The organism is Variovorax sp. YR752 (assembly GCF_943372545.1).
In genome coordinates this window covers 1-52,399 of the sequence record NZ_CALRZC010000031.1, presented here as the reverse complement: position 1 = coordinate 52,399, position 52,399 = coordinate 1, and the positions used below count along the sequence as shown (strand labels likewise).

The window sequence follows — 52,399 nt, the reverse complement described above, 5'->3', positions numbered from 1 at the left end:
CCGGCTCCGGCTCCGGCTCCGGCTCCGGCTCCGGCTCCGGCTCCAGCACCCGCACCCGCACCCGCGCCTGCACCCGCACCCGCGCCTGCACCGGCCCCCGCTCCCGGCGCGCCGGCCAGCTTCACACTCTCGACGTCGGCGGCCAGCGGCACCTATCCCTTCAGCCTCGGCCTGGGTTTCGCAAAGGGTGCAGTGTCGGACAGCTTCGTGCTGAACCTGACTGACTACCAGGTGGTGGTCAAAAGACGCTGGAACGACGGAAGCATCAAGCACGCCATCGTGTCCGGCCGTGCCTCATTGACGCAGAACACGGCGCTGACGGTTTCTGCCGCCAGCGGCACGGCACCTGTGGGCACGGCATTGACCTCCGCCAGCATCGCATCCGCCGCCCCGGCAGCCATGGTTCAGTGCGGTTCGTTCGGCAGCGTGTCACTCTCGAGCTTGCTCGGGAGCCCGATCCGCACCTGGGTCAGCGGGCCGGAGATGGTCGAGTGCCACTATCGCGGCAGCGTCGGCGGCGGGACGTTGCTGACGGTGTGGTTCCACGTTCGCCTGTTTGCCGATGGTCGGCAGTGGGTGCGCGCGATCGTCGAGAACGGCTACCTCGATAACGGCTCGGGCGGGCTGGCTGCAAATGCCGCGCGAAGCTACGTTCCTTCGGTCACGATCGGCTCCACGACGGTCTACGACAACGGCGGCGCGAGCCTGGCGCACTACGCCAACACCCGCTGGAGCGCCGAAGGCTGGATCGGGGGCGACCCGGCGGTCACGTCGCGCCAGAGTGCGGCAGAACTGCGCACGAGCAGGCTGGTGCCCAACTACGGCTGGCGCAGCCCAGCCAGTTCGGTGCTCGGCGGCCTGGTTCAGACTTACGCGCCGATGAGCCGCGGCCCCCATACGCAGGACATGGGCAACACCGGCTTTCAGCCCGGTATCGGCCTGCTGCCCAACTGGGAAGCGCTGTTCTGCTCGAGCGGCGACGTGCGTGCCTATCGCGCCGTCATTGCCGGCTCGTCGTCGATCAATTCGTACCCGATCGTCTGGCGCGATCGCAGCACACACCTGCCGCCCAAGCCCTCCGCCTTCGCCAGCTGGACGCTGCGCGGGCCCAACGGCGGTGGCGATGATGGCTACACCGCCGGCTCGCTGCGCTGGGAGGTGCACCACCATCCTTGCGCCGGCTACCTGGCCTACCTGCTCACCGGCGACTACTGGCACCTCGAGACAGCCTATCTGCAGGCGGCCACCACCTACCTGATCATCAGCCAGGACCGTGGAGCGGGCGTCAATCGCTTCCTGCAGCCGGGGCAGACCCGTGGCATTGCCTGGGCATTGCGCACCGTGGGGCTGCTGTGCGCGATCGCCCCGGATGCCGACATCACCGCCGGAGGCGTGGCCGCCGACTACCGCAGCCTGCTCGCCAACAGCTACGCACGACACAAGACGGCGATCGATGCCAACGGCTCGATGATCTGGTCGGGCTCGGTGTACCAGTCCGTCTATGGCAACTGGAACGGCACCGGCACGGTCGCCCCGTGGATGACCGACTTCTGGGTGATGACCAACGGCCTCGTCTCCGACACCGAGCCGCTGGCCTCGATGACCAGTCTCGACGCAGTGCGCGACTGGATGTACCGCTGGGCCGTCGGCCGCCTCGGCGCACCGGGTGACCCGAACCAGTTCCCGTTCACGAATGCGGCGCAGTACGGCCTCAAGGTGGCCAGCGATGGAAGCGGCACGAACTGGTACCAGAGCTGGGGAGCAATCTACACGCAGACCACCGGCAACTCCAACAGCGGTGGCGGCAACACATTGCAGGGCAGTTCCGGTTCGGACCCGCAGGCGATGGCCGACGGCTACTGGGGCAACCTGCACGCCGCGATTGCCTACGCTGTCGATCACGGGGCGAGCGGCGCTGCTGCAGCCTGGTCGCGTCTGAGTGGCGCGACGAACTACGCCAGCGGTGCCGAGAGCTTCCACGACACCCCGGTCTGGGGCATCGCGCCGCGCTGACAAGGCAGCGAGTTCAGCGCGCGGCGCGCCGGGCTGCGAATCGCGTCGAGGCCCAGGCGGTGAGGCGCGTCCAGATCAGCCGTTCGACTGACTCGGGCCGGCCACTGGCCCACCACGCCAGCGCCACCGCGATCGGGTAGGCAAGCGCTCCCGCCGGCACGCCGACTGCCAGCACGAGCAAGGCACGCGGCACATCGTCGGGGGCCGGCAGCAACTGCATGACGAGGGTGAGCACGGCGGCCATCACCGCACTGGCAGTCAATGGCCTCCACAGCGCCCGTAGATAGTCCCGCAGCGGCAGCTCCAGCGTGCGCAACAGGATCGGCAGGCTCACCAGCAAGCTCCCGGCGGCCGCGATCAGCTCGGCCATGGCCACGCCGAGCATGCCGTGGCTTCCCGCCAGCGCCAGCATGGCACACAGCAGAATGACCAGCCGCGACACCAGGATCGAGGTGGCGAGGTGCGGCCGGCCAAGCGCCAGATAGGCCGCGACGTTGTTCGAGGTGATGGCCGAGACCACGCCAGCGAAGGCAAGCACCTGGACGATCGGCACGGCAGCGCCCCATTGCGCGCCCAGCAGGATGCGGACCACGGGCGCGGCCAGCAGGGCGACGCCGCTGCTGACCGGCAGCACGATGAGCAGGATCGCCGCCGTCGCATCGAGGCAGGTGCTGCGGAAGGCGGGCCGGTCGTCCTTCATCCTCGCGTAGCCGGGAAAGGTGGCGCGATTGATCGGCGCCACCAGCTCGGTATAGGCAAGGTGCGCGATCTCGGCTCCGACGGTGTAGGCGCCCAGCGCCTGCGCCCCGAACAGCTTGCCGACCGCGAAATGCGGCACCTTGCCCAGCACCACGCCGGCGAGGTTGTTGGCGATCAGCCAACCCGAGAAGGAAAACAGCTCGCGGCTTCGGGACAGTGACAGGCGCGGCCGGAACGGCTGCATCGTGTAGCTCAGCAGCACGCCCATGGCGCGGTTCGCCGCCGTGCCGACGATGAGTGCCCAGTACGATTGAAGCAGCAGCGCCGCGACCATCGTCACCGCAAACGACACCATCCGCTTGGTGGCCATCAGGCGGAACTCGGCCGAGAAGTTCATGGCGCGGCGGAAGTTGGCCGTCCCGGTATTCTCGAATCCGGCGAGGAGCCAGGCGCCGCCGATGGCCAGCATCACCGGAACCACGCGCTCGTCGCCGTAGAAGGAGGCTGCCGGCCAGGCCAGCAGTGCTGTCGCCAGGGCCCCCGCCGCCGCAACCAGGATGTTCAGCGTCCACGCTGTGTCGAAGTGCTCGCGCGTCGGGTCGCTCTTCTGGATCAGCGCGATCTCGAAGCTGAAGGAACTGGCCAGCTCGATCACCGCGATCACCGACATTGCCATCGCCACCAGGCCGAAGTCCTCTGGCAGCAACAGTCGCGCGAGCACCGCAGTACTGACGATGCCGATCGAACGGTCGAGCAGGCGGAACAGAACCATCCATGCGGCGCCCCTGGCGATCGCGCCTCTCATTTCAGCCATGCCGTCCCTGTCGAGTTGCCGAGGCAGCTTAGCAGTTGCCCTCCACCGTGCAAGAGTTCACTGGCCTTCGCTGCCTGCGGCAAGGTGTCGGAATCGATGAACCTTCGGGCACGGGGCATACTCGTCGTCCATCGGGCCGCGCGGCTGCGCCCGGCCCGTGCACCTGCCTCGTCGACATGCCTCACACCAAGCCCGCGCTGATCGTCCTCAGCACCCTGTTTCCCTCTGCCGCCGAGCCGGTGGCCGGCGTCTTCATCAAGGAGCGGATGTTCCGCGTCGCGCGGCAGTTGCCGATCACCGTGGTCGCGCCGCAGCCCTGGTTTCCGCTGCAGGGACTGTTGCGGCGCTGGAAGCCGAGCTATCGCCCGGATCGACCGCGGCACGAAGTTGTCGACGGCATCGAGATCCATCGTCCGCGCTACCTTGCGCTGCCAGGTGTGCTGCGCCGACTGGATGGCTGGTCGATCGCCATGGCGGTGCGGCCGCTGCTGCGCCGACTGCGCGACAGCGGCCGCGCCGACCTGCTCGACGTGCACTTCGGCTACCCGGACGGCTATGCCGGTCATCTGCTCGCACGCTGGTGCGGGCTGCCCTACCTGATCACGCTGCGCGGCAAGGAAGAGCGCTTGCGCCACGACCGGCCCATCGGCATCCGCATGGCGCGGGCGCTGCGGGGTGCCGATCGTGTCGTCGCCGTCTCGCAGGCCTTGCGACAGGTCGGCATCGAGCTCGGCGCCGACGAACGCGATGCGGTGCTCATCGGCAATGGCATCGACCTCGAGAAGTTCAACCCGATTGCGCAGGAAGACGCCCGTGCCCGGCTGGAGATCCCGCACGATGCGCGCGTGCTGGTCTCGGTCGGCAGCCTGGTCGAACGCAAGGGCTTTCATCGCATCATCGAGTGCCTGCCGGCGCTGGTGCAGCAGTACCCGCAGCTGCTGCTGCTGGTCGTCGGCGGTGTCGGGCCGGAAGGTGACTATTCCGCGCAACTGCGTGCCCTGACCGAGCGGCTGGCCATGGGCAGGCACGTCAGGTTTCTCGGCGCCATGGCGCCCGCGGATCTGCACGTTCCGCTGTCGGCGGCCGACCTGTTCGTGCTCGCCACACGCTACGAAGGCTGGGCCAACGTGCTGCTCGAGGCGATGGCGTGCCGGCTGCCGGTGATCACCACCCGGGTGGGCGGCAACGCCGAGGTGGTCTGCCGCCCCGAGCTTGGTGTGCTGGTGCCATTCGGCGACACGCAGGCGCTGCGCGAAGCGATCGGCGACGGCCTGATGCGCAGCTGGGACCGTGACGCGATCCAGCGCTACGCTGCCGAGAACACCTGGGATCGCCGCATCGAGCAGTTGCTCGCCTTGCTGCGCGAGATGCACGAGCATGGGCCGCACGGCGGAAGGCCTCGCGCGCAGCTGAGCTGAGGTCGAACGCCCGGCTGCGTTCAGGCGACGGGCCGGCTCACCGTGCCGGCGCGCGGCCCGATGTCTTCGGCAATACGGCATACCCGGCGCGCATTGCTGAGCCAGGTGAGCGAGCGACGGGCGATGGTGGCGCCGGCTCCGCGGGCCAGGCGCTCGCGCAGCGCGCCGTCACGGCACAGGCGGGTCAACGCGGCTTCGAAGTGCCCCTCGCGCTGCTCGTCGAACAGCAGCGCGTTGACATCGTCCTCCAGCACCTCGGCGATGTTCGGCCGGTTCGGCGCAACGATCGCCTTGGACAACGCGAGGTACTCGAACAGCTTGAGCGGTGACGCATAAGGCACCACGGCGGGTTGCAGTGCGACGTCGAACGCAGCGACATGTTCGGGCACATGCTCACGCGAGATCACGCCGGTGAAGCGCACCCGGTCGCCGAGCGCGAGTTCGCCGGCCAGACGCTCCAGGTCTGCCCGCGCCGGCCCGTCACCGACGACCAGCAGCCGCGCGTTGACCGGCGCGTCGGAGCCGGCCATCCAGCGCAAGACACGGTCCACGCCGTGCCAGTCGCGCACGAAACCCGTGAATCCGAGCACGAGTGCATCCGGCCAGCCCAGCGTGGCCTTGGCCTGCGCAGGCGTCGGGGCCGACGCGAAGTGCGCCTCGTTGATGCCATTGGGTATGACCTCGATGCGCTCCCAGGGCACGCCTCGTGCAGCCACGTGGCCGCCCAGCACGCGCGTCACCGGCAGCACCCGGTCTGCACCCCGCCAGACGACGCCCTCGCTCCAGCGCGCCAGCCATGGCAGACCCAGCCCCCCGAAGCGTTCACGCTCGTCGGCCAGGGGCGCGTTGACCTCGAGCAGCAGCGGGATGCGCAGGCGACGCTTGAGCATCAGGCCGGAGAGCAGGAACAGGTTGTAGCGCTCGTAGATGAAATCGGGCTTGAACTCGGCCGCCGCCCTGGCCAGCCGCCGATACGCCAGCAGCGAATAGCCGAGCTCCAGCAGTTCATACAGCGCCTTGGGCAGCGTCGCACGCAGGCGCTGAACCCAGCCGACCTCGGCGCCCATGTCGGCGGCGGCGGGCGCCTGCGGCGCCACCACGCACACCTCATGGCCCTCCTGGCGCAACGAGGCGATCAGTTCGTCGATGTGGACAGCCTGACCGTCCTTCGAAGCCGTGCGGTGGTGGTAGAGGATCTTCATGGACGCGCAAGAGGTGCGAAACGTTGGCCGGGCCGCTCAATCGCTGTGCGGCTGGAGACAATGCGGCTGACGCGAGGGTGAATCGCAGCACCGGGTCGCGTTGGCGCGACCTCGTGCGGAGCAAGCCCCTGGGCCGCGCCACGCCGCCCGATGCGTACGTCAACGCACAGACGCCGCCGGACTGAGCCGACTACAACCAACTTTCGCGGTAGTCGCCGCGAACTAGCCAAGGGTTTGTCGTCGATGTGTAACAAGCCCGCTACAAAGTCGAAGCTCGGTCTGATCGGCACTGCTGCCACAGCGAAGGACTCTACCTTGGAAACCTCGCACTCCCGCGCAAAGGCTCGCCTGGCCACCGACATCGGGGGGCAGACACCTCTGTTACCAGACCCCGCGGCAGCGCGCCTAGTATGGAAGCTGCTGTCGATCAACTGCCGCCCACCGCCGAGCCCAACGAAATGAAGATGACCCGAGTCAATCTGCTGCTGTCCCAGGCCATGGCCTGCCTCGTGCTGAGTGGCTGTGGCGGCGCCGACGAGAACCTCGAGACACCCTCGCTGGACAGCCCGGAACTGGACTCGGCCGCTCGCCTGCGCTGGCAACGGGTGGACTCAGCGCCCCCTGTGCTGGGTGAGGGCTCCAGCACGGCGCCGAACGCGAGCGGTTCCGTCAGCCTGAGTGGCGCGGTCAGCGACAACCTCTGGATCTACCGGGTTCGCTGGAGCAACAGTCGCGGCGGCAGCGGTACTGCCGCGCTCAGCGGAAGCGTCAAGCAGGCCACCTGGAGCGTTCCGTCGCTGCAACTGCAGACCGGTGACAACACGATTACGATCGTCGCGGAAGACGCCGCCGGCAACTCGACTCGGCGCTCGGGCGTGATGACACGTACCGCGGCTCCTGCTCCTGCTCCTGCTCCTGCGCCGGCACCCGCTCCTGCGCCGGCACCCGCTCCTGCTCCTGCTCCGGCACCCGCTCCTGCTCCGGCACCCGCTCCTGGTCCGGCACCTGCGCCTGCCCCGGCACCCGCACCGACAGTCACGCTGACCGCTTCGAGCACCAATCTGACCAGTGGAGGGACGACCACGCTCTCCTGGTCGTCGACCCAGGCGAGTTCCTGCAGCGCCAGCGGGGCCTGGAGCGGCGCCCTGGCGACCTCGGGCAGCTTCCAGACTGCCCCCCTCGCCGCCACGGGCACTTACACGATCAGTTGCACCGGCAGCGGCGGTACGGTCATGCAGTCGGTCACCGTCGTTGTCGCGGCGGCCAGCGGAGCCATCACGGGCCTGAACTTCCCGAGCAACAATGACGCGCCGACCAATGCGTTCGTTGCCTTCCAGTTCCTCAATCCGCAGAACAACGGGCTACCGATGTGGGGCGCCGGCAATGGCGGTGTCACCTACGTCTGGAAGTACAAGCCACGCCAGCAGGCCGGCTACTACGTGACATTCTGGTGGTCCAACAACGGCACCTTCGAGTGGAACGCCGGCAAGCCCGACAGCTACTACGGTGCGCACCCCTATCCACGCGGCGGCGGCACCTCGACGACAACGCACGATTGGGAGATCGGCGGGCTCGACTACGGCTCCGACTTCATCGCGACGATGAGCGGCGGCAGCAAGCCGGTCGCCAAGGATCGCTGGTACACGCAGGCCCTGCGCATCACCGTGAACGCCGACGGTACCAAGACGGCGCGGTTCTACATCGACCTGCCCTCCACCGCTGCGGGAGATGTCATCCAGGTGACCTCGCCGGCCTACTTCGGCACCAAGAATCCGCCGGCCCCGGCCCTGACATTCGGCGACTCCCCCTGGTATGCGAACTACCAGCACGAGCGGCTCAGCGGTGTGCTGCGCGGAATCAAGATCTTCAACAAGGTGCTCAGCGAGGCCGACACGCTGGCCGAGGCAGCGGCGGACAAGCTGGTCACGACGCAAGGCAGCGCCAGCGTCTGGTACATGAACGTCAACCCGACGCCGTCGGACATCTCCGACAAGTCCGGCGCCGGACATCACCCTGTCTGGGCGGACCCGAACAACAAGGCGTCACTCTGGACCGAATGAGACCGCGCGTGCCGGCCTGACCGCAGTTCAGCGGGCCGTGCCTCGCCCACGGGTCGGACGCGGCAGGCCCCAGCACCGGGCCAGCGAGGCCAGCAGGTAGGCAGCCGCCTTGGGCTGCCATGGATGATGCGACAGCGCCTGGCGAAACGACTGCACTGCGACGTCCGCATCGCCATCCCAGTAGTGTCGATAGCCGTGCAGGAACGCGAGCGCGGCGAGCCGCCTCCGGGCGGCCGACGCTGGGACGGCATGCCCCCCATCGTCGACCAGACCATAGGTTTCGATCGCTCGCTTGAGCAGCCGATAGGCGTTGTTTTCCTTGCGCAGGGTGTACGTCACCGAGCTGTGGTTCTGGCGGTAGACGGCGACCGGCACGTCCAGCTTGACGGCAGGATGGCGTCGCGACACCTTGAGCCAGAAATCGTAGTCCGAGCCGGTCCGAAGGGTCTGGTCGAAGCCCCCGACGGCGTCGAAGACCGAGCGGTGGATGACCGACGCGATGATGTGGATGACGGAATCGAACAGCAGCCGCGAGTACAACCATCCGGAGCCGAGCGGATCGACGCGAGGAGCCAAGATCGGGGCAGGCACCTGCAAGGGCGGGAAGCCACCGTCCTCGTCTGGATGCCACACCAGCCAGTCACCATAGACGACGCGGCAGTCGGGCTGCCGCTCGAACTGGCCCATCAAGGTCTCGGTGTGCCCGGGCAGCCAGAGATCGTCGCCGTCGAGGAAGGCCAGGTACTCGCCCCGAGCCTCGCTCACGGCGCGATTGCGCGCCGCGGCAGGCCCGGCATTGGCCTGCGTGAACACACGCACGCGGTCGCCGAAACGGGCCACCACGTCGAGCGTGTCGTCCGTGGAGCCATCGTCGACGACCACCACTTCGATGGGCTGATAAGACTGCGACAGCACGCTGTCGATGGCGTCGGCAACGAATCGACCGCAGTTGTAGGTCGGCAGGATGACGGATACGAGCGGGCGGTTCATGGTCTGTCTAGCGGTGGCTGCCCTGCGCCGGGGCCGCGGGGCGTGCAAGTCTGGCACGCAGGCGGTCGGCCAGCATGCGTTCGGGGCCGTCGGGCCTGCCGACGGCGATCCAGGCGACAACCAGTACGGCCAGGTAGACCGCGGCACCGAGCCCGATGCCCAGGCCCAGCCAAAGCACCGATGCAGGAAGCGGCAGGCCATGGTCACGGCCTGGCAGGACGAGCAGGAGCGTCGCCAGCATGACCCCCGAGGCGCCAACCGGTCGCACGAGCGCCGAGACGAACACGCCAGGCGCAACACCGAGGCAACGCTTCATCTCGTAGAGGTAGATGGGCGTGCACGCGAACGACGTGGCCAGTGCCGCGACCGCTGCCCATTCGACGCCTCCGAGCTGCGAACCGACCGCCAGTCCGCAAAGGAGGAGGAGGACGTAGATGGCGTTGACCCGCGTCACTCGCGCCGGATGGCCACGCGCCACCAGCACCGCGCAGATCGACGAGTGAAACAGCAGCAGCGCGCCATTGAAGCAGAGCAGTTGCATCAGTGGCACGGCTGCCAGCCACTTTGGACCGAAGACCACGGGCACCAGCAACGGCGCGACCGCGAAGATGCCTGCCGCGGCGGGCAGTGCCACGGTCGCCAGCATGGCCACGGCGTTGCGGTAGGCCGCGTGGATCTCGTCGGCGAGCGACAGCTTGGCGAAGCCCGGCACCAGGGCACGGTTGATCGGCGCACCGAGTTCGGTGGTCGGCAGATGGGCGAACTCGTAGGCGATGTTGTAGAGACCGAGCGCCGGCGCACCGTGAAAGCGGCCGATGAAGAAATCGGACGAGCGCTCCTTGAGAAAGGAGACCACGTTGTTGAAGAGCAGCCAGCGCGAGAAGTGCATCATCGGACGGATCTGCACCAGCGTGAAGCGAGGGCGGAACGGGTGCATCAGGTAGCTGATGATCGTCGAGCCCAGCTTGGACACCAGCGTGCCGGCGACGAGCGCCCAGTAGTTGCGGAACACCAGCGCCATCGGAACGACGACGGCGAAGGCGATCAACTTGCGCGTGATCTGGAACCGGAACTCGCGGCGGAAGTCGAGCTCCTTGCGGAACGCGACGATGCCGATGTTCTCCGCACCGCTGAACAACGGCCCGAGGGCCAGGGCACAAACCACCAGGGACAGCTCGGGCCTGCCGTAGAAGCTCGCGATCGGCCATGCCGCCACGAGCATCAGCACCGTGATGCCGACACCCAGCAGCAGGTTGCCCGTCCATGCGGTGCTGTAGTGCTCCTCGGTGGCGTTCTGGTTCTGGATGATCGCGACGTCGAATCCGAACGCCGTCAGCAGTTCGGCCATCAGCACGAAGGACATCGCCATCGCGACGACACCGAAGTCTCCAGGCACGAGCAGCCGCGCAAGAATCAGCGTGCTGATCAGGCCCAGGCTTCGCTCGACCAGCTTGAACAGCACCATCCAGGCGGCGCCTCGGGCCATGCGGCCCTGGATCGAATCAGTCATGGCGTCTCGGCGATCTATGATTGAAAAGGGGTTCGTCATTTCGACCCCGCCCGTGGCCGATGGCCGAACTCCAATGCACACTGCCTCCGTGGACATGACGACAACTTCCTGCCCGGCCTGCCACGGTGAACGCACCACGCCGTTCCACAGCATCGCCGCGACGCCGGTCACCTGCACGTCGATATTCGACAGCGTCGCCGAGGCACGCGCCGTGCCGATGGGTCGTGTCGAGCTGGCGGTGTGCGAGTCGTGCGGCTTCGTATTCAACCGCAGTTTCGATGCGGCGCGCGCCGAACTGGGCGCCCGCTACGAGAGCTCCCAGGCCGCCTCGGCGCATTTCGGTCAGTTCGCACGCGGTCTGGCCGCGCAATGGATCGAGCGCCATCGGCTGCAGGGCAAGTCGGTGCTCGAGATCGGATGCGGGCACGGGGACTTCCTGCACCTGATGCTCGGGCAAGGCGTCGCGCAGGTGATCGGCGTCGATCCGCTGGCGACCGAGGCGCCGGGGCAGGCGGATCCCCGCCTGCACATTCATGCGGCCGCGTTCGACGACGATCTGCTCGATCTCCGCGCCGACGCGCTGGTGTGCCGGCACACCCTGGAGCACATCGGGCCGGTGCACGGCTTCCTCGGGCGCGTCGGGCAGTGGGCTGCGAGGGACCCGCAGCGCGTGGTGCTCTTCGAACTGCCGGACGCCCACCGGGTGCTGGCCGAAGGTGCGTTCTGGGACGTGTACTACGAGCACTGCAGCTACTTCACCACGGACACCCTGCGAAGCGCCTTTGAACGTGCCGGGCTCGAGGTGCTGCGCCAGGAACTCGCCTACGGCGGGCAGTACCTGCTGATCGAGGCCCGCGCCGCGCGTGCGGCGCCGGTCGACGCCGCTGCGCAGTCCGCACCGCGGGTGCGCGGACTGGTCGAGTTGTGCCACCGCTTCGGCGGTGAGGTTCAACGCGCCGTGTCCTGCTGCGACGAGTCGCTCGTGCGCATGGCAGCGATGGGACGTCCCATCGCGGTCTGGCAAGGTGCGGCCAAGACGGTGGGCTTCCTCGCCGCGCTGAAGCAGGCCGACCTCGTGCATTGCGCCGTCGACCTGAGCGAGCAGCGTCACGGTCGCTTCCTGCCGGGCACGGGCCTCGCGGTGCACGCACCGGAGCAGTTGAAGGCGATACGCCCCGGGCATGTGATCCTGATGAATCCGGTCTATGTGGATGAAGTCCGCGCCCGCCTGGTGGACATGGGCGTGGACACCGAGCTCTGCACGATCGCCGATCTGTGCGGGTGATGGCGACGATCGGGGGCGCTCCGAGGCTTGCTGGGGTCGGACGCTCGAGCATAGCCGCGGCCGGAGGTGATGCGCAGCATGGCCCCCTTGGTCGGGGGGAAGCGGGCACGTGTCCGGGCGTGAACAACGCACGCCCCGGACGCCGGCTTCACCGCACAATCGGGCCCCCGGCTTCCACCCCTAACCGACACTGTTGCCTATGCCTCGCAGCGCACTCTCCAAACAACTGAGTCTGGGCCTACGCGCCGGCGATTGGGTCGTCGTGCGCAGCCAGAACGAGATACTTGCCACGCTCGGTCCAGACTGCCGCCTCGATGGCCTGCAGTTCCAGCCGGAGATGTTCGAACTGTGTGGGCGGCGCTTGCGCGTCGCGAAGACGGCTCACAAGACCTGCGACACCTCGATTCACAACACCGGGGGCCGGCGCCTCCACGACACCGTGCATCTGGAAGGCGGCCGCTGTGACGGCGGGCAGCACGAAGGCTGCCAGGCCGACTGCGTGTTCTTCTGGAAGGAAGCCTGGCTGCGGCGTGCCGAGGGATCGTCACCCGAGGTGCCGCAGCGCGCCGGCGCACCGACACCCGACGACGTGATGCAGGCACGCCATGCGCCCGGCAGCGATCCGGCCGACCCGGTGTGGGTTTGCCAGACGACTTCGATCTACGAGGCCAGCGAGCCACTGCCGTGGTGGGACACCCGCCAGTACGTCTGCGACGTGCGCGGCGGCAATCACAGCGCGCTGCACATGGCCAGGCTCCTGCTGATGTCTGGCTACCGGAAGATCGTCCACCTCGGCGTTGGCTATCGTTTCTGGGTCGGCCTGTACAACAGGCTGCAACGCTGGCGCGGCGGCAAGCCCTACCCGGAGATCCATGGACAGGTCCAGAAGGGCACCGCAACACCGGCCGAGTCGCTCGATCTGCAGCCGGGTGAGTGGGTCGTGGTGCGCTCGCCGAAGGAGATCGCGGCGACCATCACCCCGGACGGCTTCAATCGCGGCATGCGCTACGACCCGGAGATGCTCAAGTACTGCGACGAGCGCTATCAGGTGCAGTCGCGTGTCACCAAGCTGATCCACGAGAAGACCGGCAAGATGACGACGATGAAGACACCGTGCATCCGCCTGGAGAACGTCTACTGCCGCGCCGAACTGACCGAGAGCCGTCTCGGCTGCCCGCGGGCGTCGAGCACCTACTTCCGCGAGATCTGGCTGCGTCGCGCCGAGCCGCCGGCGGGTGCGGGATCGAAACAGGCCTGAGCGGGCCGGCCCGTCAGGCTGCCGGCGCGGCTGCGCTGGCCCGGCCGGCCGCGTCGCGCTGGTTTCGCAGGGCCATGAGGAACGCCCAGATCACCAGAACGCGGCGGCGAAACAGCAAGCCCAGTGCGGCCAGGTAGCCCAGCGCGCCGGCAAGCACGGCGATCGCTGCGGCCCAGCCCGTGGCGAGTTCCGGGCTTAGCAGCGCCCTGGCGCCGAGCACGGCGGCACTGAGCACCAGACTGGCCAGCGCCGCCGGCATCAGGGCATTCAGCCACTCCAGGAAGCCGCTGCGCATGGTGCGGAACGCGATGATCATCGCGGGCAGGTTGACCAGCGGGAAGACGATCGACCAGGACAGGGCGACACCCTCGAGCCCGCCACGGCTGCCGATCAGGAAGCCCAGCGGCAATCCGATGCCCGCGAGCACGCTGCACCACATGTTGGCTCGGAACTGCCCCGTCCACATCAGCACCGGGCCGATCAGCATCTGGCAGGTGTAGTAGCCGGCGTAGATGCACAGCAGGCGCAGCGGCATGACGACCGCCTCCCACTGCGGCCCGAGCACGATGCTCACGGCGTAGTCGGCCGTGAGGGCGATGCCCACGGAGATCGGCAGCGTGACGTAGGCCACCAGTTCGGTGAGCAGAAGGAAGTAGCGGCGAAGTTCGGCCGGGTCCTTCTGCACCGCGCTGAAGATGCCCGGCACCACGCGACTGACCACCGAAGCAATCTCCTGCGACAGCGTGGTCGACAGCGTGGTTGCGAACGAATAGGCGCCGAGCGCCTCCTTGCCGATCAGCTTGCCCACCACGACCTGATCGGCATTGCTGTAGCCGTAGTACGCCATGCGCGAGGCCAGCACGCGCCAGCCCTGCAGCAACGGCCTGGCCAGCGTGCCGAACTCGCGAGGAACGCTGACGCGATACGGATGCCACCACAGCAGCAGCAGCGTCACGGCGGCGGCGCCAGCCAACGAGTTGAACACCAGCGCCCAGACGCCCCAGCCGAGCGTCGCGCCAAGCACCAGGGTGCCCTGGGTCACCATCACTTGCAGGAACTGCGCCCATGCCAAGCGGGCGAACTGCATCTCGCGCTGCAGCGCGGCGCGGGGCACCACCTGCAGCGCATCGGCGACGCACAGCAGGCTGAGCAGCATCACGATCGGCGCCACCTGGGCCTCGCCGAAGAAGTGCGACACCGGCACCGCCAGGCCGACGAACAGGAGGCTCAGCGTAACGCCCGCCAGCAGCACGAAGCCGGCCAGCCGCGCCTGCTGAACGCCGACGATGCTGCGGTCCTGGACGAGGATGGCATCCAGCCCGAAGTCCTCGACCATGCGCACCAGGCCGATCGCCAGCATTGCCATCGAGACCAGACCGTAGTCCGACGGAGCCAGCAGCCGCGCCGCATAGGCGGTGGCAATCCAGCTGATCGCCTGCGCCGGCCAGCGCAGCGCCGCGGTCCAGGCCATGCCGGAAACCAGCGAATGGTCCAGCGAGCGAGCGCCGGCCTCGTGGCCCCTGTCGGCGCTCATCGACTCAGGATCGCCGCCCCAGGCGAAGCAGTTCGACCAGGTCGCGCCCGATGTCGGCGCGACTCCAGTAGGCACGTCTGAGCACCCAGTCCACGGCCGCCGCGCGATCACGCAGCGACAATCCGCCTGTCAGCAGCGCGACGCGCAGCCAGCCCGCGGCGAGCCGCCACGACGGCAGGCTGGCGCGCCAGGTCGGCACCGGGTAGTGATGGCGATGCACGTCGGCCGAGTTCATCAGTCGGGTGGCCGTGGCGGCATCCATGCGGCGATGGAACAGCGGTTCGTCGAGCAGGTCGATCTTGCCCAGCAACGCCAGATGCGCGACGAGCACCACGTCTGCCCCCGGATAGTGTTCGATCAGGCGGGTCTTCGCCAGAGCGTCGCGGCGCACCACGCCGTTCATGACGTTGTTCAGCGCCAAGTGGGTGCCGACGTGGATGAAGCGCTGTACCGGGTTGTCGTCGCGACAGGCGATGTCATCGCGGTAGTCGACCGCGTCGTCGACGCCGGACTCGAACAATCTCGTGCGCGGCGCGACCAGCACCGTGCCCGGATCGGCCTCGAGCCGATCGACGCAGGCCTGCAGCAGCCGCGGCGCACACCAGTCGTTCGACGAAGCCCACTTGAAATAGCGGCCGCGAGAGGCCAGGAACACGGCGCTGTAGTTGCCGTTGGCGCCGATGTTGACCGGCTGCCGGATCGGCCGGACGCGTGCGTCGCGGCGCGCATAGTCCTGCAGGATGTCCCAGGTGCCGTCCGTCGAGGCGTTGTCGCTGACGACCAGTTCCAGATCGGACAGGGTCTGTCCAAGCAGGCAGTCGATCGACTGGCGCAGCGTCTTCTCGCTGTTGTAGGCCGGCATGCCGACACTGACCACGGGCGTGCTTGCCATCCCGGCCTCTTCAGCGGCTCCGGCCGGCAGACGGGCTGACGGCAAGGCATGCCTTGCGCACATGGAAGGCCTCGGCATGCCCCCCTTCGGCCCGGCACTCGATGCCACGCAAACGGCTCAGGCCGAGGAAGGTGTCCTCGCTGAACCACGCCTTCGATCGCTGCGTGCCGAAGTGCCGCTGCAGATGCGAGGCCTTGCGCCGTGCCACCTGCGCCGAGAGCGGCACGTACAGGTTGGGCTGGCCGAGGTCGCCTTCGTACTTGGGAATCTCGTACTCGAGCACCATCTGGTCACGCCAGGTGTTCCAGGTCAGCTCAGCGGCCATGCGGTGGTCCTGATGCCGGTCTTCCAGCCGGTGGGTGAACACGAGTCCTGGAGACACCTGCTGGCGCACGTGCTCGAAGAAGGCCTTGACCTGTTCGTACTGCGCCGGCAGGAAGCCGTCGCGGAAGGCGCCGAAATGGTAGTCGACGGACTCCGCGCGACGAAGCAGGGCACGGGCGCTGCGAGTCGCCTCGCTTCGGCGCTGCCCCTCTCCGGTCAGCACCATCCAGCTCACCTTCAGGCGACAGCCGCTGCCCAGCCACTCGAGCAGGGTCCCGGCACAACCGATCTCGATGTCGTCGCTGTGGGCACCGATGCACAGTACATGCAAGGGCTCGCCCGGCGCCGCAAGCGGCTGCAGCTTCAGCATCCGCCCACCCGCGAGCTGTTGCTGCCCGTGCTCACAACGCCGCGGTGGCCGGCGCGGGCTGCCGCCACACCATCCAAGGGCAATTGCCCAGCGCCTCCATCCGGTCGAGCGTGATCTTGTCCTTGAACGTGTCCATCGACGCGAAGAAGCCCGAGTGACGATGAGTCCACAGCTGGCGCTTGGCGATCAGGCGCTGGAACGGCTGCTCGACGAGTTCCTCGCCCTCGTGCAGGTGGTCGAAGATCTCGCGCCGAAGGCAGAAGAAGCCACCGTTGATCCAGTAGTCGGAGTCGCGCACGCTCTCGATGGCGTTGACCACGCCCTGATCGTCGACGCGGATCGCGTGCAGGCTCTGCGAAGGTCGCACTGCCAGCCCGCCGGCGATCACGCCGCGCTGCTTGAAGTCCTCGATGTAGCTGTCCAGGCGCAAATCGGACAGGCCGTCGGAGTAGTTCGCCAGGAACATCTCCTCGCCGTCCAGGTACTCGCGCACGCGCAGCAGCCGCTGGCCGAGGTTGGAGTGCATGCCGGTGTCGACGAAGGTGATGCGCCAGTCGGCGATGTCGGTACGCAGTGGCTCGATGCGGCGCCCGCCCTCGGACATGACGAAGTCGTTCGACATGCACTCGTTGTAGTTCAGGAAGTACTCGCGGATCAGGTCCCCCCGATAGCCCAGGCACAGAACGAAGTCCTTGTGTCCGTAGTGCGCGTAGTAGCGCATCAGGTGCCAGATGATCGGCCGGATGCCGATGTTCACCAGCGGCTTCGGGATGGTCTCGGAGTGCTCGCGCAGGCGCGTGCCCAGACCACCGCAGAACAGGACGACCTTCATCGGGCGCTCCAGAACAGATCGTCGTCCACTTGATGCGTGCGCTGCAGGTACTTGAGCTGCTTCAGTCGGGTGAAGGCGCGGTACTCGAAGGTTTCCTGCGAGAAGTCGATGCGTTCGAACAGCCTGCGCAGTTCCTCTGCGCCGAGCTGCGCGGTCCAGCGGGCCTGGTAGCCCGGCAGCTTGGAGGCGATCTTGGCGAACGACACGCGGTAGCTGCGGTTGTCCTTGCTCGGCGGGCCTGCGCTGACTTCGCAGCCGGGGAAGGCGGCGGCGACGATGTCGGCAATCTCGCGGATCCGGTAGTTCTCGCCGTCGCGCCCGACGTTGTAGACCTGCCCGTTGACAGCGTCCGCCGGCGCCTCGGCCGCACAGCGCATCGCCTCGCAGATGTCCTCGATGTGCACGATCGGGCGCCAGGGGCTGCCGTCGCTGACCATCGCGATCTTCTTCTTCGTCCACGCCAATGCGCACAAATCGTTGAGCACGATGTCGAAGCGCATCCGCGGCGACGGACCATAGGCCGTGGCGTTGCGCAGGAAGACGACCGAGAAGCTGTCATCGGCCATGGGCAGCAGGTCGCGCTCGACCAGCACCTTGCATTGCGCGTAGGCGGTCTGCGGATTCACCGGCGCCTGCTCGTCGAGGAAGTCACCGGTGCCCACGCCATAGACGCTGCACGACGAGGCATAGACGAAGCGCTTGACCCCGGCCCGCTTCGCCGCCTCGGCGATGCGCACGGAACCCTCGTGATTGATCTTGAAGGTGATCTCGGGGCGGTTCTGACCGAGCGGATCGTTGGACAGTTCGGCCAGGTGGATCACCGCGTCGAAGCCAGCGAAGTCTTCGGGCGTGACCTCCCGCAAGTCCTTGAAGACCGTGCGCGGCATGACCTGCAGACCGATTGGGTCAAGGTAGAGGCAGCCGTCGCGGTAGAAGCCGGTATCGAGCCCGACGACCTCGTGCCCATGGGACTGCAACCACGGGGCCAGGCGCGCACCGATGTAGCCCTCGGTGCCAGTGACGAGAATCTTCATGTTGGTTTTCGTTGTAGTGTGTGAGACGGGTACCCCGACAGCCACCCGCGTTCGGTGCGGTCAGAGCACCCTGACCTCGGGGATGGGGACCACGAACCGGCCACCCCACTCCGAAATGTACGACGCCTCGCGGCTGATCTCGTCCTTCAGGTTCCACGGCAGGATCAGCACGTAGTCGGGCCGGGCCTCGCGGATCGCTGCCGGAGCGAGGATCGGAATGCGCGTGCCCGGCGTGAACTTGCCCTGCTTGTAGGGGTTGGCGTCGGTGGTGAAGTCGAGGAAGTCGTTGCGGATGCCGCAGTAGTTCAGCAGCGTGTTGCCCTTGCCCGGCGCTCCGTAGCCAACCACCTTCTTGCCGCGATTCTTCGCGTCGATCAGGAACGCGAGCAATTTGCGCTTCGTCTCCATCACCTTCTCACCGAACCCGCGATAGCGCTCCATCGTCAGGAATCCATCGTCGATCTCGCGCTGGCGCAGCGCACCCACCCGGGGCCCCACCGGCAGCGCGTCGTTTTCGGCGTGGCGCGCGTAGATCCGCAGCGAGCCGCCGTGCGTGGGCAGCTCCTCGACGTCGAACATCGTCAGTCCGTGGTGGGCGAACACCTTCTCGACCGCCACGAAGGAGAAGTAGCTGAAGTGCTCGTGGTAGATGGTGTCGAACTGATTGTCCGCCATCAGGCGCTGCAGGTGCGGGAACTCCATCGTGATCGCACCGCCCGGTGCCAGCAGCACCTTCATGCCGGCGACGAAATCGTTCAGGTCGGGCACGTGCGCCAGCACGTTGTTGCCCAGCAGGAGGTCGGGCCGGCCATGTTCGCCGGCGATCGCGGCAGCCGTCTCGCGGCCGAAGAACCGCACTGTCGTCGGGACACCCTTGTCGACGGCCACCTTGGCCACGTTGGCCGCCGGCTCGATGCCGAGCACCGGCACCTTTGCGGCGACGAAATGCTGCAGCAGGTAGCCGTCGTTGCTGGCGATCTCCATCACCTTGCTGCCGGCGCCGAGACCGAAGCGATCGATCGCCATGTGGGCATAGCGCCTGGCATGCTCGACCCAGCTGCTCGAGTAGGACGAGAAGTAGGCGTACTCGGAGAAGATGCTCTGTGGCGAGACAAACTCCTGCAATTGCACCAGCCGGCACTCGTCGCAGACGTAGGCATGCAGCGGGTAGAACGGCTCCATCTCGTGCAGCTGTTCGGGCGCGATGTGCGTCTGGCACAAGGGCGACAAGCCGAGGTCGACGAAGGTCGTCGTGAGGGGGGCGCGGCAGAAGCGGCAGTGGAAGCTGCGCGCGCCGCGAGAGATTGATTGGGCCGGGTTCGATTCGCTGTTGCTCATGGGAGATGGGCGTCGGTTAGCGCGCTGGCGCGATCACAACTGCCTCTGTGAGAGGTGCGCGGATGATCGCATTGTTGCGGGTCGCGCTGGGCGGGCCGGCCCCCCCAAGGTGCAGGGTGCCCGTGCTCGCCGCAGCATGCGGACAGATTTGTCACGCGAGCGCCCTGCACCGACGGTGCGCACCTGCAACAGGGGGGCTGCTCGCACCCGGGCGACACCTACAATCCGCCGGCACCCCGCGAGGGCGCCGGTCAGGCGTCATCGTCTCATTCCCGAAGAGCGTCGCCGTGAACACCGAACAGCAAGTCATCCAGACCCTGCAGTCCGTCCTCAACCTGCCAGCGGGCGCCAAGCCGCTGGATGGCTCGTCACTGCTGCTGGGGCACGTGGCGGAACTGGATTCCATGGCGGTGGTGTCCATTCTCACGGCGCTCGAGGAGCGCTTCGGCTTCGCTATTGACGACGACGAGGTCGACGGCCGCACGTTCGAGTCCGTGGCCAGCCTCGTGCAGTTCGTCGAGTCCAAGCTCAACGCATGACGACGGCCCGGCCGGTGGCCCAGGCGGCGCGTTTCGTGCCAGGGTCGGGCGGTCACCGATTCGTCATGATCACCGAGCCCGCCGGTGGCCAGGCCATCGGCACGGTGCTGTGGGCGCACGCCTTCGCCGAGGAGATGAACAAGTCGCGCCGCATGTGCGCCAGGCTCGCGCGCGGCCTGGCACAGGCCGGATGGCGCGTGCTGCAGTCCGATCTGGCCGGCTGCGGCGACAGTGCCGGCGAGTTCCGCGCCGCTCGCTGGGCAGACTGGATCGCCGACCTGCGCGACGAGGTCCGTGGTGCCGACCCCGATCGCCCGCTGTGGCTCTGGGGAGTGCGCGCCGGTGCCTTGCTGCTGCCGGCGCTGCTCGAGACGCGCCCCGATGCGCACTTGCTGCTGTGGCAGCCCGCCGTCTCGGGCGCCGGCGTGCTGCAGCAGTTCTTGCGCCTGCACGCCGGTGCGCGCATCGTCGGCGCCGAGAAGGCGACACCGGCGGATCGCACGCCGGCGCAGCGCCTGTCCGACGGCGAGACGGTCGAACTCGGCGGCTACGAGCTCGCACCCGAACTGGCCGCGGCACTGAAGCAAGCCGAGTTCAAGCTCCCGCCCGGCGCCGGTGGGCGCATCGCCTGGCTGGAGGTGGCTCACACGGACAACGCGGAACCCTCGGCCGCCGCGCAGCGGCTGGTCAGCGGCTGGCGAGAAGCCGGCCGTGAGGTCAGTCTCGACCTGGTGCACGGTCCTCAGTTTTGGCAGACCCAGGAGATCGAGGACTGCGACGCGCTGATCTCGTCGTCGCTCGAACGGGTGGGCGGGGCATGACGCAGGCCACGTTCGGACCACTGCACGACGAAGCCGTCGCGATCGACTGCGGCGGCGAACGACTGTGGGGCGTGCTGACCCGGCCGGCGCACAACGACGTGGCGCTCGACGTGGCGATGCTGGTGGTGGTCGGCGGACCGCAATACCGCGTCGGCAGCCATCGGCAGTTCGTCCGGCTCGCACGTGCCGTGGCGTCATGCGGCGTGCCGTGCCTGCGCTTCGACTACCGCGGCATGGGCGACAGCGAGGGCGCCCTGCGCAGCTTCGAGCAGGCCGGCGACGACCTGCAGGCGGCGCTCGACGCACTGGCGCGGCTCGTGCCGCAGGCGCGCCGCCTTGTCGTCTGGGGGCTCTGCGACGCAGCGGCCGCGGCGATGATGTTCGCGACGGCCGACCCGCGCGTTGCCGGGCTGGTCCTGGCCAACCCCTGGGCACGCAGCGATGCGACGCTGGGCGCCGCACGGGTCAAGCATTACTACGGCGCGCGACTGCTCGAGCGCGAGTTCTGGGCCAAGCTGCTGGGCGGTCGCTTCGACTGGCGCGCCTCGTGGCGCTCCCTGCGCGGCAACCTCGGGCATGCGCTGCGCCGACCGGCCGCGACGAACCGCGGCAGCGTCGCGAGCTTCCAGTCTCGCATGGCTGCCGGACTTCGTGGCTTCACCGGTCGGGCGCTGCTTCTGGTCAGCGAGAAGGACCTGACGGCGCTGGAGTTCCTGCAGTACACATCGGCATCGCCCGAGTGGCGCGGCCTGCTGCAGCGACCCGGCCTTCGCCGCGCCGACATCGCGGGCGCGGACCACACCTTTTCCAGCCGGCCGTGGGCCGAGCGCGTCGAGGCCGTGACCTGCCAATGGCTGCAGGAACTGGCGGCCGCCAGACCATCGATCAGCGAGGACACATGAGAGGACTTTGCGGCTGGTTTGGGGGCGCGGCGGCTCCGCAGCAGGCCCTGGCGGGCATGCTGGCAGGCGTCGGCGCCGACGACGGGGCCGACCGCGCCTTGCCGCACGGGGCGGCGCTGGCAACGTTCGGCGGCAACGCGCGGCCGCGGCTGTGGCAGCACGATGGCATGACGCTGGCGCTTGCCGGCCACCCTCGGCTGCGCGCCGGGGCGCAGCGTCTGGCCGCAGCGGAGCAGATCGCCGATGCCCTGCGTGCCCGCGGCCGCGAGGCACTGGCCGACCTGGGCGGCGACTTCGCGCTGGCCGCATGGGACTCGACGCGGCAACGAGGCTGGCTTGCGATCGACCGCATCGGCATTCATCCTCTGGTCTACACGAGGCTGGGCAACACGCTGCTGTTCGCCAGCTCGCTCGACGCGCTCTGCGGCCACCCGGAAGTGCGCCCAGTGCTGTCGCCCCAGGCGATCTACGACTACCTTTACTACCACGTCTGCCCCGGGCCGGACACGATCTACCGCGGCATGCAGCGCCTGGGCGCAGGGCAGTGCATCGAGTTCGGCGACGGCGCCACGCTCGAGCCGCAACAGTACTGGCAGATCCGGTTCGCCGAGGATGACGCGGCGGACTTCGGCAGGCTCAAGTCGCAGTTCGTTTCCCTGCTCGAAGCAGCAGTCGGCGAGTCGACCGAAGGCGCACAGGTCGGCGCCTTCCTCTCGGGCGGAACCGACAGCTCGACCGTCAACGGCATGCTGTGCCGGGTGTCCGGCCGGCCGGCGCCGGCCTACTCGATCGGCTTCGACGTGCCCGGCTTCGACGAGACCGAGTACGCGCGCATCGCGGCCCGGCACTTCGGTTGTGCGCATGTGGAGTACTACGTGACGCCAGCCGACGTGGTCGAGGCCCTGCCTCGCCTGGCGACAGCCTACGACCAGCCTTTCGGCAACGCCTCGGCAGTGCCCGCCTACCTGTGCGCACGCCACGCGCGCTCGCAGGGCATCGAACGGCTGCTTGCCGGCGACGGCGGCGACGAGCTGTTCGGCGGCAACGAACGCTATGCGAAGCAACTGCTGCTCGGTCACTACCAGCGCCTGCCCGCCACCTTGCGCACGGCGCTGGTGGAACCGCTGCTGCTGGGCACGCCGCTGGGCAGCCCCCCCGGGCTGCGCAAGCTGCGCAGCTACGTGGAGCAGGCCCGCCCGCCGATGCCGCAGCGCTATGAGTCGTACAACCTGCTGCAGCATCTGGGGGCCGAGAACGTGCTCGCCCCGGAGTTCCTCGCCAGTGTCGACCAGTCGCACCCGACGCGGCTGCTGGTCGCCGCGCACGCACCGCATGCGGACGCCAGCCTGATCAACCAGATGCTGGCGATCGACCTGCGCTTCGTGCTCGCCGACACCGATCTTCCCAAGGTGCTGCACACCTGCGCGCTGGCCGACATGGACGTCGCCTTCCCGCTGCTCGACGACCGCCTGGTCGAGTTCTCGCAGGGACTGCCGTCGGACTTCAAGCTGCGCGGCACCAAGTTGCGCTGGTTCTTCAAGCAGGCGCTGGCGGACTTCCTGCCGCAGGAGATCCTCACCAAGAAGAAGCACGGCTTCGGCCTGCCGGTCGGGCAGTGGCTGATCGGCCACCGGCCCCTGTACGACCTGGCGGTCGACAGCATCCGCGTCGTCGAGTCGCGCGGCCTGGTGCAGCGGCCCTTCGTCACCGATCTGCTCGAGCGCCGGCTGCACGAGCATCCGGGCTACTACGGCACGATGGTCTGGCTGCTGATGGTGCTGGGGCAGTGGCTGGATTCGCGCCGTCTCTGAGCACGGCTCCGCACCTGCGGCTCAGGCAAAGCGGATCTGCCGTCGCGCCAGATTGGCGAGCAGCCGTGCGCCGAAACGCAGCCGGCTGCGGTCCCAGGGCGTGAAGCGCGGCAACTGGAACAGGTCGGTGCCGGCGCGTGCCGCGCCCCAGGCCGTCGACACGGCAGCCTCGAAGCCACACTCGCGCGCCAGACGCGCATGCTCGGCCGCATAGTCCTGCCCCGGAACGCCGTTCGGATAGGCGAACAGCGAGACCGGTTCGCCCAGCAGTCGCTCCAGCGCGGCCTTGCCCTCGGCCATTTCGCTGCGCGCCGACTCGAGGTCGAGCCGAGTGAGGATCGGATGAGTCACCGTGTGAGCGCCGATCTCCATGCCCGAAGCGCGCAGGCGCCGCAGCTGATCGCCGCTCATCATCAGCGCGGGTGATGGTCGATCGCCACAGGCGACGACGATCTGCGTGGTGCGCCGCGCGCGCTGCGCCGGATCGAGGTGCTTGATGCCGTTGAGGATGGCCACCACGGCAGCGCGCCGCTGAGCGGGCGTGGTCAGCGGATAGGCCGCCAGGCCGAGCGGCGTCAGGTCGAGCATGGCATCGCTGCAGTGGCGCACCGCCTCGATGACACGGTCGTTCCACATGCAGCCGCCGTCGAGATAGCCGGTACTGATGAAGAAGGTCGCGGGCAGGCCCAGCCGCTGCAGGATGGGGGCGGCGACCGCTTCATTGTCGGCATAGCCATCGTCGAAGGTGATCGACATCGCCCGGGCAGGCAGCCGATTCTCGCGCAGCCGCTGCACCGCCTCGCCCAACGGGAGCACGTCGAACCACGAACGCACCCAGCGCATTCGCTGCTCGAACTCGCCGGCATCCGGCTCGTCCGGGTTGAGTGGGTCGTGCGCCGGCAGCACACGATGAAATATCAGGATGCTCAGTCGCGCAGACGCGCCACCGGGAGACATCAGCGAGACGGGCAGTCGAAGCATGGGACTCGGAGTTCAGCGCTGGTGAGCACCCGACAGCGCGCCGCTCTGGCGGGCAATCGGGTCGCCGACCGCCTGCGCCTGCGCGGCCTGGCCCGAGGGCGCCTCGGCCAGTTGCAGGGTCGAGGCCAGCGCGGCGAACAGCCAGAACTGCACCTCGGCAAGCAGGTAGTCGGTTGCGGAGCCGGCCACGATCACCACGGTGAGCGCGCCGGCCAGTGCGCCGCCCATCGTGACCACGTCGGGATCGACGCCTGAGTGTCCGGCCACGCGCCGCAAGCGCAATATCGCCCCGAACAGCCACAGCAGCATGCCGATGAACAGCAGCGATCCGACGACGCCCTGCTCCACCAGCGTCGTCATGAAGGTGTTGTGCGAGGAGCGTTCCGCCACCGCTGTGTCACCACCGCCCTGGGTGGTGAGCCAGCGGCTGTCGAGGTAGTGCGGACTGAGCGTGGCCGTACTGCGATGCCCTGCGCCCATGGGATGGTCGAAGAACATCTGCAACTGGGCCTGGTAGATGATCACCCGCGATCGTGCACTGGCGTCAGCATCCTCGCTGGTCTTGGCCACGTCGCTGATCGTGAACATGCGCTCGATGAAGGTCTTGTCGACCACCACCGCGAAGCCGATCATGCCGACGACCGCCAGGGCCCAGAACATGCGCCGGTGCGCCCTCGCCTTGGTCATCATGACAACGAGGCCACCAGCCACCAGGCCGAGGAAGGCGCCGCGGCTGTTGGCCAGGACGAACCCGGTGGCGATCACGCCGAGCACGCCAAGGAGCGCCCAGCGCCGCCAGTCGCGGTAGGTCAGCACGAGTGCAAGCCCCATCACGAGGCCGGTGGCCAGGTACATGCCCAGGGTGTTGGCATCGTCCAGGCCCGGGCCGCCGACACCGTCAAGGCGGTCGCCGTCGCGGCCGACGAGCATCGCGTAGGAGCCGAGCAGGCCGCAGCCGAGCACATGGCCGAACTGCACCTCGCGGATGGTCGCCTTGGTGTCGGAGATGCGGTAGACGAACCAGAACGCGACCAGGTACTTGATGAACTTGACCGTGCCGTCGAGGTGCATCGCGAGGTCGAGCGCCCAGGCCGACTGGATCACCATCCAGCTCGCGTAGAGGATCAGCAACATCGCGATGCCGTTGGCATACCAGGGCGGCTTGGCCGCCAGCCGGCCACGATGGAACATGATCGCCAGCGCGGTGATCAGCGCCGAGGTCAGCGCCCAGCGCAGGTCCGGCAGCATGGGCCCCCACCAGCGCGAGGGCGGATGCACGTAGATGGAGGCGAAATAGAAGTACAGGCCGTACAAGGGATGGCGCGCGAACGCCAGCACGGCAAATGCCGCGCAGGCCAGCACGAAGGCGATCATCGAGGCCATCGTGTCTGCTCCTTGTGGCCTGGCGCGTTCAGAGCGCGGCAGCCTCTTCGCCGACCCGCCCTTGGGAGGCCGAACAGGCCGCCATGATGCGGTCCATGCGCGCCATCGCCTGCGGCCAGGCATGATGCGACGCCACCCGTTCACGCCCCGCGGCGGCCAGCCGGCCGCGCAACGCGGCATCGCCGAGCACCCGCAGGATCTGTTCAGCCAGTTCGCCCGCATTGGCGGCCGCCAGCAGGTGTTCCTCGGGCACGGCGTCGACACCGGCCGCAGCGATGGTGCTGGCCACCACCGGGACGCCCATTGCCATCGACTCGAGGATCTTGTTCTGCGTTCCGCGCGCGATGCTCAGCGGCGCGATGGTCAGTGCCGAAGCACGCACGTAGGGCCGCACGTCGGGCACCGCGCCGGTCACGCTGACACCGTCGACGGCCGCGAGTGCCATCACGCGCGCCGTCGGCGCCGCGCCGACGATCTGCAGCCGCAGGTTCGGCCGCAGTTGCCGCAGCCGCGGCCAGGTCGTCGCACAGAACTCCACCATGCACTGCTCGTTCGGAAAGTAGTCCATGCGCCCGACGAAGGTGATCAGGTCTTCCTGCGCCGCCACGTCGCCGGGCTGGAAATAGTCCAGGTCGACACCGTTCGCAAACCAGTCGACGCCCTGGCCGACACCCATCGCCGCAAGCGACTCGGCCTCGCCGCGGGTGGCCACCGTGACACGATCGAAGTGTTGCGCCTGACGCCGCTCGGCGCGCTCCACCCTCCAGGCCTCCCAGCGGTAGCCCGTGCTCAGCGGCCAGGGCTTCACGGCGGCGTAGTCGAGCCACTTGCGCGAGTCGACGTCGCAGAGGTCCATCAGCATCGGCAGGCCACGGTGCGATTCGACATAGTGGCCCACCGCCGAGCAGTGCGCGAACACGAAGTCGTAGCTGCGCGCCGCGAGCCGCAGATCGATCTCGCGCCGCATCGCGGCGCTGTGGAAGAAGGCCTCGGAGGCACTGACCGTCGTTGGCAGCATCAGCCCGAGCTTGGCCACCTGCAGCGCGTTGTGCACGCGGAACACCGAGAAATCGCGGCAGAACGGCGCGATGCCGGTGGCCTCGCGAGCCTCGTCGTCGCTGCGCGCCAGCGACAGCACCGACACCTCGTGCGAACGCGCGAGGTGCTTGATGATGTTGAACGCCCTGACCTTGCTGCCGAAGGTCGGCGGATAGGGGAATCGGTGGCTGACGAACAGGATGCGCACGTTGCTCAGGCCGCTTGAACGGCAGCTTCCTCGACCGGACGAGCCCCTGGCGGCGTTGCCAGGCCCTGCGTGGTTTCGCCGCCCACGCGGCGCAGGAAGGCCTCGAACATCAGCAATGCCCACAGGGGGCTGCTGTAGTCGCGCCGGCCAGACTCGTGCGCATCGACCATGTGCTCGAGATAGCGGCGCTCGAAGAAGCCGGTGCGGCCGAGTTCACCGTCAAGCAGCGCCTGACGCACGCGCGCGCGCAGCGGCCCACGGAACCAGCGCATCAGCGGCACGGCAAAGCCCATCTTCGGCCGGTACATCACGTCGTGCGGGAGGTGCGACTCCATCGACTTCTTCAGCAGCCACTTGCTCTCGCCGCCGCGCACCTTCAGGTTCGACGGCAAGCTCGCCAGCCACTCGACCAGCGGGTGGTCCATCAGCGGCTCTCGCACTTCCAGCGCATGCGCCATGCTGGCGCGATCGACCTTGGTGTTGATGTCGCCGACGAGGTAGGTCTGCAGGTCCAGATACTGGATCAGCGACAACGGGTCGTCGGTCCCGGCGCGTGCCGCATGCTCGTGGAACAGGTCGGCCGTGCGATAGCCGGCGAGCCGGCGCTTGAACTCGGCCGAGTAGAGCTGCGGCCGCATGTCGTCGCGGAAGATCGACACGCTGTGCATGTAGGCCTCGACGGTGTCGCGCGCCAGAGCCTGGAAGGTCGACTTGGCTCGCACGAAACGCGGCGCCCAGTCGGCCTTGGGGTACAGACGGCCAAGCGTCCCGAACAGTGGCTGCCGCAGGCCCAGCGGCAGCGCCGACCGCAGCTTCTCCTCGTTGAGGTGCAGCAGATAGCGCCGATAGCCGCCCAGGTTCTCGTCGCCGCCGTCCCCGGACAGCGCCACCGTGACGTGGCGACGCGCCAGCTGGCAGACCCGGTAGGTCGGGATCGCCGAGCTGTCGGCGTAGGGCTCATCGTAGAGCGTCGCCAGCGTGTCGACGAGATCGAAGTCGTCGGTCTGCACCAGATCGACGTGGTGGTTCGTCCGGTAGCGCTCGGCGACCTGCTGGGCGAAGCGTGTTTCGTCGTACTTCGGATCGTCGAAGGCGATCGAGCAGGTGTTGACCGCCCCGCTCGATTGTTCCGCCATCATCGCGACGACCGCGCTGGAGTCGACCCCGCCGGACAGGAAGGCGCCCAGCGGCACCTCGGAGATCATGCGCAGCCGCACACTTTCCTTCAGGCGGCGCACCAGTTCCTCCTGGGCCTCTTCGGCCGAGATCGGGTTGTCGCCGCTGAAGCGCACGCCCCAGTACGGCCTGGGAGCGCCGGCGCGCTGCCCGCGACGCAGCGTCAACGTGTGCCCTGGCGAGAGCTTGAGCGCCGAGCTGAAGATCGTGCGCGGCTCGGGCACGTAGCCGAGCGTGAAGTAGTCATCCACCGAGCGTGGATCGATCTGCCGCGCCAGGCCGCCATGGGCCAGCAGCGATTTCAGCTCGGACCCGAACAGCCAGGTGCCGTCGGGCAGCTCTGCGTAGTACAGCGGCTTGACGCCGAGCCGATCGCGCGCAAGGAAGAGCGTCTGCCGGTTCTCATCCCACAGCGCAAACGCGAACATGCCTCGAAAACGCTCGACACAGGCCTCGCCCCAGGCTTCCCACGCGTGCACGATCACCTCGGTGTCGCTGCGCGTGCGGAACACGTGACCCAGCGCGGTCAACTCGGGAATCAGTTCGCCGTAGTTGTAGATTTCGCCGTTGAACACGACGACGACGCTGTGGTCCTCGTTGAACAGCGGCTGCTGGCCGGTGGCCAGGTCGATGATGGACAGCCGCTTGTGGCCCAGCGCCACGCCCGGCGCGAGGTGCACACCCGTCTCGTCGGGCCCGCGATGGTGCTGCGACTCGTTCATGCGCACCAGTTGGTCCCGCGAAATGGACCGTGTGCCGCGCGAGTCCCAGATACCGACGATGCCGCACATGTTGATTCTCCATCAGGCGCGCTGGAGCGCGCCGCGTTGGGCGGCCTGCGTCAGCAGCCGCTCGTACAGGTCGCTATAGGCAGCGACCATGCCGTCCAGACTGAACCGGCTCTGCGCCACCGTGCAGGCGCGCCGGCCGCGCGCACGCGCGGCATCCGGGTCGTGAAAGTCGGCCAGCAGCGCCTGCGCCATGGCATCGACCTCGCCAGCCGGCACCAACCGCCCGGTGCGGCCCTCCTCGAGCAGCTCGGCGTTGCCGCCGACATCGGTGGCGATCACCGGGAGGCCGCTGGCCATGGCCTCCAGGATGGTGTTCGAGATGCCCTCCGCGCGAGAAGGCAGAACGAACTGATCGAGGCTGCGCATGAATTCGGGCACGTCATCGCGCTCACCGGCCAGCCAGGCCTGCGTCGACACCCCGCCATCGTCCAGAACGGATTGCACCTCACCGCGCAGCGGACCGTCGCCGGCAATCGCCAGCCTGAGCCTCGCTCCCTCGCTGCCGGCCAGCGTCCGGGCCCGCACGAACGCGCGCGCCAGCAGAACCTGGTCCTTGATGGCGTGAAGACGCCCGACGGTGCCAGCCACCCACAGGCCCTGCCCTGCAAAAGGCGAGTCTGCCAGGGGCAGCCTCGTTTCACCACGCCCGTGGAAGCGCAGCGTATCGACCCCGTTGTAGAGCTGGCTGATGCGCCGGGGCGGCACGCCGACGCGCTCGACCAGATAGCGCTCGAGATGCCTCGACAGGGCGACGTACCGGTGCACGAACGGCCGATAGCAGCGCCGGATCCACTGGCACTTGATGCTGCGTCCGTCGGGATCGTTGCTGTCCCAGCCGTGCTCGCCGTGCACCCGCACCGGCACGCCCGCCCAGGCCGCCGGAAGGCTCATCTCCAGCGCGCCGAGGTTGCGTGTATGCACGACGGCAGGACGCAGTTGGCGCAGCAGTCCCACCAGGCGCGGCGCCACACGCAGCCCCTGTCCAGGCGGCTTGCGCAGGGCGTGGAACTGCACGTCGTCACGCTGCACCCGGCGGCGGATCTCACCAATCTCGGTCATCGCGATCACCGCATGGCGAAAGCGCTCCGCCGGCATGCGATTGATCAGATTGACGACACCGTTCTCGAGTCCACCGACATCGAAGCGGTAAACGACGTGCGCGACCAGCGGACGGGGGTCGATGGAACTCGCCATGCCTGTAGCCTGTCAGCCCAGGTGCCGCGCCAGCGTGGGGCCGACCGCATTGACGACGCGACGAGGCAGGCGGCGCCAGACATCGATGGCCAAGCGGTACTTCGGGTTCGCAGGGTTGTTCTGCGGCACGCTGTCGCCCGCGTAGAGGCGGTATTCGTAGTGCAGAGCTTGCGGCTCGAAGCCCCAGTTCTTCTTGAAGTCGAACGATCCTGTCTCGCGCTTGGAGCGGCCGTAGTCGAACACCTTGATGCCACGCTCGCATGCGCGCCGCAGCAGTTCCCAGTACTTGAAGTCGTTGGCGGCCAGATCCCGCGCGCTGGGCAGATCGCCGGCGTAGTAGGGCAGCACCTCGTCGCGAAAGTAGAACGACAGCACCCCGGACACAGCCTCGCCACTCGGACTCAGCACGGTCAGCACCTCGCAATCGTCGCCGAAGATCCGCTTGAGCGCCCGGAAGTACTCGCGTGACTGCGGTGGCGTGCCGTGGCGGTGCTGGTTGTCTGCGTAGAGTTCGAAGAAGCGGTCGGTGTCGGCATCGATCACGCTGCTCAGGTTGCGCTGGATCGCCTTGCGCACCATCGCACGCTGCTTGCGCGGGATGGCCAGCATGTTCGCCTCGACCTCGGGCAGCACGGGTTTGCGGAACGTGACGTAGAGATCCTGCTGCGGCCAGTCGCCTTCGCGCTGGCAACGGTCGCGCAATTCGAGGTGCTGCACGCCGAGCCGCTCACCGAGCGACGCCGCCGCGCGGTGCAGAGCGCTCACCGCCTGCACATCGGTCGAGGCGACACCGCCATAAACGGCGAACGGCAGGGATACCAGCGAGTGCCCGAACAGCACGCTGCGCAACTCGACAAGCGGCAGCACACCGACGACATCGGTGCCACGACGCGCCATCAGGTAGTGCGTGCGATGGCGGAAAACCTCTTCGTAGATGGTGCGCCAACCCAGCCGATGAAAGAAGGTGGCGTCTGGGCACGCAGCCACGAAACCCTCCCAGGCCGCGCTGTCCGCGTCGGACAGGGGCGCCACTGCGACGTCGGCCGCCGCGGTCATGTCGACAGCGCTGTTCACGCGGCCGCCAGCCCGAAGACCTGGTCGACTCGCCCCCAGCGGAAATCCGCCAGGAGCCGCGACAGCCGGCTTTCGGTCTTGTCCAGGTTCACGTAGTGCCGGAAACGCGTCTTCAGGCTCGTGCCCGCGATGCGCGGCTGGTCGGGGTCGATCTCCCAGGGATGCATGTAGAAGATCGCCGGGCGCCTGTCGATGCGGTTGACCCGCCGGATCACCCAGCGGCTGAGGGCATAGGGCGCAAGCCGGAAGTACCCGCCGCCACCAGCGGGCAGGTTGCGGCCGAACATCTGTGTCGTGGTCACGGGAACCTCGATAAGGCCGGGGCGCGCGTCATAGGGAAAGCGCGGCGCATCGGGCATGCCATAGTGGTCGTGCTTGACCGGGTAGACGCTCGAGCTGTAGCTGTAGCCCGCTTCGAGCAGGACATCGAACGCCCAGGGGTTTGAGTAGCCGATCGAGAAGCTCGGCGCCCGGTAGCCTCGAATGGCCGTTGCACCGATGTCCTCGAGCAACGCCTTGGCACGGTGGATGTCGTCGAAGAACTCGGTGTGGTTCTGATCGCTGGCGCGCAGGTGGCCGTAACCATGGCTGGCCAGCTCATGCCCCCGCGCGACGATCTCGCGCACAAGCTGCGGATACCGTTCGGCCACCCAGCCCAGCGTGAAGAAGGTTGCCTTGGCAGCTCGCTCATCGAACAGATCGAGCAGGCGATGCACGTTGCGTTCGACTCGGCAGGGGCGCTCCGGCCATGTGGCGCGATCGATATGAGGCGCCAGGGCAGACACCTGGAAATAGTCCTCGACGTCAACGGTCAAGGCATTGGTCAGTGGCGGCAGGTGGCTGGTCATGTCAAAAGCGGTGGTCGAGTCCGACGAAGACTGCCTTCTCCTGGCCTGCGACGACCACGTTCGACTCGATCTTGCGGTAGCGCCCGCCGAAGAAGGCGTTCGTCTTCGGGGCCGCCTGCACGTTGATGCGCAGATCGGCGCTGCGCTGGGTCGTTTCATCGCCGAGCGCCACGCCGACAGAGCGGATGCGGTTCCAGTCGATCGTGAAGTTCAGCGCGATCAGTTGCGACAGGCGGTGGTTGATCAGGAAGGAAGCACCGTATTGGAGGTTGTTCTCGTCGCTCGACCCTGTCGACAACGACGCCTCGTCTTCCACGTCGACGGTCTCGACGCGGTATGCCGTCAGCTTCACGGTATTGCGCAGGCCATTGAAGGCGATGTTCGCTTCGCGCCTGGTCACGATGCTGACCCGATCGGTCAACAGGCTCAGCGCCCCACGCGTCGAGGCCGGCAACCCGTTCCTGGCCATCAGGTCCTGCACCACGCGCGCCCGCTCGACCGGATCGGGGTAGCGTGTCGTGTACATCGAATCGAGCAGCGAGGCGACATTGCCTGTGGCTGGCAGTTCGAACAGCGACTGCGGCGCCGTTTCGAGATTGCGCGAGGCGACAAAGGTCCACGCCACGCGCGGCATGCGGTGATTGAAGTTGAGTTGCCAGGCCGGGCCGAAGAATCGGTTCTCGCGGTAGGCGTTCAGCGTGGTGCGCGGCGACGGGTCCCAGTTGAACTCGAAGCCACTGAAGCTCCGGCTCTCCACACCGCCGGCCAGATCGTTGGACTCCCGCCCGCCGCGCACGGCGACCATGAACTCGGGGGTCACCGCATAGTCCGCGAAGACCCGTGCTTGCGTCAGACCGACGGATGGTTCGGCATCGGCCTCGTAGCGCGTGAAGGTCCGTTCCGCCTCGACCCGCCAGCCGAACGGGCGCGGCGCCTTCTGCAACGCTGCGCTGTAGCGACCGAAGTAGCCGGCAGTCGTCGAGGCACCGGTCGGCGCACCGATCTCCCGCACCCAGCTGTTGTCCGCACGCAGGCTGTAGCGCACGTCGCCGCGCATCGTGCCCTCGATGTAAGGCGACAGCCGCGCCTCGGTCGTGGTCACGGTGTTGACGGTCGAGCCGTCGATCGGTCGCGCGGCGAACGGATCGCTGCTGGCCTGCGTGGCGCGGTAGCCCGCTTCGACGAAGAAGAACCGCTCGACCGCCTCCAGGCGGCTGGTCACGTCCGCCGAAGGCAATACCTTGCTGTCCTGCGTGCGATCGGCATAGGCCACGCCGTTCAGGCCCAACGAACCGCTGAGGCGGAAACGCGCCCCCTCGCCCCGGAAGGCCAGTCGCGGACGCACCTCGATCACAGTGTCGCGCTCGGCCTCACCGCGTGTCAGCTCGGAAACGCCGAAGTTCGAGTTGCTCGTCGCCGTCACCTGCGACTCGATGCCCGGATCCAGACGCCAGCGTTCGGCCAGGACGGGCGCGACGAAGCCTGCTGTGGCCAGCAGCGCAACGCCTCGCGCCACCGGCGCGCACGCACGCCGTCGGACGCGGACGCCGGCGTCAGGCGTCGCCTTGGCTGTAGTAGCCATAGTACGTGCCGACCTCGGATCGGCTGATCTTGTTCAGCAGCGGGAGTACCACCGGGCAATTGTCGATGGCAGCCAGCGCCTGCTCCACCGTGTGCTGCGGCGTCTGTGCCGCGGCGACAACGAGGATGACCTGCCCCATGTGCGTCGCCAGCACACGAGATTCGGGCGAAGGCAGCAGCGGCGGCGCATCGAAGACGAGTATGCGGTCCGGGTAGCGGTTGGCCAGTTCGTCCACCAATGCGGCCATGGCGTCACTGGCAAGCAGTTCGGTCGCCCGCATGTGAGGCTTGCCCGATGGCAGCAGGACCAGCTTCTCGATATTGGTGCGAAGCAGAACGTCCGACACACCCAGCGCCGGGTCAGTCAGCAGATCCAGCAGCCCGGGGGCCATCGGCAGGCCAAGACGCGACAGTACCGAGGGGCGGGACACGTCGGCATCGACCAGCAACACAGTGCTGTCCATCTCCATGGCCAGGCTCACCGCCAGGTTGATCGACGTGAAGGTCTTGCCTTCCCCGGGGACCGAGCTGGTCACCATGAGCAGTTGCCCGCGCTTCACGCGCTGCGCTTCGGCACCGCGGATATGGCTGAGGATGGGACGCTTGATGACGCGGAACTCGTCGGCGAGCTGAGCGCGGGGTGTTTCCGGGGTCAGGTAACCCATCGCGGCAAGTCGCGCCATGTCGATGTCGACACGCCTCGACGTCTTCGATTCCGCCGCCATGGGCCGCACTGGCGGTCTGGCCGCCGCCGCCATGGCCGGTCGGCTCGGGCTCGAGACACCCGCCGGCGCCGGCCGGACCACGGCGCCGTCGTTGGCCGGCGTGCCGACTGCACTGCCGGGAATCTCGACGCCGCTGCGACGCAGTTCTTCCAGCCGCCGCACGGCCTGCTCGATGATGCTCACTTGGGCTCCCTAGGATCGGACAGGCATGGACGAGATGATCGCGATCCACACACCGAATGCGACGAAGAGCCCGGCTGAGCCGGCCAGGAACGCCAGGTTGCCGCGCCTGGCAGCACGCAGGTCGTCCATCGACACCAGCATGGACACGCTGCCGAGCACCGGACGCTTCGTGATCGAGCGCAGGCTGGCGGCATTGTCCACCGTCGGCATCAGCTGCACGAGCAGGAAGCAGGCTGCCGCCCCGACGCCGAAGCACAGCAGCAGCAGGGCCGGCCCGACGGTCGCCCGATTCGGAAACACAGGCTTGTCGGCGGTGCGGGGAGGATCGATGATGCGGAAGTTGGCCAGACGGGTGGCATCGACTTCCTCCGACATCTGAGCCTTCTCCCGCTGCGTCACCAGCGCGTCGTAGTTGCGCCGCACCACTTCGTAGTCGCGATTGAGCTGGGCCAGTTCAGCCTCGACCTGCGGCACTCGCGACGCCGTGGAGCGCAGCTGTGCAAGCCGCGACTGCGCATCGCTCGTTCGCACCCGCAGCGCTGCCACCGACGCCTCGGACTCAGCCAGAGCCAGCTTCGTCTGCTGCACAGCCACGTTGGTGGACGGCCCCGCCTTGGGTCGTGCCGCCTCGGCCACGCGCTTTCGCTCGATCTCGCGTTGTCGCTGTTCTTCCAGCTGCCCGATCAAGCGCCGCGTCGAGACCACGTCGGGGTGCAGATCCGTGTAGCGGCGCAGCAGTTCATCGAGTTGCTTGCGCTGCGCGTCCAGGCGTGAGTCGAGTTCCGGCGTTGCGAGCACGGCGGGCTCCGGGACATCGGGAACCAGCGACACCGTCTCGCCACTGAGCTCGCGCTTGAGCGCGTCGCGCGATTGTTCCGCCGCGCGCAGGTCGAGCGTGAGCTTGTTCAACTCATCGGTCAACGCGGAGATCCGGCTGAAGTAGTCCTGCCCGGATGCCGTGGTCACACCCAGATTGCGCAGCTTGAAATCCTTCACGCGATTCTCGGCCTCGGCAAGCCGGACCTCGTAGGCCTTGATCTGCTGATCGATGAACCCGCGAGCGGCGTCCACGTCCCGCTGCTTCGCGCCAAGGTCCGAATCGACGAACAGCGACACCATGTGTTCGACCATCTGACGGGCCTTCACCGCATCGACATCGCGGTAGGCGAAGGTGAAGACATTGTCCCGCCCGAGGCTGGTGATCTTGAACTCCTTGCTCAAGCGCTCGATCAAGGCTTCGCGCTCGGCGGTCTTCATGCCCGGCCGCTCGAGGTTGCCCTTTCGCATGAGCACTTCGATGTTCGGGCGTGTGATCAGGGTGCGCGCAAGCAATTGCAGCGTCTGGTCGATGTCGGGCTCCACTGTCAGGTCGCGCATCAGCGGCTTGAGCAGGGTCTTGGTATCGACATAGACGCGCGCGGTGGCCTCGTAGCGGTCCGGCATGCGAAGCAGGAAGAGCGCGGCCAGCAAGGCCGCCCCCCATGCGATCGCGAGCCCCAGCCAACGCCGGCGCCACATCGCGCGCAGCGTTGCCAAGCCCTGAGCAATCAGTTCATCCATGGGCAGTCATCGGGAACTTCGGGAAGGCTCGGAAGTTGCTGATCGGGATGATCAGAACCAGCTCTGCGGAATGATGATGACGTCACCCGGGCGCACATCGACGTTCGCCGAAATGTCACCACGGCGGATCAGGTCCTTCAGCCGCACGCTGTACTGCTTGCCGCCGTCCTTGCCGCGCACCAGCACCGCATTGTTGCCATCGGCAAAGTCGGTCAGCCCGCCGACCTGGATCATCACGTCCAGGATGGTCATGTTCTGCCGGTAGGCGATGGCCTGCGGGCGCGTCGCCTCGCCGATGATGCGGATCTGCTCGCTGCTGCTGCCCTGGAACGTGGTCACGACCACGGTGACCACCGGGTCCCGCGTGAACTTAGAAAGCGCACGCTCGACATCTCGGGCGAGATCGGTCGGGTTGCGCCCGATCGCCTGGACATCCTCCACCAGCGGCGTCGAGATCTTTCCATCCGGGCGAACGGGAACGGAGATCGACAACTCCGGGTTGCGCCACACGATGATGTTCACCGTGTCGAGCGGGCCGATCAGATAGCGATAGTCAGCGGTCGCAGCCGATGCCGGCGCGGGAGGCAGGTTGTTGATTGCACAGCCCGACAGGACGGCGAGCACACCTGCTGCGGCGATCGTCCGGTACAAGCAATTGATGACGGCATTCATGGCCATGTCCTTCTCCAGTGTTGCTCCCCAACGTGCCACGGCAGGATCGCCGGACACTTCTGCTCCACAACCGCCGCGCCACAAGCCCGCGCGGTCAAGCCCGACTCACGAGCACTGCCGGGATGCCCCGTCGGGAGCATACAAGCTGGGGGAGCGTTTTCAATTGCCCAACTCGGGGGTGCGCCCCCCAAATTGTCCTCACAAACCCCGAGCAAGCTCGCCGACCGGAGCAGGCAGCGACGCGCTTCAGGCGGTTGCCCGCCGTGCGCCCGACGGCGACTCGGCGTCGTCCATGCCAATCAACTGCCGCAGCATGCCTTGGGCGCATCCCCTGGCACGCGTCCGCTCGGCCGCGCATGCGGCAGCCGTCAGCGCGGACGCCGTGGCGCCTGCAAACGCCTGCCCGCCTCGCAGACGAAGTTCAGCCAGGAGCAGTTCTGCCATCTCCGCGGGCTCGCGCCCGGCAGACGCACCACCGAGATCGATGCGGGGAACACCCAGCGCGGCGGCTTCGACGGTTGCGTCGACCGAATCGGTAAACAGACAGCGGGCCTCGGCCATCAGTGCCACGCGATCCAGATAGTCCAGCGGCGACAGCAGCACGACACTCGAACCGCGCAGCAATCGCCTCAAGCCGAACGTGTCCAGCTTCGACAGCAGCGCGCTCTGTGCGATCCAGAGCAACGGCAGCTCGCGGCTCACAGCCTGCAATGCACCGATGAGACGGGTGAGCTCGACGCGTCCGATCCCTTCAGGCCCGATGCAGACGACGCCATAGCCGCGTGGGCCCTCGGCGAGGCTGGGATCCAGCTGAAGACGCGCCAGCACGCTGTCGCCAGCACCTGCGAGTCCTCGCGCGAACAGGGCCGCGCTGCCCAAGGGGTCGAAAGGCACAAAGTCGGCGGGCGTCCCTGCCGTTGCGCCGTCCGGCGTTTGCGCGGCTTCGAGCGCGGGGGCGATGCACTCCAGCACGACGTCGTTTCGCCCAACGCCTTCGGCTCTGACCAGGAGGCCCGCCGCGCCCACCCGCGCCGCCGGGACATCGCATTTGAATGCCGCCAGGCCAACACCCAGCATCGCATCGGATGCACCCGCCAGCACGACGGCCGAAGGAAGATGGTCCTTGATGATCGTCTCGAATCGAAGGAGCGCGTCCGACAGGGCGCCGCAAACCGTGCCCCCCCCCGGCTCGAGCTCGACCGTGGGCACGTCGCCGACGAGTTCGCTCAGCAACGCATCGTTGCCTGCGAACGACTGCTGCACCCCCGCACGGACCAGGATCGGCGGGGGAGCGCCCTCGAGTTCGAGCATCTCCCGGATCAACATCGACAGGCGCAGTTCGCCCGCAGCATCGCCGGCCACGCACAGAATTGGCCCCGCCGCGTTGCTGCTGCGGCCACGAGCGCTGACCCGCGGCGCATCCATCGAAGCAGACACTGGAACGATCACCGGCAGGGTCACAGGCTGGCGCAACCCGCCGACCTCGGCGTGCGCTTCCCCGGCGACCTTGTCGACCATGACCAGATCGATCTGATCCTCGGCGGAAAGATAGGAGGCCAGCAGCAGTCGATTGCAGAGCAGATTGACACGCCGCGGAATGCCACCGCTGTGCAAGTGGATGCGATCGAACGCAGCGTCATCGAAGTTCGGGCGACCTGCCCAACCGACCTTGCGAAGCCTGTGTTCGATGTAGGCACGCGTCTCCGCAGCGTCCATCGGCCCGAGATGGCAGGAGGCGATGACACGCTGCCTGAACTGTTCCATCGGCTTGGACGTGAGCAGTTGCCTCAGTTCCGGCTGCCCGACAAGGAAGCTCTGCAGAAGCGCGTGACTTCCCAGTTGGAAGTTCGAGAGCATGCGGAGTTCTTCGATGGCCTGCAGGCTCAGGTTCTGAGCTTCGTCGACGACCAGCAGGGCCCGCTTGTTCTGCGTGACCAGCAGCGTCAGGAATGCCTCGATCGACGCGATCAGTTCCGCCTTGCTCAGGTCCTTGGGCGCCAGCCCGAATGCAAGCGCCACCGACCTCAGCAGGTCGCCAGCCTCCAGTTGCGTGCTGACAATCTGAGCGGCGACGATGTGAGCGGCATCGAGTTCCCCCAGCAGCGTGCGCACCAAGGTCGTCTTGCCGGCGCCGATCTCGCCGGTGACAACGACAAACCCCTCTCCTTGGTAGACGCCGAAGCGCAGGTAGGACAGCGCGTTCCCGTGCCCCTTGCTCTGGAAGTAGAAGGACGGGTCCGGGTTGAGACTAAATGGGGTGCCGGAGAAAGCGAACTGAGATTCGTACATGGATTCCCACCATTCGCACCGCGAGTCGGAAGCGACACCACAGCGTCGACGCTCCGCCAGCACAGGCGGACTGTCGGCATTGCCCGGAAGCTACCAAAGTTCCACGCTCCGGCCAAGCCCATGCTCCGGCCTTCAATGGCCCGGCGTGGCATGCTGCTCGGCGGCAGCAGCAGCATCCGCCACCGCAAGCCCGCCAGATGTGCCCCCCCCCCCCCGCTACTGCGCTCCTTCGCGGAACAGCACGACGCTGACCGTCTCGATCAGCACGAGCAGATCGAGGAACAGGGAGTTGTTCTTGACGTAGTACAGGTCGAACTCGTGCTTGCGACGCGCGTCCTCGACCGACGCGCCATAGCTGTAGCGAACCTGGGCCCAGCCGGTCACGCCCGGCTTGACACTGTGGCGGATGTCGTAGAAGGGAATCTGTTCGCGCAACTGCTCCACAAACGACGGACGCTCCGGGCGCGGGCCGACCAGGCTCATCTCGCCCTTGAGCACGCTGATGAGCTGGGGCAACTCATCAATGCGGCACTTGCGGATGAACGCGCCGACGCGGGTGACGCGAGCGTCGTTCTTGCTGGCCCAACGTGCCACGCCATCGCCTTCGGCGTCGTTGCGCATGCTGCGGAACTTCAGGCACATGAACCTGCGGCCACCCAGCCCGACCCGCTCTTGCCGGTAGATGACCGAACCGGGACTGTCGAGCCGAATCAGCACCGCCGTGACCAGCATCACAGGAGACGCCAGTGCGAGCAGCAACGCCGAGCAGACCACATCGAAGGTCCGCTTCACGGCGGTGCGCACCGCCCCCTGGACAAAACCATGGCCGTAGACGAGCCAGCTGGCTTTCAGGCTTTCGGTCGGAACCTGACCCTTCGCCCGCTCGTAGAAGCCGGCAAGGTCGAGGACGGGCGTGCCCTGAAGACGGCACTCCAGAAGCTGGTCCATCGGCACGCCGCCGCCACGCTGCTCGCGCACGGCGACGATCACCTCGTCGACTTGCATCCGCTTAACGATGCTGCTGACGGACACGTCACGGGAGAAGATCTTCTCGCCGGAAGTCAACTCACCCTCGCCACCGGCAGGGTAGAAGCCGACGACGGCGCGATGGGCACGGCCCGGCGAGCGCAGATCTGCGGCGATGCTCATCGCTTCCTTGCCGGTGCCGACGATCAGCACCCGCGGCGACCCTACGACCGAACGACGAACAACGTGGAACACGATGCGTACCAGCACGAGACCGAGCAGCATGTAGACCACGACAGGAAACAGCAACTCCCGGGCGCGTCCCGTGAGCCCGCCCGCGCTGATGGCGGCGTAGGCAATGCCTGCGCCGACCATGACCGCGAGAAAAGCACGGCTCAGGAGCGCGGCCATGCTGACGGACACGGCGGAGGAACGGTAGATGCCGAACACCGAATAGAGCAGCGACATCAGCAGCGCAAAGGCGGCGGCGTGCAGCAGCAGCTGCGCCGGAAGTGCGCCCAGACTGAAGAAGTCGAAACTCAGATCCGACAGCCCCTGCGCGGCCAGCAGCACTGCGAGAAAGCAGAAGATCCCGTCGGCCAGCAGTTCGGCTAGCGCAGACAGCGGGATGTGATGTTGAAAGACCTTGACCATGGCGTCAGCCCCCGTTCGGAGTGAGGTGGATTCTGGGTAGCCACCCGCTCCGCAGAAACCCTCCAAACGAGGGGAAAGTGACCAGTGACGCTAGGGAGACACAGGCGCCGAACAGCAGATCACGCCGCAGGAAAGAGAAAGGGCTGAGCCCTGTCGGGATCAGCCCTTCGAATGCTTGGCGGAGTGGACGGGGCTCGAACCCGCGACCCCCGGCGTGACAGGCCGGTATTCTAACCAACTGAACTACCACTCCGCGTGGCCGGCAGCTTCAGGATTGCTCCTCAAGCGCTGCCGAAACTTGGCGTCCCCTAGGGGATTCGAACCCCTGTTACAACCGTGAAAGGGTCGTGTCCTAGGCCTCTAGACGAAGGGGACTGAAACTCCTCGTCGACTCGAAACTGCGCCATGCAACCTCGGCAATCTTGGTGGAGGTAAGCGGGATCGAACCGCTGACCTCTTGCATGCCATGCAAGCGCTCTCCCAGCTGAGCTATACCCCCGTGGTGTCCCGTTGGTGCAGCGGTCGCAGTTTCAAGCGAGACTGCGATTATAGACAGGTTTTCAGACGCCCTGCAATCTCCGCAGGACGACATCGCGGTGAAAGAGCTCGAGCACCGCATCGATCGACGGTGTCTGCGTCCGTCCGCAGACGAGCACGCGCAGCGCGTGCGCCAGTTGCGGCATCTTCAGGCCGTGCGCCGTGAGGATCTCCTTGATCGTCGCGGCGATCGTGCCCTTGTCCCAGTCGATCTCGGCCAGGCGTCCACGCAGCGATTGCAGCGCCGGCCGCACCACGTCCGTCACGTGCGCGGAGAGATCCGCTTCACTGGGCGAGACATCGACGAAGTACATGCCGAGCCAATCCGCCAGTTCGATCAACGTCGCGCAGCGATCCTTGAACAGCGCACACATGCGCGCAAGCCGGTCATCTGCGGGCACGTTTGCGCCACGCTGAGCCAGCATCCGCGCCACCAGCGCCGCCAGCGCATCGTCGGGCGTCGACTTGATCACGTGGGCATTGACCCAGTTGAGCTTCGCCGCGTCCCACTGCGCCGGGCTGCGCGCGAGGTGGTGGCCATCGAACCACGCGACCAGCTGGGCACGATCGAACAGTTCGTCGTCGCCGTGGCTCCAGCCCAGGCGCGCGAGGTAGTTGACCATCGCGTCGGGCAGGTAGCCGCCCTCCTCGTACTGCATCACGCTGACGGCACCATGGCGCTTGGAGAGCTTGTCGCCATCCGGCCCGAGGATCATCGGCACGTGTCCGTACTCGGGCAGCTCGGCACCGAGCGCACGCAGGATGTTGATCTGCCGCGGTGTGTTGTTGACGTGGTCGTCGCCGCGGATCACGTGGCTGATCTGCATGTCCCAGTCGTCGACGACCACGCAGAAGTTGTAGGTCGGAGTGCCGTCGGGCCGGCTGATGATCAGGTCATCGAGTTCGCGGTTGCTGATCGTGATCTGGCCCTTGACCATGTCGTTCCAGGTCACGTCGCCGTCGACCGGGTTGCGAAAGCGCACCACCGGCGGCACGCCTGCAGGCACCGGCGGCAGCGCCTTGCCCGGCTCGGAGCGCCAGCGTCCGTCGTAGCGCGGCTTCTCGCCACGCGCACGCTGCGCTTCGCGCATCGCATCGAGCTCGTCCGGCGTGCAGTAGCAGTGGTAGGCCGTGCCCTCGGCCAGCATCTTGTCGATCACCGCCCTGTAGCGATCGAGCCGCTGCATCTGGTAGAACGGGCCTTCGTCGTAGTCGAGGCGCAGCCAGTTCATCGCAGCGATGATCTGGTCGACCGCTTCCTGCGTCGAGCGGGCCACGTCGGTGTCCTCGATGCGCAGGATGAAGTCGCCGCCGTGGTGGCGTGCGAAGGCCCAGGAGAACAGCGCCGTGCGCGCAGTGCCCAGGTGGAGGAAGCCGGTTGGCGACGGCGCGATGCGGGTGCGGACTCTGCGGGTCATCATGGGTTCTGGTTCACAGCGTTCCGAGCCCGCGCAGCAGGTCAGCCTGCAGGTCGCGCACGTCGTCCAGGCCCACGGCCACGCGGACCATGCCCTGCGTGATGCCTGCAGCCAGCCGCTGTTCTTCGGTGAGGCGCCCATGCGAGGTGCTCGCTGGGTGCGTGATCGTCGTCTTGGTGTCGCCGAGGTTGGCGGTGATCGAGCACACGCGCGTGCTGTCGATGACGTGGAAGGCGTTCTGGCGCGCCTGCGTTGCACCGCCCGCGGCCTGGCCGCGGACGATGAACGACACCACCGCGCCACCGCTGCCCGACTGCTGCGCCATCGCCAGCGTGTGCTGCGGATGCGACTCCAGCCCCGGGTAGAACACCCGCTCGACCTGCGGCTGTGCCTCCAGCCAGCGCGCCAGTTCGAGCGCGCGGCGGCTCTGCGCCTCCATGCGGATGCCCAGCGTCTCCAGCCCCTTGAGCACCACCCAGGCATTGAAGGGCGACAGGCTCATGCCGGCACTGCGCATCACCGGCACGAACCTGTCGTTGACCAGTGCCTCGCTGCCGCAGATGGCGCCGGCGATCACGCGGCCCTGGCCGTCGAGGTACTTGGTGCCCGAGTGGATGACGAGGTCGGCGCCATACTCGATCGGCCGCTGCAGTGCCGGCGAGCAGAAGCAGTTGTCGACCGCCAGCCAGGCCCCGGCCTGCTTCGCGATCACCGAGAGCGCCGCGATGTCGCACACCTCGGTCAGCGGGTTGGTCGGCGACTCGGCGAACAGCAGCTTCGTGTTCGGCTTGATGGCCCGTTGCCACTCGGCCGGGTCGGTCTGCGAGACGAAGCTCGTCTCGACGCCGAACTTCGCGAACTCGCGGCCGAACAGCATGATCGTCGAGCCGAACACGCTGCGCGAGCAGATCACGTGGTCGCCGGCCTTCAGCAGGCCCATGCCGAGCAGCAGGATGGCGCTCATGCCGCTTGAGGTGGCGATGCAGGCCTGGGCGCCTTCCAGCGCAGCCAGGCGCCGCTCGAACATCATCACCGTCGGGTTGGTGAAGCGCGAGTAGATGAAGGCCTCTTCCTCGTTGGCGAAGCGCGCCGCCGCGGTGGCCGCGTCGGGCTGGCGGAAGCTGCTGGTGAGGAACAGGGCCTCGGAGTTCTCGCCCCAGGCGCTCGCCGGCAGGCCTTCGCGCACGGCCAGTGTGTCGAGGTGGACGCCCTCGGGAAGATCGACGCGGGGGATTCGCTTCCCGCTCATCAGCGCGTCTCCGTCGCGTTCTGCAGGGCCAGGCGCGAGCGATCGTCGCCCTCTTCTTCGTCGCCCTGGGCCTTGCGCTGTGCGGCCAGCGTGTCGAAGTCCGCCGCGGTGATGTCGCCGGTGATGTAGACGCCGTCGAAGCACGACGCCTCGAAGCCCTTCAGCTTCGGGTTCAGCGCACCGACCACCTTCTTCATCGCCGCCACGTCCTGGTAGATCAGCGCGTCGGCGCCGATGTACTGGCGGATCTCCTCGGTCGTGCGGTTGTGCGCGATCAGTTCGTCCTTGGTCGGCATGTCGATGCCGTAGACGTTCGGGAAGCGCACCGGCGGCGCCGCCGAGGCCATGTAGACCTTGCGCGCGCCGGCGTCACGCGCCATCTGCACGATCTCCTTCGAGGTCGTGCCGCGCACGATCGAGTCGTCGACGAGCAGCACGTTGCGGCCCTTGAACTCGGTGGCGATCGCGTTGAGCTTCTGGCGCACCGACTTCTTGCGCATGCCCTGCCCCGGCATGATGAAGGTGCGGCCGACGTAGCGGTTCTTGACGAAGCCCTCGCGGTAGGGCTTGCCGATCTTCTGCGCCAGCTGCATCGCCGAGGGCCGGCTCGACTCGGGGATCGGGATCACCACGTCGATCTCGCTGGGCGGCATCGTGGAGATGAGCCGCTGCGCCAGCGTCTCGCCCATGTTCAGCCGAGCCTGGTAGACGGACACGCCGTCCATCACCGAATCGGGCCGCGCGAGGTAGACGTACTCGAACATGCACGGGTTGAGCGACGGGTTCTCGGCGCACTGCTTCGCATGCAGACGCCCTTCCAGGTCGATGAAGATCGCCTCGCCGGGCGCCACGTCGCGCACCAGCTTGTGCCCGGTGCCTTCGAGCGCGACCGACTCGCTGGCCACCATCATCTCGCGGCCCTCGGGCCCGTCGCCCTCGCCGAAACACAGCGGGCGGATGCCGAACGGGTCGCGGAAGGCCAGCAGGCCGTGCCCGGCGATCAGCGCCACCACCGCGTACGAGCCCTTCAGCCGCTTGTGCACTGCCGACACGGCCTTGAAGATCGATTCCGGGTTCAGCGGCAGGTCGCGCGCGGCCAGCTCGAGCTCGTGCGCCACCACGTTGATCAGCACCTCGGTGTCGCTCTCGGTGTTGATGTGGCGGCGGTCGATGTCGAACAGTTCCTGCTTCAGCGAATGCGCATTGGTCAGGTTGCCGTTGTGCACCAGCACGATGCCGAACGGCGCGTTGACGTAGAACGGCTGCGCCTCTTCCTCGCTGTAGGCATTGCCGGCCGTCGGGTAGCGCACCTGGCCGAGGCCGACCCGCCCGGGCAGCCCGCGCATGTTGCGGGTGCGGAAGACGTCGCGCACCATGCCGCGCGCCTTGTGCATGAAGCACTTGGTGCCCTCCATGGTCACGATGCCGGCTGCATCCTGGCCGCGGTGCTGCAGCAGCAGCAGCGCGTCGTAGATCAGCTGGTTGACCGGCGAACGCGAGATCACACCGACGATGCCACACATGTCATCAACTCCAGTTCATCGCAATCAGCTCAGGCACGGCGCAACTGCGACGCGACCTGCGGCGGCAACAGCGGCATCAGCCCGTCGAGCAACGCCGACAGCATGCTCGCGCCGCGCGACTGCTGCCAGGCCGAGGACTTGATTGCCGGCGTCAGCCCGACCACCGCGGCCACCGCCAGCAGCAGCACCACGCCGCGCAGCACTCCGAACAGTGCGCCTAGCCCACGGTCGGGCACGCTCAGCGGCGTGGCATGCAGCAGCAGCCGGATCAGCCGCGCCGCGATCGCCCAGGCGATCAACGCCACCACGAAGACCACCGCAAAGGCTGCGCCGAGATTCAGCGCCGAACCCTGCGCGCCGATGGGCAGGTAAGGCGCGGCGACCGGCGCCAGCCACTGCGCTGCGAACCAGGCGGCCAGCCATCCGGCCAGCGACAGCAACTCGAAAACGAAGCCGCGCATCACGCCGACGATCACCGACACCCCCAACACGACGAGCATCGTGGCGTCCACCCACCCGATCTGCGCGAAGTCCATGGCGCGACGGCTCAGAGCGTCAGCACGACGGCATTCAAGCCGGCGGCCTTGGCCTTGGCAAGCGCCTTTTCGGCTTCGTCGCGCGACTCGAACGGGCCGGCGCGCACACGGGTACGGCTGCCGGTGGAGGTCTCGACCACCTGCATGTAGCTCTTCAGCCCCAGTTTCTCGACGCGGCCACGCATCTCGCGTGCCGCGGCGGCATCGGCAAAGGCGCCGACCTGAACGACGAAGCGGCCGCCCTCGCGTGCCGGCTCGGGTTTGGCGGCGGCAGCGGGCTTGGCCGCTTCCTTGCCTTCGAGCAGCGCCTTCGCGCGCGCAGCATCCGGCGCCGGCGGCGGCGCCGGCACGGGCACCGCCGCCGCGGCTGGCTTGGCCTCGGCAACGGCCTTCTTCGCCGGCTCGGCCGCAGAGGCCTTGGGCGCCGGCGCGCTGGCGGGCGAGGCCACCTCGCGCGGGCCTTCGGCGACCGGCGCGGGGGCCGTGTCGTCCCGTGGCGACGCGACGATCGGCGACGAGGCCCGCGCAGCAGGCGTGCGGGCCGGCGGCATGCTCAGCGCCGGCGCGCCGTCCTTGCGCGGAATGTCGATCGGGATGTCGACCGGCACCGGCCGCGGCTGCGTTTCGAAGACCAGCGGGAAACCGATCACGCCGGCCATCAGCAGCACGGCGGCACCCATCAGGCGGCGTCGCGCACGCGTTCGCGCGGCGGTGATGGCGTCGGGCGAGTCCGTCAGCCGTGCGTTGGCATCGGCCGGGCCGTTGCGGCGCTGGAAGAACGACAGCAGACCCATGCGAGGCGAGAGGTGCGATGAAGCGTGGTGGGCCGGCGCATTCCACTCCCGAGGCGGGAGATGGAGGCCACTGGCAGCGGCACTCAGCCGACGTGCCGCGCCCCGAGCCGGGGCAGGCCGTCCTTCAACACGCCGCCGACGGTGTAGAACGATCCGAAGACGACAATTCTATCAGCGGGGTCTGCCTCGCCGAGCGCGGCGGCCAGGGCCTGCGCGGGGCTGGCATGCCGCTGCACGGTCACCGGGCCGGGCCCCTTGGCAGCCAGCGCGGCATGCGCCGCCGACAGTTCCTCGGCGCTCGCCGCGCGCGGCAGCGGCAGGTCGGTGAAGTGCCAGCGGTCCACCAACGGCGCCATGCGCGCCAGGATGGCGGCCAGGTCCTTGTCGCGCATCGCGCCGAACACGGCGTGCGTACGCGGGTAGAAGCCCATCTGGTCGAGGTTCTGCGCCAGGGCCGCCACGGAATGCGGGTTGTGCGCGACGTCGAGCACCAGTGTCGGCTGGCCGGCGACGATCTGGAAGCGCCCCGGCAGTTCGACCAGCGCGAAGCCGTTGCGCACCGCCTGCGCGGTGATCGGCAGCACACCGCGCAGCGCCTCGAACGCGGCCAGCACGCCGGCTGCGTTGAGCAACTGGTTGGCGCCGCGCAGCGCCGGGTAGGCCAGGCCGTTGTAGCGCCGTTCGCGCCCGGCCCAGTTCCATTGCTGGCGGTCGCCGCCGATGCTGAAGTCGCGGCCGAGCAGCCACAGGTCGGCACCGATCCGCTCGGCCTCCGCGATCACGCTCTTCGGCGCCACCGGGTCGCTGACGATCGCCGGCTTGCCGCGGCGCATGATGCCGGCTTTCTCACGGCCGATCGACTCGCGGTCGGGGCCGAGGAACTCCATGTGGTCGAGATCGATGCTGGTGACGATCGCACAGTCGGTGTCGAAGGCGTTGACGGCGTCGAAGCGGCCGCCCAGCCCGACCTCGAGGATCACCAGATCGACCGGCGCCTGCGAGAGCAGCCGCGCAATGGCCAGCGTGGTGAACTCGAAGATGCTCAGCGTGATCTCGCCGCGCGCCGACTCCACCGCCTCGAAGTGCGGGAGCAACTCGGCGGCATCGACCATGCGGCCGTCGACGCGGCAGCGCTCCTCGAAGTGCACGAGATGCGGCTTGGCATACAGGCCCACACGGTAGCCGGCCTGCAGTGCGATCGCTTCGAGCATCGCGCAGGTCGAGCCCTTGCCGTTGGTGCCGGCGACGCTGATCACCGGTACCTTGAAGCACAGCCCGAGCCGTGCCCGTACCTCGACCACGCGCTCCAGCGACAGGTCGATTTCGGTGGGATGCATGCCAGCGCAGTACGCCAGCCAGTCGGGGAGCGATCTCGGTGCCATGGAGTCGGGCCTGCCCGCGGCCCCTGGCGGGCTCCGCCTCGCGGAGCCTGCCAGAAGGATACGGGTCGGTCAGGCGATTGTGCCTTGCGCCAACATCGCCTGCGACGCCGCCGTGATGCGGCCGATCGCGTGGTACTCCAGGCCCGCGGCTTCCGGGAGCTCGGGCGCGTACATGTTGCGGCCGTCGAAGATGATCGGATGGCGCAGCATCGACTTGATCGCGGGGAAGTCCGGGCTGCGGAACTGCTTCCACTCGGTCACGATGATCAACGCGTCCGCCCCCTCGAGCGCGGCCATGTTCTTGTCGACGAAGATGAGCCTGTCGTGCGGGCCGAAAACACGTTTGGCCTCGTCCATCGCGACGGGATCGAACACCTGCAACGTCGCCCCGCGACGCAGCAGTTCGCTGACGATCACCCGGCTGGGTGCCTCACGCATGTCGTCGGTATCCGGCTTGAAGGCGAGCCCCCAGACCGCGAAGTTCAGCCCGGAAAGATCCTCACCGAAGCGGCGCACGATCTTGTCGATCAGGACGGACTTCTGGCGCTCGTTGGCATCCTCGACCGCACGCAGCACCTTGAGCGACTGCCCGACGCCGTCGGCCGTGCGGATGATGGCCTGCACGTCCTTCGGGAAGCACGACCCACCGTATCCGCAGCCCGCGTAGAGGAAGCTGATGCCGATGCGCGGATCGCTGCCGATGCCCTTGCGCACCTGTTCGATGTCTGCACCGAGCCGCTCGGCGAGCAGCGACATCTCGTTCATGAACGAGATGCGCGTGGCCAGCATCGCGTTGGCGGCGTACTTCGTCAGCTCGGCCGAGCGCAGATCCATCACGATCAGACGCTCGTGGCTGCGCTGGAACGGCGCGTAGAGCGCCCGCATCAGCAGGATGGCCTGTTCATCCTCAGCGCCGACCACGATGCGATCAGGGCGCATGAAGTCCTCGACGGCCGCCCCTTCCTTCAGGAACTCGGGGTTGGATACCACCGCGTAGCGGCCCTGCACGTTGCGCCGCGCGAGTTCCTCCGCGATCGCCGCCTTGACCTTGTCGGCCGTGCCGACCGGCACCGTGCTCTTGTCGACGACGACCTTGTAGTCGGTCATGTACCGACCGATATTGCGCGCAGCATCCAGCACGTACGTCAGGTCGGCCGAACCATCTTCATCAGGCGGTGTGCCGACCGCGATGAACTGCAGCGTGCCGTGATCCACCGCCGCCTTGATGTCGGTGGTGAAGTGCAGGCGCCCTGCCTCCACGTTCTGGCTGACGATTCGCTCGAGCCCGGGTTCGTAGATCGGCAGGCGGCCTTGCTGCAGGCCGGAAATCTTGTCGGCGTCGACATCGAGGCACAGAACGTCGTTGCCCATGTCGGCCAGACAAGCACCCGAGACGAGACCGACGTACCCGGTACCCACGACAGTGATCTTCATCAAGTGACCTTCTTCGATTGGACGTGTTGCCCATCCACAGTTGGACGCCCGATGAGCGCTAGGCGGCCTCCGTTTCGGACGGCGGCCGAGTGTCTCACGCAGTCACGAGCGTGGTGCCCCCCAATTCCGAGGATCGTCCCGGCGAAGTGTCGCGGCCTGTGAAGAAGGTCCGCACTCAGGCCATGGCGTCCGCGCTCAGCCCCTGCAGCATGGCGATCGAACGCGCCACCGTCGCGCGCAGCTCGCGGCGGTCGACGATCATGTCGATTGCCCCCTTCTCGACCAGGAACTCGGCGCGCTGGAAACCCTCCGGCAGCTTCTCGCGCACGGTGTTCTCGATCACTCGGGGGCCGGCGAAGCCGATCAATGCCCGCGGCTCGGCGATGACGACGTCGCCGACGAAAGCGAAGCTGGCCGACACGCCGCCCATGGTCGGGTCGGTCAGCACGCTGATGTAGGGCAGTTTCGCCTTGGCCAGCCGCGTCAGCGCGGCATTGGTCTTGGCCATCTGCATCAGGCTCAGCAGGCCTTCCTGCATGCGCGCGCCGCCGGTGGCGGTGAAGCTGATGAAGGGCGTCTTCTGCTCGACCGCCGTCTCGACGCCTCGCACGAAGCGCTCGCCGACCACCGAGCCCATCGAGCCGCCCATGAAGTCGAACTCGAAGCAGGCGGCGACGATCGGCAGGCTCATCACCGCACCGCCGATCACCACCAGCGCATCGGTCTCGCCGGTCGCTTCCAGCGCATCCTTCAGCCGCTCGGGGTACTTCTTGCTGTCCTTGAACTTGAGCGCGTCGACCGGCAGCACCTCCTGACCGATCTCGAAGCGACCCTCCGGATCGAGGAAGGCATCGAGCCGCGCGCGCGCGCCGATGCGGTGGTGGTGGCCGCACTTCGGGCAGACGTTGACGTTCTGCTCGAGGTCGGTCTTGTACAGAACCGTCTCGCACGACGGGCACTTGATCCACAGGCCCTCGGGCACCGTGCGCCGTTCGCTCGGGTCGGTCTGCTGGATCTTCGGGGGCAGCAGTTTCTCAAGCCAGCTCATGGTGCCGTTCCTTTCAGGAGTCGAGGGCGGCGCGGATGCCGCCGATGAAGTCGGCCGCGGCCGCGGCCACGTTGCCGCGCTCGCGGATCTCGAGCAGTTGCACGAGCGCCGAGCCGATGACGACCGCGTCGGAGACTTGCGCCACGGCGCGCGCGGTCTGCGCGTCACGGATGCCGAAGCCCACACCGACCGGCAGCTTCACGTGCTGCTTGATGCGCGGAATCATCGCCGCGACTGCCGCGGTGTCGAGGTGGCCTGCGCCGGTCACGCCCTTCAGCGACACATAGTAGACGTAGCCGCTGGCGATGCGGCCGACCTCGCGCATGCGTTGCTCGGTGGAGGTCGGCGCGAGCAGGAAGATCATGTCCAGGCCATGGCCACGCAGCTTGGCAGCGAAGGCTTCGCACTCTTCCGGCGGGTAGTCGACGACCAGCACACCGTCGACACCGGCGGCGCCGGCATCGGCGACGAAACGGTCGACGCCGTAGCGCTCGACCGGGTTCGCGTAGCCCATCAGCACCACCGGCGTGTCGGCGTCGCGGGCGCGGAACTCGCGCACGATCTGCAGCACCTGCGGCATGCCGATGCCCTTGGCCAGCGCCCGCTCGGAGGCCTTCTGGATCACCGGGCCGTCGGCCATCGGGTCGGAGAAGGGCACGCCCAGTTCGATCACATCGGCTCCGGCCTTCGCCATCGCGACCATGATGTCGGCGGTGGCGTCGGCAAACGGATCGCCGGCGGTGACATAGGGGATCAAGGCCTTGCGGCCGCGCGCCTGGAGTGCCGCGAAGCGGGTGGCGATCCGGCTCACAGCGCACCTCCCTTGACCGTCTGGCCGCGGCACGACGGCCGGCAGTAGAACTCGGCGCCGGACAGATCGGCCACCGTGCCGATGTCCTTGTCGCCACGGCCGGAGAGGTTGACCAGCAGATGCTGGTCGGCGCGCATCGTCGGCGCCAGCTTCATCGCATAGGCCACCGCGTGGCTCGACTCGAGCGCCGGGATGATGCCCTCGGTGCGGCACAGGCGGTGGAAGGCCGACAGCGCCTCGTCGTCGGTGATGCCGACGTACTCGGCACGGCCGATGTCCTTCAGGTAGGCATGCTCGGGGCCGACGCCGGGGTAGTCGAGGCCAGCAGAGATCGAGTGCGTCTCGGTGATCTGGCCGTTGGCATCCTGCAGCAGGTAGGTGCGGTTGCCGTGCAGCACACCCGGCGTGCCGGCCGACAGCGAGGCGGCGTGCTTGCCGCTGGCCAGGCCCTGCCCCGCCGCCTCCACGCCGATCAGCCGCGTGCCCTCATGCTCGATGTAGGGGTAGAAGATGCCCATCGCGTTGCTGCCACCACCGACGCAGGCGATCACCGCGTCCGGCTGGCGGCCGATCATCTCCGGCATCTGGACCAGGCACTCGTCGCCGATCACGCGCTGGAAGTCGCGCACCATCATCGGGTAGGGGTGCGGGCCGGCCACCGTGCCGATGATGTAGAAGGTGTTCTCGACGTTCGTCAC

Annotated in this window: 42 protein-coding genes and 3 tRNA genes; 9 read left to right on the top strand and 36 right to left on the bottom strand. The window is 67.7% G+C overall.

Annotated elements, in window-relative coordinates:
- Positions 1 to 2,013, top strand: a 2,013-nt coding sequence (locus AAG801_RS10285) for a hypothetical protein (RefSeq protein WP_341888300.1), incomplete at its 5' end; no start/stop codon positions are given.
- A 13-nt stretch (positions 2,014 to 2,026) separates the two neighbouring features.
- Here the strand turns inward: AAG801_RS10285 and AAG801_RS10280 are convergent.
- Positions 2,027 to 3,517, bottom strand: coding sequence for a lipopolysaccharide biosynthesis protein (locus AAG801_RS10280; protein WP_341888299.1), 1,491 nt, complete (start codon positions 3,515 to 3,517; stop codon positions 2,027 to 2,029).
- Positions 3,518 to 3,702: 185 nt separating this feature from the next.
- Between AAG801_RS10280 and AAG801_RS10275 the strand changes: the two genes are divergently transcribed.
- Positions 3,703 to 4,944, top strand: a complete 1,242-nt coding sequence (locus AAG801_RS10275; protein WP_341888298.1) for a glycosyltransferase — start codon at positions 3,703 to 3,705, stop codon at positions 4,942 to 4,944.
- Positions 4,945 to 4,964: 20 nt separating this feature from the next.
- Here AAG801_RS10275 and AAG801_RS10270 read toward each other — a convergent pair whose 3' ends face one another.
- Positions 4,965 to 6,146 carry a glycosyltransferase family 4 protein gene (locus AAG801_RS10270; RefSeq protein ID WP_341888297.1) on the bottom strand — a complete coding sequence of 394 codons (1,182 nt, stop codon included), beginning with the start codon at positions 6,144 to 6,146 and terminating at the stop codon, positions 4,965 to 4,967.
- A 410-nt stretch (positions 6,147 to 6,556) separates the two neighbouring features.
- On the opposite strand from AAG801_RS10270, the gene AAG801_RS10265 reads away from it, so the two are divergent.
- Positions 6,557 to 8,206, top strand: a complete 1,650-nt coding sequence (locus tag AAG801_RS10265) for a hypothetical protein (RefSeq protein ID WP_341888296.1) — start codon at positions 6,557 to 6,559, stop codon at positions 8,204 to 8,206.
- Between the two features lie 27 nt (positions 8,207 to 8,233).
- On the opposite strand, the gene AAG801_RS10260 is transcribed toward AAG801_RS10265, so the two are convergent.
- On the bottom strand, positions 8,234 to 9,196 hold the full coding sequence (locus AAG801_RS10260) for a glycosyltransferase (RefSeq protein WP_341888295.1): 963 nt from the start codon (positions 9,194 to 9,196) through the stop codon (positions 8,234 to 8,236).
- 7 nt (positions 9,197 to 9,203) lie between these two features.
- Positions 9,204 to 10,745 carry a lipopolysaccharide biosynthesis protein gene (locus AAG801_RS10255; RefSeq protein WP_341888294.1) on the bottom strand — a complete coding sequence of 514 codons (1,542 nt, stop codon included), beginning with the start codon at positions 10,743 to 10,745 and terminating at the stop codon, positions 9,204 to 9,206.
- A 13-nt stretch (positions 10,746 to 10,758) separates the two neighbouring features.
- Between AAG801_RS10255 and AAG801_RS10250 the strand changes: the two genes are divergently transcribed.
- Together AAG801_RS10250 and AAG801_RS10245 are read left to right on the top strand one after the other, a co-directional pair.
- The gene (locus tag AAG801_RS10250) at positions 10,759 to 11,991 is read left to right on the top strand and encodes a class I SAM-dependent methyltransferase (RefSeq protein WP_341888293.1); all 1,233 of its coding nucleotides are present in this window, start codon (positions 10,759 to 10,761) and stop codon (positions 11,989 to 11,991) included.
- A gap of 199 nt (positions 11,992 to 12,190) precedes the next feature.
- Positions 12,191 to 13,249, top strand: coding sequence for a hypothetical protein (locus AAG801_RS10245; RefSeq protein ID WP_341888292.1), 1,059 nt, complete (start codon positions 12,191 to 12,193; stop codon positions 13,247 to 13,249).
- A 13-nt stretch (positions 13,250 to 13,262) separates the two neighbouring features.
- On the opposite strand, the gene AAG801_RS10240 is transcribed toward AAG801_RS10245, so the two are convergent.
- Genes AAG801_RS10240 through AAG801_RS10215 form a run of 6 tightly spaced genes read right to left on the bottom strand, consistent with a single transcriptional unit; the run spans position 13,263 to position 19,573 of the window.
- Complete coding sequence (locus AAG801_RS10240) at positions 13,263 to 14,783, bottom strand: lipopolysaccharide biosynthesis protein (protein WP_341888291.1); 1,521 nt, start codon at positions 14,781 to 14,783, stop codon at positions 13,263 to 13,265.
- 4 nt (positions 14,784 to 14,787) lie between these two features.
- Positions 14,788 to 15,645 carry a glycosyltransferase gene (locus AAG801_RS10235; protein ID WP_341888290.1) on the bottom strand — a complete coding sequence of 286 codons (858 nt, stop codon included), beginning with the start codon at positions 15,643 to 15,645 and terminating at the stop codon, positions 14,788 to 14,790.
- Positions 15,646 to 15,685: 40 nt separating this feature from the next.
- On the bottom strand, positions 15,686 to 16,369 hold the full coding sequence (locus AAG801_RS10230; RefSeq protein ID WP_341888289.1) for a PIG-L deacetylase family protein: 684 nt from the start codon (positions 16,367 to 16,369) through the stop codon (positions 15,686 to 15,688).
- Between the two features lie 31 nt (positions 16,370 to 16,400).
- Complete coding sequence (locus AAG801_RS10225; protein WP_341888288.1) at positions 16,401 to 17,201, bottom strand: sugar phosphate nucleotidyltransferase; 801 nt, start codon at positions 17,199 to 17,201, stop codon at positions 16,401 to 16,403.
- On the bottom strand, positions 17,198 to 18,235 hold the full coding sequence (locus AAG801_RS10220; protein ID WP_341888287.1) for an SDR family oxidoreductase: 1,038 nt from the start codon (positions 18,233 to 18,235) through the stop codon (positions 17,198 to 17,200). The genes AAG801_RS10225 and AAG801_RS10220 overlap by 4 nt, the downstream gene beginning before the upstream one ends.
- A gap of 60 nt (positions 18,236 to 18,295) precedes the next feature.
- A complete protein-coding gene (locus tag AAG801_RS10215) occupies positions 18,296 to 19,573 on the bottom strand; it encodes a class I SAM-dependent methyltransferase (RefSeq protein ID WP_341888286.1) in 1,278 nt (425 codons plus the stop codon).
- 287 nt (positions 19,574 to 19,860) lie between these two features.
- Between AAG801_RS10215 and AAG801_RS10210 the strand changes: the two genes are divergently transcribed.
- From AAG801_RS10210 to AAG801_RS10195, 4 genes are read left to right on the top strand one after another with little or no spacing between them, the layout of a single operon-like run.
- Positions 19,861 to 20,112: an acyl carrier protein gene (locus AAG801_RS10210; protein WP_341888285.1), complete on the top strand. Its 252-nt coding sequence runs from the start codon at positions 19,861 to 19,863 to the stop codon at positions 20,110 to 20,112.
- A complete protein-coding gene (locus AAG801_RS10205) occupies positions 20,109 to 20,933 on the top strand; it encodes a hydrolase 2, exosortase A system-associated (protein WP_341888284.1) in 825 nt (274 codons plus the stop codon). Before AAG801_RS10210 ends, AAG801_RS10205 begins: the two co-directional genes overlap by 4 nt.
- Positions 20,930 to 21,835, top strand: a complete 906-nt coding sequence (locus AAG801_RS10200) for a hydrolase 1, exosortase A system-associated (RefSeq protein ID WP_341888283.1) — start codon at positions 20,930 to 20,932, stop codon at positions 21,833 to 21,835. The genes AAG801_RS10205 and AAG801_RS10200 overlap by 4 nt, the downstream gene beginning before the upstream one ends.
- Positions 21,832 to 23,646: an asparagine synthase-related protein gene (locus tag AAG801_RS10195; RefSeq protein WP_341888282.1), complete on the top strand. Its 1,815-nt coding sequence runs from the start codon at positions 21,832 to 21,834 to the stop codon at positions 23,644 to 23,646. Before AAG801_RS10200 ends, AAG801_RS10195 begins: the two co-directional genes overlap by 4 nt.
- 21 nt (positions 23,647 to 23,667) lie before the next feature.
- Here AAG801_RS10195 and AAG801_RS10190 read toward each other — a convergent pair whose 3' ends face one another.
- From AAG801_RS10190 to AAG801_RS10065, 26 genes are all read right to left on the bottom strand, one after another.
- Positions 23,668 to 24,627 (bottom strand): polysaccharide deacetylase family protein, encoded by a 960-nt coding sequence (locus AAG801_RS10190; RefSeq protein WP_341888281.1) that lies wholly within the window; start codon positions 24,625 to 24,627, stop codon positions 23,668 to 23,670.
- A 12-nt stretch (positions 24,628 to 24,639) separates the two neighbouring features.
- Positions 24,640 to 26,010, bottom strand: a complete 1,371-nt coding sequence (locus AAG801_RS10185) for an O-antigen ligase family protein (protein ID WP_341888280.1) — start codon at positions 26,008 to 26,010, stop codon at positions 24,640 to 24,642.
- Between the two features lie 28 nt (positions 26,011 to 26,038).
- Positions 26,039 to 27,256, bottom strand: a complete 1,218-nt coding sequence (locus AAG801_RS10180; RefSeq protein ID WP_341888279.1) for a TIGR03087 family PEP-CTERM/XrtA system glycosyltransferase — start codon at positions 27,254 to 27,256, stop codon at positions 26,039 to 26,041.
- A 5-nt stretch (positions 27,257 to 27,261) separates the two neighbouring features.
- Complete coding sequence (locus tag AAG801_RS10175; RefSeq protein ID WP_341888278.1) at positions 27,262 to 29,223, bottom strand: XrtA/PEP-CTERM system amidotransferase; 1,962 nt, start codon at positions 29,221 to 29,223, stop codon at positions 27,262 to 27,264.
- A gap of 12 nt (positions 29,224 to 29,235) precedes the next feature.
- On the bottom strand, positions 29,236 to 30,417 hold the full coding sequence (locus AAG801_RS10170) for a TIGR03088 family PEP-CTERM/XrtA system glycosyltransferase (protein WP_341888277.1): 1,182 nt from the start codon (positions 30,415 to 30,417) through the stop codon (positions 29,236 to 29,238).
- Positions 30,418 to 30,429: 12 nt separating this feature from the next.
- Positions 30,430 to 31,473, bottom strand: coding sequence for a FemAB family XrtA/PEP-CTERM system-associated protein (locus AAG801_RS10165; RefSeq protein WP_341888301.1), 1,044 nt, complete (start codon positions 31,471 to 31,473; stop codon positions 30,430 to 30,432).
- A 14-nt stretch (positions 31,474 to 31,487) separates the two neighbouring features.
- The gene (locus AAG801_RS10160) at positions 31,488 to 32,339 is read right to left on the bottom strand and encodes an XrtA system polysaccharide deacetylase (RefSeq protein ID WP_341888276.1); all 852 of its coding nucleotides are present in this window, start codon (positions 32,337 to 32,339) and stop codon (positions 31,488 to 31,490) included.
- A 1-nt stretch (position 32,340) separates the two neighbouring features.
- A complete protein-coding gene (locus AAG801_RS10155) occupies positions 32,341 to 33,855 on the bottom strand; it encodes a TIGR03016 family PEP-CTERM system-associated outer membrane protein (RefSeq protein ID WP_341888275.1) in 1,515 nt (504 codons plus the stop codon).
- Positions 33,856 to 33,892: 37 nt separating this feature from the next.
- Entirely contained in the window at positions 33,893 to 34,828 is a 936-nt protein-coding gene (locus AAG801_RS10150) for an XrtA-associated tyrosine autokinase (RefSeq protein ID WP_341888274.1), read from the bottom strand.
- Between the two features lie 9 nt (positions 34,829 to 34,837).
- Positions 34,838 to 36,388: an XrtA system polysaccharide chain length determinant gene (locus AAG801_RS10145; protein WP_341888273.1), complete on the bottom strand. Its 1,551-nt coding sequence runs from the start codon at positions 36,386 to 36,388 to the stop codon at positions 34,838 to 34,840.
- A gap of 51 nt (positions 36,389 to 36,439) precedes the next feature.
- On the bottom strand, positions 36,440 to 37,060 hold the full coding sequence (locus AAG801_RS10140) for an XrtA/PEP-CTERM system exopolysaccharide export protein (RefSeq protein ID WP_341888272.1): 621 nt from the start codon (positions 37,058 to 37,060) through the stop codon (positions 36,440 to 36,442).
- Between the two features lie 246 nt (positions 37,061 to 37,306).
- On the bottom strand, positions 37,307 to 39,349 hold the full coding sequence (locus AAG801_RS10135) for an XrtA/PEP-CTERM system-associated ATPase (protein ID WP_341888271.1): 2,043 nt from the start codon (positions 39,347 to 39,349) through the stop codon (positions 37,307 to 37,309).
- Positions 39,350 to 39,565: 216 nt separating this feature from the next.
- Complete coding sequence (locus AAG801_RS10130) at positions 39,566 to 40,969, bottom strand: sugar transferase (protein WP_341888270.1); 1,404 nt, start codon at positions 40,967 to 40,969, stop codon at positions 39,566 to 39,568.
- A 176-nt stretch (positions 40,970 to 41,145) separates the two neighbouring features.
- Positions 41,146 to 41,222, bottom strand: a tRNA-Asp gene (locus AAG801_RS10125).
- Positions 41,223 to 41,268: 46 nt separating this feature from the next.
- A tRNA-Glu gene (locus tag AAG801_RS10120) sits at positions 41,269 to 41,344 on the bottom strand.
- Between the two features lie 48 nt (positions 41,345 to 41,392).
- Positions 41,393 to 41,468 (bottom strand) — tRNA-Ala (locus AAG801_RS10115).
- A 61-nt stretch (positions 41,469 to 41,529) separates the two neighbouring features.
- Entirely contained in the window at positions 41,530 to 42,924 is a 1,395-nt protein-coding gene (gltX, locus tag AAG801_RS10110) for a glutamate--tRNA ligase (protein WP_341888269.1), read from the bottom strand.
- A gap of 13 nt (positions 42,925 to 42,937) precedes the next feature.
- The gene (locus tag AAG801_RS10105) at positions 42,938 to 44,173 is read right to left on the bottom strand and encodes an O-succinylhomoserine sulfhydrylase (RefSeq protein ID WP_341888268.1); all 1,236 of its coding nucleotides are present in this window, start codon (positions 44,171 to 44,173) and stop codon (positions 42,938 to 42,940) included.
- Positions 44,173 to 45,696: an amidophosphoribosyltransferase gene (gene purF, locus AAG801_RS10100; RefSeq protein ID WP_341888267.1), complete on the bottom strand. Its 1,524-nt coding sequence runs from the start codon at positions 45,694 to 45,696 to the stop codon at positions 44,173 to 44,175. Before purF ends, AAG801_RS10105 begins: the two co-directional genes overlap by 1 nt.
- A gap of 29 nt (positions 45,697 to 45,725) precedes the next feature.
- Positions 45,726 to 46,232 carry a CvpA family protein gene (locus AAG801_RS10095; RefSeq protein WP_341888266.1) on the bottom strand — a complete coding sequence of 169 codons (507 nt, stop codon included), beginning with the start codon at positions 46,230 to 46,232 and terminating at the stop codon, positions 45,726 to 45,728.
- 11 nt (positions 46,233 to 46,243) lie between these two features.
- Positions 46,244 to 47,026, bottom strand: coding sequence for an SPOR domain-containing protein (locus AAG801_RS10090; protein WP_341888265.1), 783 nt, complete (start codon positions 47,024 to 47,026; stop codon positions 46,244 to 46,246).
- Positions 47,027 to 47,109: 83 nt separating this feature from the next.
- Entirely contained in the window at positions 47,110 to 48,408 is a 1,299-nt protein-coding gene (folC, locus tag AAG801_RS10085; RefSeq protein ID WP_341888264.1) for a bifunctional tetrahydrofolate synthase/dihydrofolate synthase, read from the bottom strand.
- Positions 48,409 to 48,477: 69 nt separating this feature from the next.
- Positions 48,478 to 49,842, bottom strand: a complete 1,365-nt coding sequence (locus AAG801_RS10080; RefSeq protein ID WP_341888263.1) for a UDP-glucose/GDP-mannose dehydrogenase family protein — start codon at positions 49,840 to 49,842, stop codon at positions 48,478 to 48,480.
- Between the two features lie 175 nt (positions 49,843 to 50,017).
- Complete coding sequence (gene accD / locus AAG801_RS10075) at positions 50,018 to 50,890, bottom strand: acetyl-CoA carboxylase, carboxyltransferase subunit beta (RefSeq protein ID WP_341888262.1); 873 nt, start codon at positions 50,888 to 50,890, stop codon at positions 50,018 to 50,020.
- Between the two features lie 13 nt (positions 50,891 to 50,903).
- Positions 50,904 to 51,701 carry a tryptophan synthase subunit alpha gene (gene trpA, locus AAG801_RS10070; protein WP_341888261.1) on the bottom strand — a complete coding sequence of 266 codons (798 nt, stop codon included), beginning with the start codon at positions 51,699 to 51,701 and terminating at the stop codon, positions 50,904 to 50,906.
- A partial coding sequence (locus tag AAG801_RS10065; RefSeq protein WP_341888260.1) for a pyridoxal-phosphate dependent enzyme occupies positions 51,698 to 52,399 on the bottom strand: 702 nt, incomplete at its 5' end. The genes AAG801_RS10065 and trpA, both read right to left, overlap by 4 nt.

Bases quoted from the DNA above. Each gene is read 5' to 3' on its own strand.
- AAG801_RS10280 (WP_341888299.1), bottom strand. From the start codon at position 3,517: ATGAGAGGCGCGATCGCCAGGGGCGCCGCATGGATGGTTCTGTTCCGC.
- AAG801_RS10275 (WP_341888298.1), top strand. From the start codon at position 3,703: ATGCCTCACACCAAGCCCGCGCTGATCGTCCTCAGCACCCTGTTTCCC.
- AAG801_RS10270 (WP_341888297.1), bottom strand. From the start codon at position 6,146: ATGAAGATCCTCTACCACCACCGCACGGCTTCGAAGGACGGTCAGGCT.
- AAG801_RS10265 (WP_341888296.1), top strand. From the start codon at position 6,557: ATGGAAGCTGCTGTCGATCAACTGCCGCCCACCGCCGAGCCCAACGAA.
- AAG801_RS10260 (WP_341888295.1), bottom strand. From the start codon at position 9,196: ATGAACCGCCCGCTCGTATCCGTCATCCTGCCGACCTACAACTGCGGT.
- AAG801_RS10255 (WP_341888294.1), bottom strand. From the start codon at position 10,745: ATGACGAACCCCTTTTCAATCATAGATCGCCGAGACGCCATGACTGAT.
- AAG801_RS10245 (WP_341888292.1), top strand. From the start codon at position 12,191: ATGCCTCGCAGCGCACTCTCCAAACAACTGAGTCTGGGCCTACGCGCC.
- AAG801_RS10240 (WP_341888291.1), bottom strand. From the start codon at position 14,783: ATGAGCGCCGACAGGGGCCACGAGGCCGGCGCTCGCTCGCTGGACCAT.
- AAG801_RS10235 (WP_341888290.1), bottom strand. From the start codon at position 15,645: ATGCCGGCCTACAACAGCGAGAAGACGCTGCGCCAGTCGATCGACTGC.
- AAG801_RS10230 (WP_341888289.1), bottom strand. From the start codon at position 16,369: ATGCTGAAGCTGCAGCCGCTTGCGGCGCCGGGCGAGCCCTTGCATGTA.
- AAG801_RS10225 (WP_341888288.1), bottom strand. From the start codon at position 17,201: ATGAAGGTCGTCCTGTTCTGCGGTGGTCTGGGCACGCGCCTGCGCGAG.
- AAG801_RS10220 (WP_341888287.1), bottom strand. From the start codon at position 18,235: ATGAAGATTCTCGTCACTGGCACCGAGGGCTACATCGGTGCGCGCCTG.
- AAG801_RS10215 (WP_341888286.1), bottom strand. From the start codon at position 19,573: ATGAGCAACAGCGAATCGAACCCGGCCCAATCAATCTCTCGCGGCGCG.
- AAG801_RS10205 (WP_341888284.1), top strand. From the start codon at position 20,109: ATGACGACGGCCCGGCCGGTGGCCCAGGCGGCGCGTTTCGTGCCAGGG.
- AAG801_RS10200 (WP_341888283.1), top strand. From the start codon at position 20,930: ATGACGCAGGCCACGTTCGGACCACTGCACGACGAAGCCGTCGCGATC.
- AAG801_RS10195 (WP_341888282.1), top strand. From the start codon at position 21,832: ATGAGAGGACTTTGCGGCTGGTTTGGGGGCGCGGCGGCTCCGCAGCAG.
- AAG801_RS10190 (WP_341888281.1), bottom strand. From the start codon at position 24,627: ATGCTTCGACTGCCCGTCTCGCTGATGTCTCCCGGTGGCGCGTCTGCG.
- AAG801_RS10185 (WP_341888280.1), bottom strand. From the start codon at position 26,010: ATGGCCTCGATGATCGCCTTCGTGCTGGCCTGCGCGGCATTTGCCGTG.
- AAG801_RS10175 (WP_341888278.1), bottom strand. From the start codon at position 29,223: ATGTGCGGCATCGTCGGTATCTGGGACTCGCGCGGCACACGGTCCATT.
- AAG801_RS10170 (WP_341888277.1), bottom strand. From the start codon at position 30,417: ATGGCGAGTTCCATCGACCCCCGTCCGCTGGTCGCGCACGTCGTTTAC.
- AAG801_RS10165 (WP_341888301.1), bottom strand. From the start codon at position 31,473: ATGACCGCGGCGGCCGACGTCGCAGTGGCGCCCCTGTCCGACGCGGAC.
- AAG801_RS10160 (WP_341888276.1), bottom strand. From the start codon at position 32,339: ATGACCAGCCACCTGCCGCCACTGACCAATGCCTTGACCGTTGACGTC.
- AAG801_RS10145 (WP_341888273.1), bottom strand. From the start codon at position 36,388: ATGGATGAACTGATTGCTCAGGGCTTGGCAACGCTGCGCGCGATGTGG.
- AAG801_RS10140 (WP_341888272.1), bottom strand. From the start codon at position 37,060: ATGAATGCCGTCATCAATTGCTTGTACCGGACGATCGCCGCAGCAGGT.
- AAG801_RS10135 (WP_341888271.1), bottom strand. From the start codon at position 39,349: ATGTACGAATCTCAGTTCGCTTTCTCCGGCACCCCATTTAGTCTCAAC.
- AAG801_RS10130 (WP_341888270.1), bottom strand. From the start codon at position 40,969: ATGGTCAAGGTCTTTCAACATCACATCCCGCTGTCTGCGCTAGCCGAA.
- gltX (WP_341888269.1), bottom strand. From the start codon at position 42,924: ATGACCCGCAGAGTCCGCACCCGCATCGCGCCGTCGCCAACCGGCTTC.
- AAG801_RS10105 (WP_341888268.1), bottom strand. From the start codon at position 44,173: ATGAGCGGGAAGCGAATCCCCCGCGTCGATCTTCCCGAGGGCGTCCAC.
- purF (WP_341888267.1), bottom strand. From the start codon at position 45,696: ATGTGTGGCATCGTCGGTGTGATCTCGCGTTCGCCGGTCAACCAGCTG.
- AAG801_RS10095 (WP_341888266.1), bottom strand. From the start codon at position 46,232: ATGGACTTCGCGCAGATCGGGTGGGTGGACGCCACGATGCTCGTCGTG.
- AAG801_RS10090 (WP_341888265.1), bottom strand. From the start codon at position 47,026: ATGGGTCTGCTGTCGTTCTTCCAGCGCCGCAACGGCCCGGCCGATGCC.
- folC (WP_341888264.1), bottom strand. From the start codon at position 48,408: ATGGCACCGAGATCGCTCCCCGACTGGCTGGCGTACTGCGCTGGCATG.
- AAG801_RS10080 (WP_341888263.1), bottom strand. From the start codon at position 49,842: ATGAAGATCACTGTCGTGGGTACCGGGTACGTCGGTCTCGTCTCGGGT.
- accD (WP_341888262.1), bottom strand. From the start codon at position 50,890: ATGAGCTGGCTTGAGAAACTGCTGCCCCCGAAGATCCAGCAGACCGAC.